Annotated in this window: 52 protein-coding genes, 3 pseudogenes and 1 other annotated feature (1 of these 56 cut by a window edge); of the genes and pseudogenes, 36 read left to right on the forward strand and 19 right to left on the reverse strand. The window is 45.3% G+C overall.

The window, feature by feature from the left end:
• Both QGT46_RS09105 and QGT46_RS09110 read left to right on the forward strand, forming a co-directional pair.
• Positions 1 to 332 carry the end of a PTS fructose transporter subunit IIC gene (locus QGT46_RS09105; protein ID WP_148459340.1) on the forward strand. Its footprint begins 1054 nt before the window's first position, so the window shows 332 of its 1386 coding nt (coding positions 1055–1386); its start codon lies off the left edge, out of view; the stop codon is at positions 330 to 332.
• Positions 333 to 520: 188 nt separating this feature from the next.
• Positions 521 to 970 (forward strand): PTS sugar transporter subunit IIA, encoded by a 450-nt coding sequence (locus tag QGT46_RS09110; protein ID WP_148459342.1) that lies wholly within the window; start codon positions 521 to 523, stop codon positions 968 to 970.
• A gap of 65 nt (positions 971 to 1035) precedes the next feature.
• Here QGT46_RS09110 and QGT46_RS09115 read toward each other — a convergent pair whose 3' ends face one another.
• The 5 genes from QGT46_RS09115 to QGT46_RS09135 form a co-directional block, all read right to left on the reverse strand.
• Complete coding sequence (locus QGT46_RS09115; protein ID WP_148459344.1) at positions 1036 to 1938, reverse strand: N-acetylmuramoyl-L-alanine amidase family protein; 903 nt, start codon at positions 1936 to 1938, stop codon at positions 1036 to 1038.
• Between the two features lie 9 nt (positions 1939 to 1947).
• The gene (locus tag QGT46_RS09120; RefSeq protein WP_301590478.1) at positions 1948 to 2745 is read right to left on the reverse strand and encodes a hypothetical protein; all 798 of its coding nucleotides are present in this window, start codon (positions 2743 to 2745) and stop codon (positions 1948 to 1950) included.
• 54 nt (positions 2746 to 2799) lie between these two features.
• Positions 2800 to 3960 carry a zinc ribbon domain-containing protein gene (locus QGT46_RS09125; RefSeq protein WP_301590480.1) on the reverse strand — a complete coding sequence of 387 codons (1161 nt, stop codon included), beginning with the start codon at positions 3958 to 3960 and terminating at the stop codon, positions 2800 to 2802.
• The gene (locus tag QGT46_RS09130) at positions 3932 to 4639 is read right to left on the reverse strand and encodes a hypothetical protein (RefSeq protein ID WP_301590482.1); all 708 of its coding nucleotides are present in this window, start codon (positions 4637 to 4639) and stop codon (positions 3932 to 3934) included. Before QGT46_RS09130 ends, QGT46_RS09125 begins: the two co-directional genes overlap by 29 nt.
• A gap of 280 nt (positions 4640 to 4919) precedes the next feature.
• Complete coding sequence (locus tag QGT46_RS09135; protein ID WP_148459349.1) at positions 4920 to 5681, reverse strand: DeoR/GlpR family DNA-binding transcription regulator; 762 nt, start codon at positions 5679 to 5681, stop codon at positions 4920 to 4922.
• A 211-nt stretch (positions 5682 to 5892) separates the two neighbouring features.
• Between QGT46_RS09135 and QGT46_RS09140 the strand changes: the two genes are divergently transcribed.
• From QGT46_RS09140 to QGT46_RS09150, 3 genes are all read left to right on the forward strand, one after another.
• Entirely contained in the window at positions 5893 to 6774 is an 882-nt protein-coding gene (locus QGT46_RS09140) for a nucleoside/nucleotide kinase family protein (RefSeq protein WP_301590485.1), read from the forward strand.
• Positions 6698 to 7909: a zinc-binding dehydrogenase gene (locus QGT46_RS09145; RefSeq protein ID WP_301590553.1), complete on the forward strand. Its 1212-nt coding sequence runs from the start codon at positions 6698 to 6700 to the stop codon at positions 7907 to 7909. The genes QGT46_RS09140 and QGT46_RS09145 overlap by 77 nt, the downstream gene beginning before the upstream one ends.
• Positions 7910 to 8110: 201 nt before the next feature.
• Positions 8111 to 9214: a metallophosphoesterase gene (locus QGT46_RS09150; protein ID WP_301590487.1), complete on the forward strand. Its 1104-nt coding sequence runs from the start codon at positions 8111 to 8113 to the stop codon at positions 9212 to 9214.
• Here QGT46_RS09150 and QGT46_RS09155 read toward each other — a convergent pair.
• Positions 9203 to 9340, reverse strand: a pseudogene (locus QGT46_RS09155) (winged helix-turn-helix transcriptional regulator); the annotation flags it as partial. The gene QGT46_RS09150 and the pseudogene QGT46_RS09155 overlap by 12 nt on opposite strands.
• Positions 9341 to 9365: 25 nt before the next feature.
• Here QGT46_RS09155 and QGT46_RS09160 point away from each other — a divergent pair.
• The 7 genes and pseudogenes from QGT46_RS09160 (at position 9366) to QGT46_RS09190 (ending at position 13085) form a co-directional block, all read left to right on the forward strand.
• Positions 9366 to 9536 (forward strand): hypothetical protein, encoded by a 171-nt coding sequence (locus tag QGT46_RS09160; protein WP_301590489.1) that lies wholly within the window; start codon positions 9366 to 9368, stop codon positions 9534 to 9536.
• Positions 9537 to 9681: 145 nt separating this feature from the next.
• A complete protein-coding gene (locus QGT46_RS09165) occupies positions 9682 to 9960 on the forward strand; it encodes a hypothetical protein (RefSeq protein WP_301590491.1) in 279 nt (92 codons plus the stop codon).
• 83 nt (positions 9961 to 10043) lie between these two features.
• On the forward strand, positions 10044 to 10478 hold the full coding sequence (locus QGT46_RS09170; protein WP_301590555.1) for a C45 family peptidase: 435 nt from the start codon (positions 10044 to 10046) through the stop codon (positions 10476 to 10478).
• A gap of 2 nt (positions 10479 to 10480) precedes the next feature.
• The gene (locus QGT46_RS09175; protein ID WP_301590493.1) at positions 10481 to 10768 is read left to right on the forward strand and encodes a hypothetical protein; all 288 of its coding nucleotides are present in this window, start codon (positions 10481 to 10483) and stop codon (positions 10766 to 10768) included.
• 6 nt (positions 10769 to 10774) lie between these two features.
• Positions 10775 to 11731, forward strand: coding sequence for an AraC family transcriptional regulator (locus tag QGT46_RS09180; protein WP_330655790.1), 957 nt, complete (start codon positions 10775 to 10777; stop codon positions 11729 to 11731).
• A 335-nt stretch (positions 11732 to 12066) separates the two neighbouring features.
• Positions 12067 to 12720: pseudogene (locus QGT46_RS09185) on the forward strand (recombinase zinc beta ribbon domain-containing protein); the annotation flags it as partial.
• Positions 12687 to 13085, forward strand: coding sequence for a macro domain-containing protein (locus QGT46_RS09190; protein ID WP_301590559.1), 399 nt, complete (start codon positions 12687 to 12689; stop codon positions 13083 to 13085). The pseudogene QGT46_RS09185 and the gene QGT46_RS09190, both read left to right, overlap by 34 nt.
• Here QGT46_RS09190 and QGT46_RS09195 read toward each other — a convergent pair.
• A complete protein-coding gene (locus QGT46_RS09195) occupies positions 13061 to 13642 on the reverse strand; it encodes a zinc dependent phospholipase C family protein (protein WP_301590496.1) in 582 nt (193 codons plus the stop codon). The genes QGT46_RS09190 and QGT46_RS09195 overlap by 25 nt on opposite strands.
• A 443-nt stretch (positions 13643 to 14085) precedes the next feature.
• A complete protein-coding gene (locus QGT46_RS09200) occupies positions 14086 to 14430 on the reverse strand; it encodes a hypothetical protein (protein ID WP_301590498.1) in 345 nt (114 codons plus the stop codon).
• Positions 14431 to 14556: 126 nt separating this feature from the next.
• On the opposite strand from QGT46_RS09200, the gene QGT46_RS09205 reads away from it, so the two are divergent.
• The 9 genes from QGT46_RS09205 (at position 14557) to QGT46_RS09245 (ending at position 23079) form a co-directional block, all read left to right on the forward strand.
• Positions 14557 to 15447, forward strand: coding sequence for a DMT family transporter (locus QGT46_RS09205; protein ID WP_301590500.1), 891 nt, complete (start codon positions 14557 to 14559; stop codon positions 15445 to 15447).
• A gap of 149 nt (positions 15448 to 15596) precedes the next feature.
• The gene (gene glpK / locus QGT46_RS09210) at positions 15597 to 17093 is read left to right on the forward strand and encodes a glycerol kinase GlpK (protein WP_301590502.1); all 1497 of its coding nucleotides are present in this window, start codon (positions 15597 to 15599) and stop codon (positions 17091 to 17093) included.
• 190 nt (positions 17094 to 17283) lie between these two features.
• Entirely contained in the window at positions 17284 to 18024 is a 741-nt protein-coding gene (gene larB, locus QGT46_RS09215) for a nickel pincer cofactor biosynthesis protein LarB (protein WP_301590504.1), read from the forward strand.
• Between the two features lie 2 nt (positions 18025 to 18026).
• Positions 18027 to 19295: a nickel pincer cofactor biosynthesis protein LarC gene (gene larC / locus QGT46_RS09220; protein ID WP_301590506.1), complete on the forward strand. Its 1269-nt coding sequence runs from the start codon at positions 18027 to 18029 to the stop codon at positions 19293 to 19295.
• A complete protein-coding gene (gene larE, locus QGT46_RS09225) occupies positions 19282 to 20115 on the forward strand; it encodes an ATP-dependent sacrificial sulfur transferase LarE (protein ID WP_024728556.1) in 834 nt (277 codons plus the stop codon). The genes larC and larE overlap by 14 nt, the downstream gene beginning before the upstream one ends.
• Before the next feature lie 3 nt (positions 20116 to 20118).
• Positions 20119 to 21141 carry an energy-coupling factor ABC transporter permease gene (locus tag QGT46_RS09230; RefSeq protein ID WP_301590510.1) on the forward strand — a complete coding sequence of 341 codons (1023 nt, stop codon included), beginning with the start codon at positions 20119 to 20121 and terminating at the stop codon, positions 21139 to 21141.
• A complete protein-coding gene (gene cbiQ / locus QGT46_RS09235) occupies positions 21125 to 21925 on the forward strand; it encodes a cobalt ECF transporter T component CbiQ (RefSeq protein ID WP_287519523.1) in 801 nt (266 codons plus the stop codon). Before QGT46_RS09230 ends, cbiQ begins: the two co-directional genes overlap by 17 nt.
• A 14-nt stretch (positions 21926 to 21939) precedes the next feature.
• A complete protein-coding gene (locus tag QGT46_RS09240; RefSeq protein ID WP_301590512.1) occupies positions 21940 to 22689 on the forward strand; it encodes an energy-coupling factor ABC transporter ATP-binding protein in 750 nt (249 codons plus the stop codon).
• The gene (locus QGT46_RS09245) at positions 22690 to 23079 is read left to right on the forward strand and encodes a MerR family transcriptional regulator (protein WP_034550129.1); all 390 of its coding nucleotides are present in this window, start codon (positions 22690 to 22692) and stop codon (positions 23077 to 23079) included.
• Between the two features lie 222 nt (positions 23080 to 23301).
• Here the strand turns inward: QGT46_RS09245 and QGT46_RS09250 are convergent, their stop codons facing one another.
• Together QGT46_RS09250 and QGT46_RS09255 are read right to left on the reverse strand one after the other, a co-directional pair.
• Complete coding sequence (locus QGT46_RS09250) at positions 23302 to 23478, reverse strand: hypothetical protein (RefSeq protein ID WP_301590515.1); 177 nt, start codon at positions 23476 to 23478, stop codon at positions 23302 to 23304.
• Between the two features lie 172 nt (positions 23479 to 23650).
• On the reverse strand, positions 23651 to 23860 hold the full coding sequence (locus QGT46_RS09255) for a hypothetical protein (protein ID WP_301590517.1): 210 nt from the start codon (positions 23858 to 23860) through the stop codon (positions 23651 to 23653).
• A gap of 128 nt (positions 23861 to 23988) precedes the next feature.
• Positions 23989 to 24218 (forward strand) — a binding site (T-box leader).
• A gap of 71 nt (positions 24219 to 24289) precedes the next feature.
• Between QGT46_RS09255 and aspS the strand changes: the two genes are divergently transcribed.
• Positions 24290 to 26035: an aspartate--tRNA ligase gene (gene aspS, locus QGT46_RS09260; protein ID WP_301590518.1), complete on the forward strand. Its 1746-nt coding sequence runs from the start codon at positions 24290 to 24292 to the stop codon at positions 26033 to 26035.
• A gap of 89 nt (positions 26036 to 26124) precedes the next feature.
• Complete coding sequence (locus QGT46_RS09265) at positions 26125 to 27513, forward strand: YjbE family putative metal transport protein (RefSeq protein ID WP_301590520.1); 1389 nt, start codon at positions 26125 to 26127, stop codon at positions 27511 to 27513.
• Positions 27514 to 27903: 390 nt separating this feature from the next.
• Here the strand turns inward: QGT46_RS09265 and QGT46_RS17275 are convergent.
• Together QGT46_RS17275 and QGT46_RS09275 are read right to left on the reverse strand one after the other, a co-directional pair.
• Positions 27904 to 28042 (reverse strand): annotated as a pseudogene (locus tag QGT46_RS17275) (IS110 family transposase); the annotation flags it as partial.
• Between the two features lie 135 nt (positions 28043 to 28177).
• The gene (locus QGT46_RS09275; RefSeq protein ID WP_301590522.1) at positions 28178 to 29737 is read right to left on the reverse strand and encodes a ClC family H(+)/Cl(-) exchange transporter; all 1560 of its coding nucleotides are present in this window, start codon (positions 29735 to 29737) and stop codon (positions 28178 to 28180) included.
• 156 nt (positions 29738 to 29893) lie between these two features.
• Here QGT46_RS09275 and QGT46_RS09280 point away from each other — a divergent pair, with 156 nt between their 5' ends.
• The 4 genes from QGT46_RS09280 to QGT46_RS09295 are packed head-to-tail and all read left to right on the forward strand — an operon-like array spanning position 29894 to position 33644.
• Entirely contained in the window at positions 29894 to 30568 is a 675-nt protein-coding gene (locus QGT46_RS09280; protein WP_024728546.1) for a uracil-DNA glycosylase, read from the forward strand.
• A gap of 9 nt (positions 30569 to 30577) precedes the next feature.
• Positions 30578 to 31363 (forward strand): Cof-type HAD-IIB family hydrolase, encoded by a 786-nt coding sequence (locus tag QGT46_RS09285; protein WP_024728545.1) that lies wholly within the window; start codon positions 30578 to 30580, stop codon positions 31361 to 31363.
• A gap of 9 nt (positions 31364 to 31372) precedes the next feature.
• A complete protein-coding gene (locus QGT46_RS09290) occupies positions 31373 to 32500 on the forward strand; it encodes a transglutaminase domain-containing protein (RefSeq protein ID WP_301590525.1) in 1128 nt (375 codons plus the stop codon).
• 19 nt (positions 32501 to 32519) lie between these two features.
• Positions 32520 to 33644 (forward strand): D-alanyl-D-alanine carboxypeptidase family protein, encoded by a 1125-nt coding sequence (locus tag QGT46_RS09295; protein ID WP_024728543.1) that lies wholly within the window; start codon positions 32520 to 32522, stop codon positions 33642 to 33644.
• Positions 33645 to 33695: 51 nt separating this feature from the next.
• On the opposite strand, the gene QGT46_RS09300 is transcribed toward QGT46_RS09295, so the two are convergent.
• The 3 genes from QGT46_RS09300 to QGT46_RS09310 all read right to left on the reverse strand — a co-directional run bounded on the left by QGT46_RS09300 (position 33696) and on the right by QGT46_RS09310 (position 35278).
• Entirely contained in the window at positions 33696 to 34010 is a 315-nt protein-coding gene (locus QGT46_RS09300; protein WP_301590526.1) for a hypothetical protein, read from the reverse strand.
• A 13-nt stretch (positions 34011 to 34023) separates the two neighbouring features.
• Positions 34024 to 34233: a hypothetical protein gene (locus QGT46_RS09305; protein WP_024728541.1), complete on the reverse strand. Its 210-nt coding sequence runs from the start codon at positions 34231 to 34233 to the stop codon at positions 34024 to 34026.
• Positions 34234 to 34360: 127 nt separating this feature from the next.
• Entirely contained in the window at positions 34361 to 35278 is a 918-nt protein-coding gene (locus QGT46_RS09310) for a diacylglycerol/lipid kinase family protein (protein ID WP_301590528.1), read from the reverse strand.
• A 182-nt stretch (positions 35279 to 35460) separates the two neighbouring features.
• On the opposite strand from QGT46_RS09310, the gene QGT46_RS09315 reads away from it, so the two are divergent.
• The 9 genes from QGT46_RS09315 (at position 35461) to QGT46_RS09355 (ending at position 43787) form a co-directional block, all read left to right on the forward strand.
• Positions 35461 to 35730, forward strand: coding sequence for a hypothetical protein (locus tag QGT46_RS09315; protein ID WP_301590530.1), 270 nt, complete (start codon positions 35461 to 35463; stop codon positions 35728 to 35730).
• Positions 35731 to 36084: 354 nt separating this feature from the next.
• Positions 36085 to 36537 carry a PTS sugar transporter subunit IIA gene (locus tag QGT46_RS09320; protein ID WP_024728539.1) on the forward strand — a complete coding sequence of 151 codons (453 nt, stop codon included), beginning with the start codon at positions 36085 to 36087 and terminating at the stop codon, positions 36535 to 36537.
• 31 nt (positions 36538 to 36568) lie between these two features.
• Positions 36569 to 37066: a PTS sugar transporter subunit IIB gene (locus tag QGT46_RS09325; protein ID WP_301590533.1), complete on the forward strand. Its 498-nt coding sequence runs from the start codon at positions 36569 to 36571 to the stop codon at positions 37064 to 37066.
• A 26-nt stretch (positions 37067 to 37092) separates the two neighbouring features.
• Positions 37093 to 38715 carry a PTS system mannose/fructose/sorbose family transporter subunit IID gene (locus tag QGT46_RS09330; protein WP_024728537.1) on the forward strand — a complete coding sequence of 541 codons (1623 nt, stop codon included), beginning with the start codon at positions 37093 to 37095 and terminating at the stop codon, positions 38713 to 38715.
• A gap of 75 nt (positions 38716 to 38790) precedes the next feature.
• Complete coding sequence (locus QGT46_RS09335) at positions 38791 to 39771, forward strand: sugar-binding transcriptional regulator (protein WP_186992512.1); 981 nt, start codon at positions 38791 to 38793, stop codon at positions 39769 to 39771.
• 63 nt (positions 39772 to 39834) lie between these two features.
• Entirely contained in the window at positions 39835 to 40857 is a 1023-nt protein-coding gene (locus tag QGT46_RS09340) for an alpha/beta hydrolase (RefSeq protein ID WP_301590537.1), read from the forward strand.
• A gap of 223 nt (positions 40858 to 41080) precedes the next feature.
• Positions 41081 to 41674 (forward strand): anthranilate synthase component II, encoded by a 594-nt coding sequence (locus QGT46_RS09345; protein WP_301590539.1) that lies wholly within the window; start codon positions 41081 to 41083, stop codon positions 41672 to 41674.
• Entirely contained in the window at positions 41671 to 43044 is a 1374-nt protein-coding gene (pabB, locus tag QGT46_RS09350) for an aminodeoxychorismate synthase component I (protein WP_301590541.1), read from the forward strand. Before QGT46_RS09345 ends, pabB begins: the two co-directional genes overlap by 4 nt.
• A complete protein-coding gene (locus tag QGT46_RS09355) occupies positions 43041 to 43787 on the forward strand; it encodes an aminotransferase class IV (protein ID WP_301590543.1) in 747 nt (248 codons plus the stop codon). The genes pabB and QGT46_RS09355 overlap by 4 nt, the downstream gene beginning before the upstream one ends.
• On the opposite strand, the gene rpoN is transcribed toward QGT46_RS09355, so the two are convergent.
• The 4 genes from rpoN to QGT46_RS09375 all read right to left on the reverse strand — a co-directional run bounded on the left by rpoN (position 43784) and on the right by QGT46_RS09375 (position 48789).
• Positions 43784 to 45040 (reverse strand): RNA polymerase factor sigma-54, encoded by a 1257-nt coding sequence (gene rpoN / locus QGT46_RS09360; protein ID WP_301590546.1) that lies wholly within the window; start codon positions 45038 to 45040, stop codon positions 43784 to 43786. The genes QGT46_RS09355 and rpoN overlap by 4 nt on opposite strands.
• A 48-nt stretch (positions 45041 to 45088) precedes the next feature.
• Complete coding sequence (locus QGT46_RS09365; protein ID WP_301590547.1) at positions 45089 to 47149, reverse strand: HelD family protein; 2061 nt, start codon at positions 47147 to 47149, stop codon at positions 45089 to 45091.
• Positions 47139 to 47996 carry a GNAT family N-acetyltransferase gene (locus tag QGT46_RS09370; RefSeq protein ID WP_024728529.1) on the reverse strand — a complete coding sequence of 286 codons (858 nt, stop codon included), beginning with the start codon at positions 47994 to 47996 and terminating at the stop codon, positions 47139 to 47141. Before QGT46_RS09370 ends, QGT46_RS09365 begins: the two co-directional genes overlap by 11 nt.
• 199 nt (positions 47997 to 48195) lie before the next feature.
• A complete protein-coding gene (locus QGT46_RS09375; RefSeq protein ID WP_301590550.1) occupies positions 48196 to 48789 on the reverse strand; it encodes a nitroreductase family protein in 594 nt (197 codons plus the stop codon).
• Positions 48790 to 48891: the final 102 nt, after the last annotated feature.

Consider the following 48891-nt stretch of genomic DNA (forward strand, 5'->3'; position numbering starts at 1 on the left):
TTGCTGCTACTGTTGCACCAAAGAAATTTACAAAGGCTGACCGTGCAGCTGGATTGGTAAATTATGTATTAGGATGTACTCATATTACAGAAGGAGCAATTCCTTTTGCTGCGAAAGATCCGGTAAGAGTACTTCCAATTCTGATGATTGGATCTTCTATTTCTGCAATTTTAAGCTATATTACTAAGATTACGGTTCCTGCTCCACATGGAGGGTTCTTAATTTTAAGATTAGTAAATCATCCGTTATTATGGGTTGGATGTATTTTAGTAGGATCTGTTATTGGTGCATTTCTTTATATAATTACTGCAAAGAATGTAGACGCGAATTAATCAGATAAAAAAGACACAATATACTCAGAGTATATTGTGTCTTTGTAAGACAAATATATATCATTATTAATTATTTATAAATAGTATATATATTTGTCAGAAAAATAGTATATAGTAACAATGTTACAAAATAATGTATAGTTATTTAAAATTATATTAATTATGAATATAGTTGAAAGGGTGATGACATGAATATTATGGAATTATTTGATGAGTCAACAATGAATCTAAACTTACAGGGAGAGACAAAAGACCAGATCATTGAAGAAATGGTAACACTTTTAGATGAAGGCGGAGTGCTCGCTGATAAGGACGACTATAAAAAAGCGATCTATGCAAGAGAAGAACAGTCCTCCACAGGACTTGGATTTGACATTGCGATCCCGCATGCCAAGACCGCAGCAGTAAAAACTGCACGGGTGGCCTTCGGAAAGTCTGACAAAGGATTTGATTTCGGAGCCGAAGACGGGACAAAAGCACACCTGATTTTCATGATAGCGGCAACCGATACAGACAGCAACCTGCATCTTAAGGCGCTGGCAACACTCTCAAGAAATCTGATTAAAGCAGACTTCAGAGCGAAGCTTCTGGCAGCCAATACTGCAGGAGAAGTTATGGATGTGTTGAAGACTTTATAATAGCAGATATCAAAAAAAGCGGCGGAATTTATTTCTGCTGCTTTTAAAATGTTTTACAGAAGATTTTATTCATTTACACTTAATTGATAAGACCTGGTTTGGTACGTATTGTTTTTTCCCTTAGGATCCCTCACTGTTGTTATTTTCACATTTTTTTTGATTGTTGTTCTAGCAGCCTTTTGCGAGTCTTTTATCAGATGAAAATAATCAGCAATCCCTTGGGCATCCTTCTCAGCTATTTTTTGAATTTTCTCATCAGAAGAAAAATATGATTGAAACTCATCTATATTATCCATATATCCGTGTTCAATAATAATAGCTAGAATATCCTCATTAATTCCGCCTTTTACGATCGCATAATAGTCACATAATCTGCCATTGCTATAGGTATTTCTGGTCTCAGATAATCTACGCAGCAGCCCTCTGTTTTTCAGCCCAAGTTCGCTGATGCGGTTTAATATATTTGCACCTAATTGCTCTTCCTTTTGTGCCAGATTTTCTTTTTCATTTCCGCTGGCAACCAAAACGTAAGCGCCGTCTTTGGCATCAACAATGCTGCCTTTGGCATTATGATGAATACTTATCAATGCGTCCGCCTGATCTTTTTTTGCTTTTTTCACTCGTTTCTTTAAAGATATATTTTTGTCTGTCTTGCGAGTCATAGAAACAGTAACTCCATGATATTTTTCTAACTCTGTTTTCAAGTACAAAGATAATTTTAAATTTAAGGTTTTTTCATAGGTTACTGTCCCATCTGCTGTAATCTGGGCACCTGTATCAACACCGCCATGTCCGGGATCGATTTCTATTCTCACTTTCTCAACCTTATCCTTATTTGAAACTGTCACTTCGGTTGCCTTCGCAACTGTCCTTTTATCCGTTTTATTCGGCACATTTATTTTCTTTGCATAGATTAAAAAGATAAGCACACCACAAACAACAAAAACAAAGAATGTTAGTTTTTTCATGGGCAGCCTCTATGATTCGTCCGACAGAAATTCATTGTATGTTCGGATTTCCTTCGTTGAACCGCTGAAAGATGCTCCGCGGTAAAAACAGTCAGCCATATAATCTGCCTGGCCCTTTGGATTATCACTCTTATCATCTGCTTTATATTTAAATTTAAGAATGTAATCATAGGTTCCATTAGAAGCAATGATCATATATTGACCTATGGTTTTATCACTATTTAAGTGACCGCCATAAATTTTTCTGCAAAAGGCTCCCGACTTTTTAACCCCCTCTGTGGGAAACTTAAAATAAAAATGGGAGAATTCATCTTTATAATCTTCCGCCAGATTTTTTACTTCCTGCTGCGCGGATCCAGCGGTTGCCTTTTGAGAAAATACAGTATATTCAGTCACCCCGTCGTCTGCCGAAAAAACATATTTCCCATCTTTATTAATATCTACACGGTTGAAGAAGTTCTTAGGATACACAAAGCTATATCCCCCGCTGGTATTGCAAGTTACCTTTTTATATAATTGGGTATTTAGGCATTTGCTGTAGTCATTGGTACTGTTGGCATCCACTGCAATTTTACTATTGGTGTTATCGTTGTTTTTTCTTTCTGTAGCTGACTCGGATGTAGTCTTTTTTGCTGCCGTAGTTTTTTCTTCCTCTGCAGCTGTGTTTTCAGTTGTGACGTTATCAACTGTGGGAGCGCTTGGCGTCTGTTCTTTATTTGCAGACACATAGCAAACAATATTTAAAATAATGGATAAAGCGACTACAATGCTTAAACCAAGAATGATTTTCTTTTCTTTTTGTCTCATATTTATCTCCATTTCTTTCTCAAATGTATCACTGTTTTATCAAAAGCATTATGATTACATGGCTATTTTCCAGGCTCCATCCACATACATCATATAAAAATCTTCATCAATGGAGAGCGTATCTTTTGTAGCTTGTCCCCAGAGTTCGTTTGTATAAGTATATTCACAACTTGCATTAAATGAAATATACGGCTCCTTAAAGTTCTTTGCCGGACTTTCCATAATTTCACCTGTTTTAGGCTGAGTCTGGATGTCTGCTTTGGAGTTCTTGGTACCTCCATAAACAGTATAGGAAGAGATAAAGCTTTCCGCATCTTCTTTTGAATAGAAATAATCTTGGATCTCATCAGCAGAAACATCTTTTTTTCCCAGATAGTTGGTCCACTCTTTTAAAAAATTTATCATTGTGTTTTTTGCTGCCTGAACTTGCTTATTGCTATACTTAAGTGAAAGTTCTTTTAAAGAACCCGTGTTTAACTCATAAGTATCTTGTGATAAAAAATCATCCTTATCCTCAAAAGTTACAGTGTGATTGCCTTCTAATACTTCAATATCATAATATTTTTCATCTTCCTCTTCTTTCAGATAAATATCTTTGATCCTAGTTCCGTCTATAGAAACTGGACACTGTTGAATATATGGAATTTCCACTTGGACAGTATCAACCTTTAAGTCAGCTAATTCCCACTGGTCAAAGAAAAAATATCTTTTTTTATTTAACTTTTGAACATTGCAGTAGTAATCAGACCCAAAATAAACCTGTTTTTCTGCTGAGTCTTTATCATTACTGCTATTGATCTCACCTAACTCACCTGTTACATTTGCCATGACTTTTTCATAAGAGGCTTTCGTAATAAATTCTGTTTCGGTGATATTTGTCATGTCATAGATTTTATCCCACTGTTGATTGTTGTAATACTTACGATATTGCTCCGCTGTTTTTTCGGCGGTATTAAATTTACTTCCTTCTATGTAAAAAAATCCAACACTGATACATAAAACGAAAATAAGAATTCCAATAATGGTTTTACCTTTCTTTGAGAATTCTTCCCCTTTCTTTTTTGTCTTTGCCTGTTTTCTTTTTGTTTCTTTTTTTATATGCAAAGAGGAACCACACTCTTCACAAAAATTTCCGTCGGGTACATCTTTCCCACAATTTGGACAAATCATAATTTTATCTTCTCCTCTATAATCCCATAAACATATTTCTTCCATAGCTGCTTACTATATTGGTAAGAGATGTTTTAAGAACAATATATAAAACAAGACTCACAACAATAAATACCGCCGCAAGAATATACATAGTTTTTTCTTTATCTGCGCCTTTCACCTCATCAACCGCTTTTCCCATCAAAAAAGTAGAAGCAAGCTTCCCGCTGATGAAAACAAGGATACCGAATCCTGGATTTAATAACAGGCAGATGATACCTAGTACTAAAAATAGAATATTAATTGCTGCTGTTGTTGCCGGTACGGTCATAAAATCAACATAGGCTGCGTCACTCTTGCTTATCATTTTTTCCAATGCCCAAAGCACAAGTGTCGTCAGTGCGTTCATTCCAATGACAAACAAAAGTGCATAGAAAAATATTTTTGGATAAGAGACCATCTGACGTCCAAAATATGATGATCCTAAAGTGGATGATACAAGTATCATCAAACAAATGCCTGTAATAATGCCCTCACCCAGCCAAGTTACTGCACTCTCTTTCAGCGAAAACGATGCAGTAATTTGTTTCGCACCGGAGGCAGGTTTCACTAGTACTTTTTTTATTCCGCTTGAAATTTTATTTTTATCAATATCTTGAAAGAAACTTGTTTCATCTTCTTTGATCTGACAAGTACAAACCTCCCCGTCTTCTAACCTTTTTCCGCAAAATTTACAGTATTTCATACATAATTCCTCCCTTTTCTCTTGTAACTGTATTATTATACCAATAATTGACTAAAATTTCAATTACCTCATCATCTTGTAAAACGATTTCATGAATAAAAAAAGGTCTCATGCAAAATTGTCTTTGCATGAAACCTCGTTCTTTCAAAATAAATAACTGCTGTCTGTGGCAGCATGACACCTTTTGTTTTGACATGCTTATCTAGCAGATACTGCGTCCGTGTTCTACATGATTGGAGTGAGGCATTCTAAGAGCCGAACGGAAATCATGTGGAACATGTTATACCAAGATAACTTCCGTGAGCTCACTCAGTGTCTTATAGGTAGCGGACGGAAGTTCTTTATCCGTGATAAAGTAGTCGATATCCTTCCAGTTAGCGTACTGTACTAAAGAGCAGATATGGGCCTTGGAGCTGTCAGAGATGACAACAATGATCTTAGACTGGGGGATGATGGCCTGCTTGATCTGTGCATCTGTGAATTCTGAGACTGCCGGCCCGTTGTGCTGTTCAAATCCGCTGGTCCCCAGAAATGAGATATCTACCTTGATAGTGTTGATAAAGTTGGTGGTCTGGAACCCTTCTGTGGACATATTGTTCGGGTTCAGCTGGCCGCCGGTTAAGATGGTCACGTTGTTGCCGTTATTTAAATGGTAAGTGGTGTTGATGGCATTGGTCACAATGGTATAACCGGATTTCTGGCTTAAAAGCTGTGCCATGCACTGCATTGTGCTTCCGGCGTCAAGATAAATGACACCCTGTTCCGGGATCAATTCCAATCCCTTCTCACAGAGGGCATACTTTACGGAGCTGTTTTCGCTGACCCGTGTTTCGATGGGGATCGGGCGGAAGCTTGAGACCAGGGTGGCGCCCCCGTGGCTGCGCTCTATAGCCCCGATCTCCTGAAGATGAGTCAGGTCTCTTCTGATGGTTTCTTTTGTCACTTCAAATTTATCTGCAAGATCGCCGATCTTAGCACTTCCTGTACTGTTGATATATTCGACGATTTCCTTCTGCCGTTCTTTTGCGAGAAGTTTTCCCATGTCCGTTCCTCCTTTTTTACTGTTACACTCATCATAACAGAAATTCAAATTCATTTCAAATTTAAATCCACAAAAACAAAAATAAAACAACAAAAACAAACGTAATTTATGTCAGAGTATTGACATAACAAGGAAAAAATCATATAATTTACCCATAAAACAAAAATAAACGGACATAAAACAACGTAAACAAAATTTAATGAGGTAGATCATGAAAAATTGGAAAGAGTATGTGTTTGATGTCAATGGATTTCAGATCAATACGGTTTACAGCGAGGAAGCCATAGAAACCATTTTCCTGCCCATGCTGAGAAAATTCACCGGTATGCAGAAAAAACTGGGCCGGAGACTGATCGTATTTCTGGCGGCGCCGCCGGCAGTGGGAAAGACAACACTGTCCAAGTTTCTGGAATATCTGGCTGTGCAGCAGGAAGATCTGACAGAGATACAGGCGATAGGACTGGATGGTTTTCACTACCACTCAGATTACATTAATACCCACAATGCGGTCGTGATGGGAAAAGAAGTTCCTATGAAGAAAGTAAAGGGATGTCCAGAGACTTATAATACCGGGAAGCTTGAGGAGAAGCTTGGAAGGATCAAAGAAGAAGATATTCTCTGGCCCATATATGACAGAAACATCCACGATGTGGTGGAAGATTTGGAAAAAATTACGAAGGACATTGTGCTGATCGAAGGCAACTGGCTGCTCCTTGATGAGGAGCCGTGGAAGACATTAAAGGATACCGCAGATTATACGATATTAATCCGCTCTGAAGAAGAGACGTTAAAGGAACGGCTGATCGGAAGGAAGATGAAGGGCGGCCTTACGAGAGAAGAGGCAGAAGACTGGTATATAAACAGCGACAGCGTGAATGTGAGAAGGGTTTTGGAGACTTCTCTGGACGGGGATTTGATGTTAAAGGTAGAAGCAGACGGAGATTATATTAGGAGGATAAAGGATGAAATCAACAGCGGCAGTTCTTGCAGGGAAAAATCAGGTTTATGTAAAGGAAGTGGACCTTCCGGAAATCGGAGAAGAGGAACTCTTGGTAAAGGTTGTGTCAAACAGCATTTGCCTGTCAACTTATAAGGCGGCACTGAGGGGCGGGGAGCACAAGAGGGTGCCGGATGATCTGAGTCCGGAGCACCCGACGATTACCGGCCATGAGTTCGGCGGATACATCGTAGAAGTGGGAGAAAAGCTGAAAGACCGCTTCAAGCCGGGAGAAAAATTCGTACTCCAGCCGGCTATGGGACTTCCGAGCGGATATTCTGCCGGATACAGCTACGAATACTATGGAGGAAACGCAACCTACTGTATTATTCCGAAGGTTTCCATCGACATTGGATGTGTACTTCCGTATGACGGTGATTATTTTGCAAATGCATCTCTGGCAGAGCCGATGTCATGTATCATCGGAGCATTTCACGCTACCTACCACACAACACCGTATGTGTATGAACACAGAATGGGATTAAAGGACGGGGGAAGTGTGGCTCTTCTGGGATGTGCGGGTCCGATGGGGATCGGAGCCATTGATTATGCACTGAACGGGCCGTATCATTCAAAGCGCATCGTTGTGACGGACATCAATGAAGAAAGGCTTGAGAGAGCAAAATCCCTGATTACTCCGGAGGATGCGGCTTCTAAAGGTGTGGAACTCATTTATGTGAACACCGCAGGAAAAGAAAATGCGGCAGAAGAACTGAAAGAATTAAACGGCGGGAAGGGATATGATGAAGTATTCGTATTCGCACCGGTGGAATCCCTCATCGAGATGGGAGACGATCTTTTAGGAAACGACGGCTGCCTGAATTTCTTTGCAGGGCCTACGGACAACAACTTCAAGGCAAAATATAATTTCTACAATGTCCACTACGAAGGAACCCACATCTGCGGAACTTCGGGAGGAGCGCCTGTGGATATGATCGAGTCTCTGGAACTGTCTGCGGCAGGAAAGATCAATCCGTCTTACATGGTTACACATATCGGAGGCATTGACGCGGCACCGGATACGATCCTGAATCTGCCGAAGCTTCCGGGAGGCAAAAAACTGATCTACCCACATATCAAGATGGAACTGACTGCCATTGAAGATTTTGAGGAATTGGGAAAAGAGAACGAGATGTTTGCACATCTGGCAGAGATATGCAAGGCAAACAATAATGTTTGGTGCAGAGAGGCGGAAGAATATTTACTCGACACTTTAGCACCGGAAGAGTAAGAGAGAATGACGAAGAAGAGCCCTGTTTAATTTCAGGGCTTGCCCACTTTGTTCTCCTGGGAGAGCTGTACCTAAAAATATCAATATATGTTTTTATTTTATGTGAAACTGTTGACTTTGAGCGGGGTCTAAATGCTATCATGGAAAAACATCAATAATGATGTTTGAATATTTATGTAATAAACAGAAGGAGGCCCCACATTGTATCTGTTATTTTTCATACTGCCGATCTTGATCCTCATACCGACAGGAATATATTTATATGTTTTCTTCCGCAGGATTCTGAGCCTTTTCTTAAAAAGGGACGTACGCCTGGCGAAAGGACTGAGTGCGGCTTTGGCATTGGCCTGTGTTTTTTCTGCCTGGCCGGCCTATGGATGGGGAGGAGTAGCCGTCCTGCATCTTGCAGGAGTCTCCCTGGTCATTGAGCTGGTCAATTTTCTCATCAAAAGAGCACCGTTTGTTTTCAAAGTATGGGATCTGATTTACAGAAGCGGAGTACTGTCTTTTCTCATCATTTCGGTTGTTTTTTCTTACGGATATATGAATATGCAGAAGATTGAGAAGACCGGTTACAGGATCGGGACTTCTAAGATTCATCAAGAGGAAACACTCAGGATAGTCCTGATGTCGGACATCCACCTGGGCGTTACGATGAGTGCCGAAGACCTGGAGAACTGGTGCAGTAAAATACAGAATCAGGAGCCGGATCTGGTTCTTTTGGCCGGAGATATCTTCGATGAGGATACCGGGAGAGAAGAGATGGAACGGGCGGCCAAAGCTTTGGGACGGATGCAGAGTACTTACGGAATTTTTTATGTATATGGGAATCATGATTCCAATCAATACAGGGAAAAGCCGGAGTACACTTCCGGACATCTCAGGAATACTTTAGAAAAAGCCGGAGTCCATGTGCTGGAGGATGAGGTGTTTAAGACAGGGAATCATATCTGCATCATCGGGAGAAAGGATGCCGGTGACCAGGACAGGAAGAGTCTGAAAGAGATCATGAAAGATGCACCGGAAAACAGTTTCAGAATCCTAATGGATCACCAGCCCGGAGATCTGAAGGAAAATAACAGGCAGGGCATCGATCTGCAGGTGTCGGGCCATACCCATGCGGGACAGATCTGGCCTACCGGGCAGCTGATGCAGCTTCTTGGAATCAATGAGATCAACTATGGCTTCCGGAAGACCGGAAATCTTCAGACAGTGGTGACATCGGGCATGGCGGGATGGGGATATCCGATCCGCACGGGAGGACACTGTGAATATGTGATCATAGATGTGGTGTCAAAGGAATGAGGTTTCACCACGGCGTGTTTTGTCTCTGTATTCGGTTCCCCACTGCGCCATGGAGTCCAGGATCGGTTTTAAGCTCAGTCCGGTCTCTGTGAGAGAATACTCTACTTTCGGAGGGACCTGAGGATATCCTTATTTTTAAGGAGGTAACAAGATGGAATGGTTGAAAAAACTTGGAGCAGCCATTGATTACATAGAAGATAATCTGGATAAGGAAATATCGTATGATGAAGCAGCCCGCATTGCGTGTTGTTCTCCCTATTATTTTCAACATATTTTTTCGTATGTTTCGGGTATGTTACTGTCTGAATACATATGTTGCTGAAAAATGACACAGGCGGCATTTGAATTGCAGCGGACGGACTGTAAGGTAATAGATATTGCTCTGAAATATGGATATTCTTCTTCGACTTCTTTTTAATCGGGCATTCCAAAATATTCACGGTATTACGCCGACAGCAGCAAAATCTATGGGCAGTATTTTGCAGGCATATCCGTCAATTCAGTTTTCAATCAAAATATCAGGAGGAAGTTCGATGGCGTATCACATTGCAGAAAAACAGCCTTTGCGTATCGTGGGTATCCGTATTCCAATGGTTGAGGATATGGAAGAAAATCTAAGGGCAGTTCCTGATTTTTGGAAATCCACGTTGCAGGGAAATCAATTATGGAAAATATACAGATTATCCAATCAAGAGCCGGGCGGAATATTGGAATTAGTGTATTACCTTAAAAGGCGACCATTATGAAATGGGAGTGAAACGTGGAAAGATTTTTAAAAGAGGTCAAATATCCTTTCCGCTTCAGTTAGACGATTTTCAGCTTGAACAGGGTGATATATGGGAGAAATAATGATTTGCCTCCCTTTCTGCAGGATGGAAGCAAAAGTGAAATCTATGTTCCGAAGAATGGTAATCGGTTTAATATTACAACGTCATCTTTTATTAACGGAGAAGAGGGATTGAATGAATATGGTCTTGCAGTTGCGATGACATTTGTGATGACTGCTCCTCAAAAGATACAGGCGGGATTTAATTCTTGCTTCATTGTGAGGTATTTGCTTGAAAAAGCGAAAGATACGAAGCAGGCAATTTCATTGCTTTGTAATTTACCCATAGCTTGTAATTGTAATATTTTACTTGCAGATAAAAGCGGCAGAATGGTAGTGGTTGAGTGCACGCCGTCTGTCAAAAAATCCGAAAAGCAGAAACTTTTGATAGTGGAAGAATTGTTTGTACGGTCAACAGTTTTACGTCTGATGATATGAAAATGCATGATGACGCACATGGGAATGACTATGATTCCCACAAACGGTACGAGGTTGTCATAGACAGTTTTTCTTCAGGGAAGATAAAAGATGATTACATTGAAACCACCAAACATCTCTTAAAAGGTGATTATGGTTTTATGTGCCAATATGATAATGAGCCAGACTTTGAAACCGTTTGGAGTTCCATTTTTGATTTAGGGAGTTTAATCATTTACCGTGCAGAGGGTGACCCAAGAAAAAAGAAATTTGTGATAGATAACAGACTGCATGATATTGGTGTCAAATGAGGATAATTGAAACTTAACAAAGCAAAGCATAGAATATCAGGAAAAGACATTGTTTGTTTACTATACTATGATTACGGAAGGAGGAAAAACATGGAATGGGTGAAAGGATTGCAAAAGGCAATAGACTATATTGAAAACCACATTACCGAAGATATAGATTATGCTGAAGTTGCAAAACAGGCGTATTCTTCGAGCTTTCATTTCCAAAGGGTTTTTCATATTATCTGCGGCTATTCTATCGGTGAGTATATCCGCAACAGGAGGTTGTCACTTGCAGGAGCGGATTTATTTTCGGAAAATGAAAAAGTCATAGATATAGCCCTAAAATATGGATATAACAGTCCAGAAAGCTTCAGTAGGGCATTTACAAAATTTCATGGAATTACGCCAGTCCAAGCGAAAAATGAAAAACTTACACTCAGATCTTTTTCCAGAGTTTCCGTAAAAATCATATTAGAAGGAGGAACAACAATGGATTACAGAATTGAGAAACGAGAAGGGTTTGAGGTCATTGCCAAACGAGCCAGATATGGAGGAGGACAGGAAATCAGCCAGAAGAATATCCATGCAACATGGGCGGCTTGCGGAGCAGATGGAACGATTGATACTTTGTGCAAATATATCAATCCAGAAAACATCTTCGGAGGAGCAATCGTTGGGATATGCTTTGACAATCCGATTGAGGGGGACTTTGATTATGCAATCGGAGCGGCTTATACAGGCGGCGATGTGGTAGCAGGATTGACGATTGAGAAAGTACCTGCAAATACTTGGGCAGTTTTCCCTTGTACTGGGAGAATGCCAGAAGCGTTTCAAGAGTTGTATCGGAAAATTTATACAGAATTCTTTCCAACCAGTAAATATCAGCCTGCGGGCGGGATGTGCATTGAGGTTTATCCGAGTGCTGAAATTTACGATAATAATTTCCATTGTGAAATATGGCTTTCCGTAGAGGAAAAGTAAGGCCATTACCGGGCTGATACATTTAAATAAATGCTAAATGTCGGCTCTATGCAATATGTAGTAAGACAGGGCAAGTCCACTGAATTAAAAAAACGATGTTTCGGTGGATTACTCTGTAATGCTTTCATTACCCTCCGACTTCGCTTTTTGAAGTTTGGAGGGCTTTCTTTTGCCCGCAATCAGTATTTTTTATCTATACATAGTTCATCAGAGAAAGGCAGACAGCCAGTTAAAAAAATCCCTGCCTATGCAACGCTACCTCTCACCATGAAGGTAGAAGTACAATCTCTACTTAACAGAATAATTATCTCCTATAACCAAACCGCTATATCTGAAGCGAGAACAGCGTGAGGGGCATTTTAAGAAGCCCTGTCTATGCGGGAAACCTTGCAGGCTACAAGCGGATTGCCGCCAACATGAAAAGCAAGAAAATACCTTCTAAGCTGACCGAAGAATGGGAAGTGATACTCAATACACACGAGGGGATAGTCACGCAGGAGGATTTGAAAATATCTTTGCAGGTGTTATCAAATGTGCGGACTGCGGCTATGCGATGCGGGCGGCGAGTGCGAACAGAAGGAAACGCCCCGACATCATCGACTGCGTATATGGCAGGTATGGCAACGTCATGTGTACCGCACACGCTATTGAAGCTTTACTATAAATTCATCGGCTTTGTCGGTGAATTACATATCACGCCAACAAAACGGTGGACAGCATTAAAGCCTAAGAATTGTACGGTATGCGGCGTTGAATATGTCCCCCGTTCTTCAATATCGAAGTATTGCCCAGAGTGCAGGGAAAGAAAAGGAATTGTATATGCAAAGGAACTGCCCACAGTGAAAGAAGAATTCAATTCAGAGCTCCGCCATGGAGATCGGATTTCTCTATGGAAGGGTGATATCACCAGAATTTCGGCGGATGCATCGATAACGCCATTCACTCGGCGGCCGGGATCGGACTTCGGGAAGAGTGCTTCCGGATTATGAGAAAACAGGGATACGAAGAACCTGCCGGGCGGGCAAAGATCACTCCTGGTTTTAATCTTCCGTGCAGATTTGTGCTTCACACGGTGGGTCCGATTGTAAGGGAAATCCTCACCGAAAAAGACTGTCATACATTGGAAAGCTGCTATCTGTCATGCCTTAAACTGACGGAGGAAAAGAAACTGGACAGTATTGTATTCTGCTGCATATCCACGGGAGAATATCATTTTTCCAACCGGAAGGCCGCAGAAATCGCGCTGAATACGGTACTTGCTTATCTGGACAAAGGAAGCGGCTTAAAGCGTATAGTTTTCAATGTATTTAAAGACATCGACTGGGAAATTTATAAAAGCGGTTTTACAGCATGATATCTCCCGGACAAAAAACCATTTCTCTGTGCCAGTCCTTTGCATACGATAAGGGCTGAGTGAAGAATATACCGGCAGTCACTTTCCGGTGTTGAGGAGGAGAGAATATACTGCCGGTGCAGGTTTTCCAGCCATGGTTCAAATCTGCAGATGCCTGAGCACGATTTTATATACCGGCTGATCTGATTCGTTCTCAGACAGTTTGAGAAGACCAGGTGGAGACGGCGTTCATATTTTATGTGCTCTTTCAGAGAATAGCGAAATTCTTTGTTATGGGGACGGGTAAAAGAATCAGCGAGATAATGCATCATCTCACCGGCCCGGAACCAGCCGGCAAAAGTATCCCGAAAGCCTGACGAATAAGCCTGTCCCATCAGATGTCTGCGGGAGTCATAACTGTGTCCTTTCAGTTCTGCGGCATTGGAGCCGCCCAGATAGGAGAAAGGATTGAAATCGGGCAGAACATTTCCCAGGATAAATGCAAATGTTTTGGAATTGTTCAGGAACATTCGGCGGGCCAGCAGTTTTGAAAGTGCAAAATGATCTTTTGTTTCCATAGGATACCTCTATATAAAAACAGTGTTTTCGGGTCTGTCTTCATAGTATCTGCGAATTGTGTATAAATAGTGATGGAAGTTTAAAAAAATTCGCAAGGGGATATCCTTTTAGAGATCATTCAGCAATGCTTCTTTCCACGTATCCAGAAGGCTTTTGGAAATTTTTAATCCAGCATACCGGCAGGTCCTGGAGTGTCTCCGCATCTGTGGCAGAGAAAATCTCATAAGGACTGTTAAAAAATCGTTTCGTTCGGAGCTGCTGAGGCCGGAAAGCCAGCTTTTTAATGTGCGGTCGATGAAATTTGGAGGAGGGGTTGACTGACTTTACCCGGATAAATTCAGGCCCCATGACCTCCCAGGAATATGGATTGTGCTGTAAAAGCCCGGTCCGTCATGATTATAGACTGTCTGTCCCGCTAAATGCAAAAAAAGCTCTGTGATCCTCAAACAGCACGGTAACGGCGGCAAATTGTTTTCCTGTTCCGGCTTAAGCGGTCAGCATAACGTGAAAGTCTCAGGGGACCAAAGCGTCTGCTCTTTCCGAGCATTCTCAGCAGTCTTTCGTCTTCTTTCGTTCTGGTACGGCGGTTTTCTTTGTCCTGAGAGAAAAATGCTTCGGATGCCTCCTTTATTGTCACCGAGCCGGATTCCGAGATATCGGGGACAATGCCCGGAAACCGGATGTAGGAACGACAGGACAGAATCAGGCTGTCAACCTCATTCATCCCACATTCCTGAAAGCTTACATCTCCCCTCCAGGTGAGATAATCAAAGATATTTGTGGACATAGGCAGGCTCCTTTGCGTGCAGAGACAATATCCTTCTTTCATCATTATACTGTAAAAACAAATTCCTCAAAACACTGTTTTATATTATAATAAACTGAAATACACGAGAAAGGATTTTGGAAACCTATGAATCAAAATACAAAAGGCGTGATCTTTACAATGTTGGGAGGAATCTTCTGGGGGATTTCCGGGATTATCGGGAAATATCTGTTTGACGAAAAGCAGCTCACGGCCGTCTGGCTTGTGACGCTGAGGCTTTTGTCGGCAGGACTGCTCATGCTCTTGTTGGCGGTAGTCCAAAAGAAGGGGGATATATTCCGTGTCTGGAAAAAGAAACGAACGGCAGTGAGTCAGCTTGTGTTCTGTCTGTTCGGGATGACAGCCTGCCAGATGTCTTATTTTCTTGCAATCCAGTATTCTAATCCGGGGACAGCTACTGTGCTCCAATACATTGCCCCGGCGCTTATCATGCTGTTCTGTCTGGCAGTAGAAAATAGAAAGCCGAAGCGCCTGGAAGTGATCGTTCTGGTCTGCGTCATCACCGGGGTTTTTCTGTTGGCGACTCACGGAGATCCCGGCAGTCTGGCCGTTACAGGCAGGGCTTTGTTCTGGGGACTTGCTGCCGCAGTTGCTCTGGCTGTCTATAATATTCAGCCGGAAAAACTACTGAATGAATTTGGCTCACTGGAGACAGTGGGATGGGGAATGTTCATAGGGGGACTGCTTATGATACCTGTGACGGGCTTTTTTCATGTCCCCGGTATATGGGACATGAAAACGGTCCTCATGACACTGGCCGTTATCATCTTCGGAACGGTTATTCCGTTTGGATGTTATCTGGAAGGCGTTCGCATGCTGGGTCCTGTGAGAGCCAGCATGTTTGCGTGTGTGGAGCCGCTGGTGGCGGCAGTCATGTCTGCACTGCTGCTGGGAGAGATTTTTGTTGGCATGGATATCCTGGGATTCACTCTGATTATCGGAGGGGTCACATCCCTGGCAGTGTTTGACCGGACATAAAATAAGGCGGGCCTGTCTGCTCCCTTCTGTGTGGCTGAAAAATTTATAAATAATCGCTGTTCTGTTGGATATATTTGTGCAATATGCTATAATAAATCTGACATAACGTGTGGGAGCACAGAGAAATAACGGAGATCTAGGAGGGCAATATGGAGAGATACATTATGGCACTGGATGCGGGCACAACGAGCAACCGATGTATCCTGTTCAACAGAGAAGGCAAGATCTGCAGTGTGGCTCAGAAGGAATTCACTCAGATATTTCCGAATCCGGGATGGGTGGAGCATGATGCGGGAGAGATCTGGTCTACGCAGCTCGGAGTGGCGGTGGAGGCCATGCAGAAGATCGGTGTCACGGCGGAACAGATCGCGGGCATCGGCATCACCAACCAGAGGGAGACTACGATCCTTTGGGACAAGGAGACGGGGGAGCCGATTTATAACGCCATTGTGTGGCAGTGCCGCAGGACCTCACAGCTCTGTGATTCCCTGAAAGAGCAGGGACTGGAAGAAAAGATACAGGATAAGACCGGTTTGATTATTGATGCCTATTTTTCCGGGACGAAGGTCAAGTGGATTCTGGACCATGTGGAAGGAGCCAGGGAGAGGGCCAAGAAGGGAGAGATTCTCTTTGGAACCGTGGAGACCTGGCTGATCTGGAAGCTCACAAAAGGAAAGGTCCATGTGACGGATTATTCCAATGCATCCAGAACCATGCTTTTTAATATCAAAGATCTCACATGGGATAAGGAGATACTTGAGATACTTGATATCCCGGAAGCGATGCTTCCAAAACCTGTCCAGTCAAGTGAGATATACGGTGAGGCAGACCCGTCTTATTTCGGCGGTGCGATTCCTATTGCGGGCGCGGCGGGAGACCAGCAGGCGGCTCTGTTCGGACAGACCTGTTTCAAGGCGGGCGAAGCCAAGAATACATACGGCACGGGAGGATTCCTTCTCATGAATACGGGTCGGATGCCGGTGAATTCCCAGCACGGGCTTTTGACAACCATCGCATGGGGCCTGGACGGCAAAGTGGACTATGCGCTGGAAGGATCTATTTTTGTTGCGGGAGCTGCCATCCAGTGGCTGAGGGATGAGTTAAAGCTCATTGACTCCTCCCAGGATTCCGAGTATATGGCCCAAAAGGTAAAGGACAGCAACGGCTGTTATGTGGTGCCGGCGTTTACGGGACTGGGTGCTCCCCACTGGGACCAGTACGCCAGAGGAACGATCCTCGGCATCACCCGCGGAGTCAGCAAGTGCCACATTATCCGGGCGACACTCGAGTCCATTGCATTTCAGGTCAACGATGTGCTGAAGGCCATGGAGGCCGACGGAGGCATTCATTTAAGTTCTCTCAAGGTGGACGGAGGCGCCAGCCAGAACAATCTTTTAATGCAGATGCAGGCAGACATCAGCGGTGCTCCGGTACACCGTCCGGCCTGTGTGGAGACGACTGCCATGGGAGCGGCATACCTTGCAGGCCTTGCAGTTGGCTACTGGGACAGCAAAGAGGAGCTGTCCGAGAACATGGATATTGACTGTGTCTTTGAACCTCAGATCAGTGAGGAAGAAAGAGAGAAAAAGGTATCCGGATGGAAACGGGCGGTCCGTTATTCTTACGGATGGGCAAAAGAAGAATAGGAAAGTTGATTTTTTCACCAGTCTTCACACTGGTGAAAAAATATGACAAGATTGGTTGGACCAATTAAGCGGGATTGTAAAAAATATTGACTTAGAGTGAGCTCCAGGTGATATAGTAAGTCCGGGAGCACATAATGGCCGGCAGGAAGATGCAGCGGCCTTCAAATAAAAAAGTAAGGAGTGCACAGAGATGGAAGCACATGAAGTATTAGAAAAAGTCAGCCGGGGAGAAATGTCCGTAGGGGAGGCAGAAGCATTTTTCCGCCGGGAGCCCTTTGAGGATATGGGATATGCCAAACTGGATACCCACAGAAAATTGAGGAACGGCGCCGCCGAGGTGGTTTTCTGCAGCGGCAAGTCCGATGACCATCTGGCCGGTATTTTTCAAAGGCTTTGGGAACAGAATGGAGAAGTACTCGGCACGAGAGCCTCCGTAAGACAGTTTGAACTTGTCCGGAAAAAACTTCCGGAACTTACATATGATCCGATCTCCCGTATTATGAAAATTGAAAAGCCGGACAAAGAAAGGATTGGGAGGATCGTGGTCTGTACGGGAGGCACGGCGGATATTCCTGTGGCCGAGGAAGCGGCCCGGACAGCGGAATTTTTCGGCAATCACGTGGAGCGCATCTACGACGTGGGAGTCAGCGGACTCCACCGGCTTTTGTCCCGCCTGGATGTGATCCAGAGTGCCAACTGTGTGGTTGCGGCGGCGGGGATGGAGGGTGCTCTGGCAAGCGTCATCGGAGGACTTGTTGACAAGCCGGTGATTGCAGTGCCCACTTCTGTGGGCTACGGGGCCAATCTGCACGGCATTGCGGCTTTGCTCACGATGCTTAACTCATGTGCCAACGGCATTGCGGTTGTAAATATTGACAATGGATACGGTGCCGGATACATGGCATCACAGATCAACAGACTGGGGGAATGATCATGAATCAGACACTTTATTTAGAATGTTATTCCGGGATCAGCGGCGACATGATGGCAGCGGCCCTGCTGGATCTCGGGGCCGATGAGAAGGTCCTTTTGGAGGCTCTTGAAAGCCTTCCCGTAAAGGGATTTCAGACAGAGGTGAGAAGAGTATCAAAGGCAGGACTGGACGCATGTGACTTTCATGTGATTCTGGATCACGAACATGAGAACCATGACCACGATATGGAATATCTTCACGGACACATCCACGGTCATGACCATTTTCATGGAGATCACGGACATCATTCTCATGATCACGAACACAGGGGTCTTACAGAGATCCTTGAGATACTTTGCAGGGCACAGATCACGGACGGCGCCAGAGAGAAGGCGGTGAGAATTTTTGAGATCCTCGCAGAGGCGGAGGCCAGGGCACACGGCACCAGTATAGAAAAGGTCCATTTCCATGAGGTGGGAGCCGTGGACTCTATTGTGGATATTACGGCAGCGGCTGTCTGCCTCGATAACCTGCAGATTGACAAGGTCATTATTCCGGTGCTTTATGAGGGGAGCGGATCTGTCCGGTGCCAGCACGGTGTGATCCCGATCCCGGTGCCGGCGGTCACTGCCATCACATCCAGATATTCACTTCCCGTACACATGACAGATGTGCAGGGAGAACTGGTCACTCCGACCGGCGCCGCCATCGCAGCTGCCATCCGGACTTCTTCCCGGCTGCCGGAACGGTTTGTGATTGAGAAAACCGGGATCGGGGCCGGAAAGAGAGAGTATGAACGGCCGAGCCTGCTGCGGGCCATGCTGATCCGGGAGACAGAAAACAGCAGCGCCGGCGACTTTATATACAAGCTGGAGAGCAATATTGACGACTGTACCGGGGAGGCTCTGGGATACGTGATGGAGCAGCTGATGAAGGCAGGGGCAAGAGACGTCCATTATACCCCTGTCTTTATGAAAAAGAACAGACCGGCCTATCAGCTCAATGTCATTTGCAAGGAGGAAGACATAGAGAAGCTTGAGGAGATCATTTTCCGGGAAACGACGACCATCGGTATCCGCAGACAGAAGATGGAGCGAAGTGTGCTGAAACGGCAGGTGAAAACAGTCAGAACTTCTCTGGGAGAAGCCCGGGTAAAGGTATGCTTTATGGAAAACGGCATGAGAGTCTATCCGGAGTATGAGAGTGTCAGAGAACTGTGCAGAAAGAATGGGCTGTCTTTCCAGGAAACTTACCAAAAGATCGCAGAGGAATGCCATGGACAGATATGAGGAACACTGTGCAAATTTAAAAGAAGCAGTCAGAGGTTTTGTAAAGGAAGATGTGGCGCTTGCTTTTTCCGGGGGAGTGGACAGCAGCCTGCTCTTAAAGCTTCTATGCCTGGCAGCGGAGAAAACCGGGAAAAAGGTGGCGGCATTTACGATGGTGACAAAACTTCACCCGTCCGGGGATATAAAAATTGCAGAGAGAGTTGCCAGGGAAGCGGGAGCCGTTCATCAGGTCGTTCATGTAGATGAACTTTCCCATGCGGGGATCATAGATAATCCGGAGAACAGATGCTATCTGTGCAAGAAATATCTGTATACAGAACTGCTTAAATCGGCGGAATCGTTAGGGATACAGACTGTACTGGAAGGAACCAATGCGGATGACCTGCACGCCTACCGTCCCGGAATCCGGGCAGTAAAAGAGCTTGCAATTCTGAGTCCTCTTGTGCAGGCCGGGATGACCAAGGATGATATCCGCAGGATGGCATCGGAATATGGGATCTCCGTGGCAGAGCGCCCGGCAAGTCCTTGTCTTGCCACGAGATTTCCATATGGGGCCAGACTGTCCGGGGAGAAAATGAAAATGGCAGAGGAAGGGGAGAAGTATCTGAGGGCAATGGGCTTTTATAACGTCCGTGTCCGTATATACGGAGACATGGCGAGAATCGAAGTAGATGAGAAGGAGCTTCCCCGGCTGATCAAAAACAGAGAAGCTGCGGTAAAGCGGCTCAAGGAAATAGGTTTTACATATGTTACAGCGGATCTGGAGGGATTCCGGTCCGGCAGCATGGACACTCATTTGAAACAGAGAAAGGAGAAATAAGATATGCATATGGCAGATGCGCTTGTGGCCCCTGCGGTGGCAGGCACCATGTATGCCTGTTCTGCGGCGGCAGCAGGATGGGCAGTAAAAAAAGTACAGGAGGAGGACGACCCGAAAAAAGTTCCGCTGATGGGGGTTATGGGAGCCTTTGTGTTCGCAGGGCAGATGATCAATTTTACGATTCCGGGCACCGGTTCTTCCGGCCACCTGTGCGGAGGCATGCTCGTGTCGGCAGTACTGGGACCATTTGCAGGTTTCCTGACCATGATCGGGGTACTGCTGATCCAGTGCCTTCTTTTTGCGGACGGGGGACTTCTCGCACTTGGATGCAACATTTGGAACATGGCGTTTTATGGCTGTTTTATAGGAGCCGGGCTTCTCTGGAGGCGGATCATGAAAAACGGACCGGATAAAAAGAAGATTACATATGCATCCGTCATCGGATGTATCCTTACCTTACAGCTGGGAGCACTTTCCGTGACAGCAGAGACTCTTGCTTCGGGCATTACCGAGCTGCCGTTTGCAGTATTTGCGGCTGCCATGCAGCCGATCCATCTGGTCATCGGACTGGTGGAAGGGCTTATCACCGCTGCAGTGCTCTGTTTCTTGTACGAGGCCAGGCCGGAGCTTATCTGGACCGGGGACTCCGGGAAATCTGCGGCAGGCGCAAAGAAGCCGAAGCTCTCTTTCCGAAAAGTGCTGCTTGCGCTCACAGGAGCATTTATACTGATCGGAGGAGCATTATCTCTGGCGGCATCTGCAAACCCGGACGGGCTGGAATGGTCCATACAAAAAATAACAGGGTCCGCGGAGCTTGCGGCGTCCGGTCCGGTTCACGCTGCGGCGGGGAAGATCCAGAGTCTGACCTCCCTTCTGCCGGATTATTCTATCCCGGACCGGGAGACGATGCTTGGAACTTCTCTGTCCGGCATCTTCGGCGGACTGGCAGTCATCGTATTATGTATAGCCGTTTGTTATCTGTTCGGCCTGTTTAGAAAGAAAGGACGTCATGAGCAGAATCAATGAGGCAATTCATGAAATACACCATCTGGATGCCATGGCTTCAAGAGAGGGGCGGATCAACAGGATTCATCCTCTGAGCAAGCTTCTCGTCACCGTCTGGTATATCACTTTTACCATGTCATTTCCTGTCTATGAACCGGGCGGAATCTTCGGCATGATCCTGTATCCCGCAGTAACTATGCGGGCAGGAGGCATCTCTGCGGTCAGAAGCATAAGAAAATTAAAGCCGGTTCTTCTGCTCGTCTGTGCAGTGGGGATTGCCAATCCGTTTTTTGACCGGGCCGTACTCTTCCGGGCCGGGCCTTTACCGGTAACCGGCGGCATGATCTCCATGGCCACACTGATGCTCAAAGGAGCATTTGCGGTGCTGGCATCTTACCTGCTGATCCTGACAACGTCTATGGAGAGCATTTGTTATGCTCTGCGTCTCCTGCATGTGCCGAAGATTATGGTGACCATGGTGCTTCTGATCTATCGGTATGTGATCGTGCTGCTGAAAGAAGCCGAACGGATCTCCCAGGCGTACTCCATGAGAGCGCCGGATCAGAAGGGAATCCATTACCGGGCATGGGGAACCTTACTGGGACAGCTGATGCTAAGAAGTATCGACCGGGCCCAGACGGTCTATGAGAGCATGCTGCTCCGGGGATTTGACGGAAGTTTCCGTCTGTCAAAGAAGCAGAAAATGGACAGAAGAAGTGCAGTGTACCTGGCAGGCTGGCTGGGTATCGTTGTTTTGCTGCGGTATGTTTCTGTTTTTAAACTTGCCGGAAGTCTGTTAGAATAGAATACGGAGGAAGTATGAACAAAATTGAAGTAAACGGCCTCACCTTTTCCTATGAAAAAAGAGCCTCATCAAACAGAAAAAATGTGCTTTCCGGTTTAAATTTTACTGCTGAAGATGGAGAGAGCATCGGACTGATCGGGGCCAACGGAGCGGGGAAGTCTACACTGCTCAAACTCATGGTAGGGCTTCTGACAGACTATGAAGGAGAGCTCAGAATCGGAGGAATCCGGGCAGAGAAAGCGTCCCTGGCAGATATTCGGAAGAAGACGGGATATGTGTTTCAGGATTCAGACAGCCAGCTGTTTATGTCTACTGTGTATGAAGACGTGGCATTTGCTCCACGCAATTACGGACTCTCTGAGGAGGAAACAAGAGAGAGGACGCTGAGAGCACTGGAGAGTGTTCATATGGAGCAGATGAAAGACAGGCACATCTACCGGCTGTCCGGAGGAGAGAAAAAAAGGGCATCCATCGCATCGATCCTGTCCATGGAGCCGGAGGTGATCCTTATGGATGAGCCGTCGGCGGCTCTGGACCCCAAAAACAGGCGCAGCCTGATCCATGTCCTGAACGGACTTTCCGGGACTAAGATCATTGCGTCCCATGACCTGGATTTCATCTATGATACGTGTGAGAGGACAATCCTGATCGCAGACGGAAGACTTGCGGCAGACGGACCCACGGAAGAAATATTAAGGGATCAAACACTTCTGGAAGACAATGGGCTGGAGCTCCCGCTGTCATTTTCCAGGACTTTGGAATGAATGGAGGAAAGTATTTTGACCATCGCAGAAGTAAGTAAAAAGTATGACATAACTGCAGATACGCTGAGATATTATGAGAGGATCGGACTGATACCGGCTGTCCCGAGGAAGCCGAACGGCATTCGGGATTATGACCAGGCATCCTGCCAGTGGGTGGAATTGATGAAGTGCATGCGGAAAGCCGGGGTGCAGATCGAGGCACTGATTGAATATGTGGAGCTGTTTCGCCGGGGAGATGAGACCATTGACGCACGGAAAACGATTCTCATGGAACAGAGAAAACGTCTGGTCCGGAAAATGCAGGATATGCAGGAGACTCTGGAACGTCTGGATTATAAGATTGAGATGTATGAACGGGGAAAGATGTCAGCAGAATATCAGATGGACTGATATCCAGAGATATAGAGATTATTTCTTCCTGAGGAAGACGTATTTTGACAGAAGCCTTAAATTCTGAATTTTTTTCCATGGCTTTTAAAAGGTCCTGTCTTATCTGTCTTAGATTTTCGGGATGCACTGAATCGTTGTAAAAACGGGTTCTGATGTACTGGTCCAATGATTCTGCCGCATAGCCATATTCCTCAAAGGAGTCTTCAGAAATCAGTCTGAATTCTATTCTCCCTTCTCTTGTCCGAAGCAGGAAAATGCTTTCCGGAACTGGCCTAAAAGAAATGGAGACGGAGAGGCATTGCTGGGCCGTTCCATAATCGTATCCAGATTCGAGAAGTCAGGATAATCCGCGGCATCATCGGGATGGACTAACTGACGGGCAACAACTTGGGTCATCAAAGTGGATAAAGATCCCTCTTCTGAGGGAACAATATATTTGTCAGAAAGATGGAATAAAACTTTGAAGGAATCTTTTGTGAGATTCAGTTCAAATAATTCATCATAGGCAGAGAGATTCGTGAGATTATAAAACAGGTTTTTATTGCCCTCATAGATGGCTTTGGACAGATCTTCATATTATAAAAGAGCGTGCTTTCGTTCTCTTATGCATGAAGAGGACAGCCGCTGCACGGCGCTTTTTCCCCGCAAAAACTTCATAGCATATATCACCGCAGCAGATCTTTGGAAAGACCTGCTGAAGCTCCCTGTTGAAATGCACGATCCTGTAATGATCATCTATGATATAAATGCTCGTTTCCGAAGTAAAATTATTAGTATTCATATGTATATTCCTGTCAGGCCAATTTACTATATAGTATTTTTTGTGTAAATCAGTCAATCTCAAGAGAGGAAATAAAGAAAAAGAGAAAAATAAATTGACAAGACAGACAAAACTGAACTATAATGATCCAAAAAGCGTAGATTGAGAAAAGTAGCATAGATTATCGCTTACAGTGAGCAGGAGACAGTGGGAACCCTGCAGAGTGAATCCATGTGAAGAACACTCAGGAGCTGCAATCTGAACGTCCATAGGATCAGTAGGTGCGTCGCAGGCTGTGCGTTATTCAGCATACCAGAGAGGCTGTAAAAGCAGCAAATCAGGTGGTACCGCGGAACTTGTACAGTTGTCCGTCCTGAATGATTTTTTAGGATAGACGACTTTTTTTATTACAAAAAAGTCTAACATGATGAAAGCAAAAAGGAGAAAAAAATGTCAAATATGTACCGCAGCAAGACTATGGATAAGATTTCTGAGAGCGATATCGGGTCCCAGTTAAAGATCGCCGGGTGGGTGGAAAATATCCGTGACCACGGCGGAGTGTCATTTATTGATTTAAGAGATATGTATGGCGTTATGCAGGTCGTGTTAAGAGACGGAAGTCTTTTAAATGAAGTGAGAAAAGAAGAATGCCTTTCCATCGAAGGGATCATTGAGCACAGGGACGAGGAGACTTATAATCCGAAGATTCCCACGGGAACGATCGAACTGGAAGCCCATAAGATTACAGTGCTCGGAAAGGTATATACCGACCTTCCGTTTGAAGTGTCAGGGTCCAAAGAGATCCGTGAGGATGTCCGTTTAAAATACCGGTATTTAGATTTGAGAAACCGCAAAGTAAAGGACAATATCAAATTCCGCTCCGAAGTCATCGGTTTCCTGAGAAGAAAGATGAATGATCTTGGATTTATGGAGATCCAGACACCGATCCTCTGCGCATCTTCACCGGAAGGGGCAAGGGACTATATTGTTCCGTCCAGAAAATATAAAGGGAAGTTTTATGCACTCCCTCAGGCTCCGCAGCAGTACAAACAGCTGCTGATGGTATCCGGCATCGACAAATACTATCAGGTTGCGCCTTGTTTCAGAGATGAAGATGCCCGCGCCGACCGTTCTCCGGGAGAATTTTACCAGCTGGACTTTGAGATGAGTTTTGCCACACAGGAAGATGTCTTTAAAATCGGTGAGGAAGTGCTGGCAGAGACCTTTAAGAAATTTGCACCGGAAGGGTCCGTTGTGACAGACACGCCATTCCCGGTTATCAGTTATAAGCAGGCGATGCTGGAATTTGGAACGGACAAACCGGATTTAAGGAATCCTCTCAGGATCGTGGACGTGACAGACTTTTTCCAGAGATGTACTTTCAAGCCGTTCCACGACAAGACAGTGAGGGCCGTGAAAGTCCACGCAAATCTCTCAAAAGGATTCCATGAAAAGCTCCTTAAATTTGCACAGTCCATCGGCATGGCAGGACTCGGATACCTGGAAGTAAAAGAAGATATGTCCTACAAGGGACCGATCGACAAATTTATTCCGGAAGATATGAAGAGCGAGCTTGCAAAGAAGGCACATCTTGAGGCAGGGGACGTAATCTTCTTTATCGCAGCAAGTGAAAAACTTGCCTGTCAGTTTGCGGGACAGATCAGGGACGAACTTGCCGCCCGCCTGGATCTCTGTGAGAAAAATGCGTACCGTTTTTGTTACATCAACGATTTTCCGATGTATGAGACAGACGAGGAGACAGGGCAGGTGACCTTTACACATAATCCATTCTCTATGCCTCAGGGAGGACTTGAAGCGCTGAATGAAAAAGATCCTCTGGATATTCTCGCATACCAGTACGATATCGTCTGCAATGGAGTGGAACTTTCTTCCGGTGCGGTGAGAAACCATGATCTGGATGTCATGGTTAAGGCATTTGAGATCGCAGGATATGATGAAGAGGCATTAAAAGAAAAATTCGGAGCGTTATATAATGCATTCCAGTTCGGTGCGCCTCCTCATGCTGGAATGGCCCCGGGAGTCGACCGAATGATCATGCTCCTCAGAAATGAAGAAAACATCCGCGAAGTGATCGCCTTCCCTATGAGCGGAACTGCACAGGATTTGATGTGCGGTGCGCCGGGAGAAGTATCGGAGCTTCAGCTCAGGGAAACACACATCAAGGTAAGGGATTAACTGTTAAAAAAGCCGTACATTCAGAAATGAATGTGCGGCTTTCTGCATATATATGGTAAATAATAAAGTTTGTACAGGGGGAAGGCCTTTTGGGTACGCTTCTTCAGATTATTTTTATCAACCTTGTCGTGTCTCTGGACAATATTGGCGTCATCGCCATGGCAACCAGGGGGCTTTCAAAGCGCCGTGCCAAAGCGGCCAGAGATCTGGGCGTCTGGCTGTCTATCCTTCTTAAGATGATCTTTGTGGGGATCATCGGATTTTTGTTCAGGATTCCATGGCTTCACATCAGGATACTGGGAGGTGTGATGCTTTTGTATGTCACTTTCACGATGATGAAGGAAAGCGGAACGGGAAGTGAAAAGCGTGAACAGACAGAACAGAAGGATAACTTTTGGTTTGCCATCATTTCCATTGTGGCAGTAGATGTGAGCATGAGTTTCGACAACGTGCTGGCTATACTCGGGGTCGTGTCTGCGGACGGCGGCGGTCTGCATATGAGAGAATTTCTGCTGATCTTCGGCGGTCTGGCATTTTGTGTGCCGCTGCTTTTGTGGTTCAGCGGAACCATCGCAGAGTGGATGGAAGAGTTTCCAGTCTTAAATGATATCTGCGCCGGATACCTTGTCTACACTGCAGTCAAAATGATGATGGAAGATGAGTTCGTATCTCTTTTCCTTCAGGAGATTAATTTTTCCATCGCAGCTCCGTGTGCGGCATTGGCCGGTATTCTTGTGGCCTGTTTTAAAGTCTATTCAGAGGGGAGGGATTTTAAATATCACAGCGGAAAGATCATCGTGGCCTGTGTCACGGCTCTTTCCTGCTATGCAGTCATGGACATGGCAGTGCTCTCTTACCTGAGCACCGGGCCGTCTCCGAAGGGATACCAGCTGAGTCTGGAAGCCCTCTACGGTTTTCTGCCAAAAGGGATCAACGCGGTCCATCTCACCTCCATGTCCTCGGGTGTACTGGAACTGTGCGTGGCCGTCTATACGGCAGATGTGATGAGGCGGAGGGAGCTGTCCTCTTTCTTCTGGAGATACATAAAAGTAGAAAATACGATGGCAAGACTTCTGCTGTTTCAGACGGCCCTCTATGTCATAGGGCTGACGCTTAACTTTGGGCTGGGAAAACCGGATGTGTGGATGTTCATCTCCGAACTGCTCTTTGAATTCCTGTTGATGAGTGTCTATGCAGCGGTCTTTGGGCTCCTGTGTTTTTCCTTTAAAAGCGGGGGATTGGGACTGGGGATGAGCCTTTTGTTCCTCCTGCTGGAAGCGGTCATATCCTCTGTGCTGATGCTCGACGAGACCAGCGTGCTGGCGGGAATGTTCCCGAATTATTATCTGGAAAACATGGAAAGCCATATGCACGATATGATCTTTATCATGCGAGGGATCTTTATGTCGGCGATCTATATATTGCCTGTGCTGATGATTGGGGAGAGAAAGAATAACAGACATTTCAGGTGTTTTTAAAAGAGTGAGGAATTGCAGTAATAAAGTTGTTATCACGGTTTTGACTTTTGTGGAGAAAACTTCGGACTTCAAAATTTTTACGTATATACGATAATATGAGTATTTTCTTTCTTTAAAAGAATGAAATGGTTCAAAGGATTCTGCATATGGCAGACGTTCTAATATTGCATTTTCTACATCATTTAACAATTGCTTGGCGGCCTGTGGATTTTTTAATTAATCGCAAATATAAACTAATGTATCTTCCAAAACCTTGTAAAAAAGCGGAAGGTATTGCAGATTATATCTCGTATTAGTCATTGATTCTCCTTTTCAATCCATAAACGCAGAGTTCCAAATGACTATGCCGCCTTTTCAGAGGCAGAAAGGTGTGCTGCCGCGTAGCGTTCACAATGTTCTTGAAAGGTTTCCCGATAAAAGCTCCGTTCGGAAGAGCGATCGACATCCAGGTAAAGTCAGAACCGACATCAGGACCGACAGAAAGGTAAGGGATGCTGTCAAGCATCTGAAAAACTTGTTTGTATTTCATAAGTTTATCCTTTCTGGCAGGCATCCATTTCCAAAAGGTGGATACACAACCTGGCGGCTTAATCCCCCTCTATTATAAATATAAAAAATGCCTACCCTGTTGACCAAACGGGGTAAGCGTATCTAGCTGCGGGGGTTATCCCGCCGTAATCTCCCCGCAGATAAGCTGGAAGCTTTCAGTCACCATTCCCAGGTAGTCTTCATCAACTAGGACAACTAACGTATCGCCGGAGTGTACCACAGTGCTTCCTTTGGCGATAATCTCTTCTTTGCCCCGGCTGATGGTGACGATCAGGCAGTGTTCCGGCCAGGCCACATCTTTGATTTTTTTTCCCACAGCAAGACAGGTTGTTCCGGCAACAAAGCTTGAGAGCACTTTTCCCTCTGCGGCATCCGTTGTTTTTAATCCCTTTTTTGCAAGGATGCGGCCCAGAAGACTTTCGTAGATTGGCTCACTTTTCAGAAGATGGGCAATCACATAGGCAGTCAGTGATACAACGGCCAGGGAAAGAAAATGTTCAAAAGTACCTGTCATTTCCGCAATCAGAATGACGCCGGTGATCGGGGCTCTGACGATGGCAGTGAAAAATCCGGCCATAGCAAGGATAATAAAGTTAATGATGTAATCCTGACTGATGCCTGTAAGTCCTGTGACAGAGGTTCCATAAATAGAACCGATGTATGCGCCAAGTATCAGGAGAGGGAAGAAGATGCCTCCCGGTGCTCCGGAGCCAAAGCTGACAGCCGAAAACAGAAACTTGACAAGGAGCAGAAGCACCATAGTTCCGATCAAAAGATGTCCGGTCTCCAGGCGTTCGATCATGGCATGGCCTCCTGCGAGTACAGAAGGAAGGCAGTAGCACAGCACACCCGATACGAGGAACGGGATTACGGTCCTGTACTCCGGTTTCAGGAAGGAGAGTTTTTTGTAAACATCCTGTCCTTTCAGCATGACACGGTTATATATGGCCCCGGCAGCACCAAGGATGATCCCCAGCAGGATCAGCAGGCCGTAATATTTAAGCGGAAGGGCAGACTTCAGCCTGAATTCAAACACCGGAGATAATCCGAATACATTTTTAGAAATAAAATCCGAGGTCAGGGCACCGGCAGTGACACAGACCAGCATGGAACTGTTAAAGTTCTTCTGAATTTCTTCCAGAGCAAACATAATGCCTGCCAGAGGTGCGTTAAAAGCAGCGGCCAGACCCGCGCCGGAACCGCACACTTCCATGATCCTTTCCTTTGTCTTGCTCTTTCGTGTGATCTTTGCAAGCCCTTTGGCGGCCATGGCGCCCAGTTGGACAGAGGGGCCTTCACGTCCAAGAGACAGACCGCCAAGGATCGAGAGTGTGCCGCCTGTGATCTTTGTGATCAGTACGCTGATCCAGTTCTGGCTTATGTATCCTTTCATCTCCCCCTGCACCTGGGGGATACCGCTTCCGGAGCACATTTCATCCCAGCTGACCAGTCTGCCTACGATCAGGCCGAGGACTACCAGGACGGCAAACCAGCCTGCGATATAGAAGGCATTTCCTTTTGTAAAGTCTATAATGCGGAACAACAGAGATTCCGCGTGATTTAATAAAATACGGTAGATGACGGCAATACAGCCGGCAACTATCCCCGCCAGGAGTCCGTCGAATACGATAGAGACGGACAGAGAGTGGGGATTTTCAATTTTTGAAGTTTTCATATGCGACAATCCTCCTTTGTCAAGATTATTTTATCACAAGATGTGCCAAAGAAAAAGGAATCTGCGCATTTCTCAAGTTTGCAAAACAGGGCCTTATAGTTTATAATACACACGTATATTATATAGAAATTTAAGCAACAGATTGGAGAACAGAGTATGCCACCGATTACAAATGACTGGGCTGAGCATCTGAAAGAAGAATACAAAAAGCCGTATTATAAAAAGCTGTATCAGACAGTGACGGCTGAGTACGCACAAAAGAACATCTTTCCGCCGGCGGATGATATTTTTAACGCGTTCCACCTGACGCCTTTGAGCAAGGTAAAGGTGGTGATCTTAGGCCAGGACCCATACCACAATGTAGGACAGGCCCACGGGCTGTCTTTTTCTGTGAAGCCGGGAGTACAGACACCGCCGTCCCTGGTCAACATTTACCAGGAACTGCACGATGATTTGGGCTGCTACATACCGAACAACGGATATCTGACCAAATGGGCTGAGCAGGGTGTCCTGCTTTTAAATACTGTTCTGACCGTCCAGGCGCACAAGGCGAATTCCCACAAAGATATCGGATGGGAAGAGTTTACGGACGCTGCGATCCGCATACTAAACGAGCAGGACCGCCCGATCGTCTATCTTCTATGGGGAAGAAATGCCCAGAATAAAAAATGGATGCTTACCAACCCGAAACAGCTGGTGCTTGAAGCGCCTCACCCGAGTCCTTTTTCTGCGTCCAGAGGGTTTTTCGGATGCCGTCATTTCAGCAGGACCAACGAGTTTCTGAAAGAACACGGCATTGAGCCGGTGGACTGGCAGATTGAGAATATATAGGAGCGAAGCATGAATAAAATTGTATTTTTAGACATTGACGGCACTTTGTACTGTGACGGGATCGGTATTCCGGAGTCTGCTCAGAGGGCCGTGGCTGAGCTGATAGACAAAGGGTGTAAAGTGATGCTCTGTACCGGAAGAGCTTACGGCATGGTACCGGAATCCTATATGGAACTGGGTTTTCACGGCATGATCGCGGCGGCAGGAGCCCATGTGATCTGTGAAGGCAGAGAGCTGTGCAATGATCAGGTTTCCGGTGAGAACCTGCGAAAGGTCATTGATTACGGACAAAAACATGGGATCGGGATCGTTTTAGAAGGCGTGAAAGGGAGCTATTATGACCCGGAAAATCAGGACGGTTTTTATCTGAAAGTGGTGGAAAGGCTGAGAGAGACCACGACCCCTTATATATATCCGCTGTCCCAGGCAGAGGCAGTGAACAAATGGACATACCATCACATGGACTTTGCGCAGAAGGAATATGTGGAGGAGATGACCGGGGGAACTATGAGCGGTATCATACATAAAGAAGTAAATTCCGTAGAGTTTATCCCTTCAGGGGTCAATAAAGCCACCGGCATCAGGATGGTGCTGGATCATTTTGGGATCGGCCGGAAAGACAGCTATGCATTTGGAGACAGCGCCAATGACATTGAGATGTTAAATTATGTACAATACGGGGTTGCCATGGGAAATGCAGTCCCTGAACTGCTGGAACAGGCCGAATACAAAACGGAGCCTGCGGACCGGGACGGCCTGGCACTGGGACTGAAACGCCTGGGACTGATCGGGTAGGAGCTGCCTATGAAAAAAGTTCTGAAAGCATTTGCATCAATCCTTCTGCTGGTACTGGTCTTTATGCTGCCGAATATGGTGTCATCGATCCAGAGCCGCATCCACCAGAAGGAACAAAAGAAGATTGTCACAGAGGTAAAAAAGACCCACAAAGACCTTTTTGAGACCAAGTACGGTTACCAGAGCCTTTCAAAAGAGGGCAAAAGGGTTTACAGCCTCATGTACTATGGGATTTTCAACAGAAAAAAGGAGATCGAGATTGAGCAGGTTACTACAAAGCGGATGGAGGATATTTTAAAGCAGATGGAATCCGACTGCCCTGAACTGTTCTGGTTCGATTTTACCGGAAATATCAAATGGAAGACATCGGGAACGAAGAAAAACGTCGTGTTCCTGCCCCATTATATTTTTACGGAAAAGCAGACCAGACAGTACGATAAGAAATTGAAGAAAAATCTTGCCGTGTATCTTTCCTATGCAGACAAAAAAGAGACGGAATATGAGAAGGTCTATACTGTTTATGAGCATCTGACCAAGAGGATCTCCTACCGGGAGGGCAGCAGATATAATCAAAACCTGATCAGCGGCATGGTCAATGAAGAGACTGTCTGTACAGGATATGCCAAGAGTCTTCAGTATATTTACCAGAAGATGGGCATCCCGTGCCGGATGGTGTACGGAAGGGCCAACGGACAGAATCATGCGTGGAATCTGGTACAGATCGAAGGAACCGACTGTTATGTGGACCCCACCTGGGGAAGCAATAATCAGAAGATGTCCAAGGGGTTTTTCGGGATGACTGAGGAGGAACTTCTGAGGGGACACACTCTGGATCAGGGACTCAAGGTGCCCAAATGCAGTTCAAAGAAGAACAATTATTATGTGAGGCAGAATCATTACTACAGGCAGTTTGAATTGGGGAAGATCTATAACCAGCTCTGTGAACAGAAAAATCAGGGGCAGATCAGTTTTCAGATGGGCAGCCGGAAAGAATATGAGAAGGCCTGCCGGCAGCTGATCACCGACAGAAAGATTTTTGATCTGCTGAGAAGAGTGCCCGGATTCGGGGCAAAAAAGATGGAAGTGACTTATTATACGGACCGCCAGCTATACATTATGACAATTAATTTCAAATAAGAATTATGAGGAAAAACATATGAAGAAATATGTAAAACGATTACTGGTAATGCTTACAGCAACTGTACTGGTGACAGCAGGGACCGTGCCGGCAAAGGCGGCAGAGAGAGGACTTGCCACAAAGGAAGACACAAATGCAGAGAAGCCGTCGATCAACGGAGTCTGCGGAATATTGATGGATGCCAAGACCGGGAAGATCCTCTATGCAAAAAACATTGACAAGAAAAGCTATCCGGCCAGCATCACCAAGATCCTGACGACTTTGGTGGCGATAGAGAACAATGATGATCTGTACTCCACAGTCAAATTCTCCAGACATGCTGTAAACAGCATTGAGCCTGGAAGCACTCACATCGGCATTAAGACCGGCGAGGAGATTCCGCTCATCGACGTCCTGTACGGGATCATGCTGGAATCCGCAAATGAAGCCTGCAATGGTGTCGCGGAGCATACAAGCGGCAGCATCGAAAAATTTGCGGGCCTGATGAATAAAAAAGCGAAAGAAATCGGCTGCAAAGGGTCTCATTTTATGAATCCCAACGGCCTTCACAATGATAAGCATTATGTGACGGCGAGGGATATGGCGTTGATCACGAAAGCGGCTCTTCAAAATCCGATGTTCCGCAAGATCGCATGTTCTTCTCATTATTTTATGTCCGGAACCAACAAGGAGAAAAAGGGCAGAGAGTTATGGAATCACCACAAGATGGTAAAACAGACGATGTTTTTATACAAAGGCGTGGAGGGCGGAAAGACCGGTTATACGACAAGAGCCGGCGGTACTCTCGTAACTTTTGCAAAGCGCGGGGATACGGAACTGATCTCCGTGATCCTGCGGGGAAACGGATATGAATTGTACAGGGATACGATCAAACTGTTTGATTATGGTTTTAAGAATTATAAATCCGTGGCACCTTTTGCGGGATTAAACTGCGACCTTTCAGAGAGCCGGGAAAATCCGGTCACTCAGATGGCATGTAAACTTTCTCCGTACCAGCTTCCGCTGGGCGGCAGCTTAAGTGACTTTTCTGTGCTGCTGACCAAGGACCAGGATTCTGCTGAGCTGAAAGTATATACCGAGAACAATAAAATTTATGCCTCTTATGGAGATGAAGATCTGGGATCAACCAAGATCAGTTATTAAAAAATTTTCAATGCCGGAAAAGCCTTTTATAAAGATTTTTCCGGCATTATTTTAAATCCGTTCAACACTTTTGTAAACGATAGGGCTGTCATATCCAAAAGTTCTCTTTCCGTTTACTTTCATAATTTCAGAAACTTCTAAATATTCTTCTGAAAAGCGTTCAAATAAAGTGAATTTCAGCACAGGGGAAAACATGCTTTCTGAGGGTTTCAGAACCCTGAAATCAATACCGGTTAAATTTTCGTAGGTAAATGTGTCTTTTTTTAATACACCGGGAGTTTCGTATGAAGTCAGATTCCTGATTTTATCATTGCAGACCGTATTTTCGTGTTCAGCAAAAGGGAATTCAATTCCGTTCTTTTTCATCTTTTTATATTGTTCAGAGTTTTGAAAGTGTTCTGGTCAGATGGCCCGCATCCAGCTTCAAGGCAAGGGATATTTCTTTGGGCGAACATGTTTCTTTCTTGCCGACAAAAATAAGAATGAACAGCTGTCCGTAAGTTACATTGATCTCTGCAAGTTTTTCCGTACAATACTGCGTAAATTGTTTACGGAGAACTGACACATAAAAGGCAAAAGATTCGGTCATTAATGATTACCTCCATATATTTGACTAAGTCAAATAATATATAATAAAAAAACTGCCCCCAACCGTTAGATTTTTGATCTGACTTTCGGGGGCCGGCTCATCAAGCAATATGTTTTTATATATGGGATTACTGGGGATCTTGTCTCTGCACAAGAATGTTTAATGCCTCCGGAACGATAGAAATCCTTACCGGGAGTCCCTCGCTCAGGATCTCACCGTCATAGTCAATGGCGATCTCACTGTCTGTGGATGCCTGTTCGATAAAGATCTCTTTCGTCTGAAAATACTCGATGGACGGGTGATTTTGGTGGCTGCCCTGGAGCCATTTTACTATCAGATCAGGAGTCGTTAAAAATTCGATCTTTTTGAGGATCAAGACGTCCAGATAGCCGTCTGATACAGAAGCCAGCGGTGCGGCGGTCGGGAAACCTCCCACACTTTTTGAGTTGGCTACTAAAAAGACCATGGTCTCCGTGGTTTCTGAAAATTCGCTGCTGGTGTACTTTAATACCATATTTTTGGAAAACTGCTTTGGCAGTTCTTTGATGCCTTCCAGGTAATATGCCATCTTCCCGAGGACTGCTTTTTTGTCTTTCGGAACTTTATAAGCAATATCGGTGAGCAGGCCGCCGGCCAGGACATTGATAAAATATTCATCGTTGACCTTACCGATATCCACTTTTTTTGTCTGGAAATTCTTTATCATACCACAGAACTCTTTGGCTGTCTGAGGCAGGTTCATATAAGTGGCAAAGTCATTGACAGTTCCTGCGGAGATGATAGCCAGGGGGATATTACTCTGGCTGACCACTAGTCCGTTGGACACTTCGTTTAAGGTACCGTCACCACCCACAGAGACAACATAGTCGTATTCTCCGGGCTTTAAGGCTGCCGCCCGGTGCTTTGCATCATCTTTTTTCTTTGTATAAAAAACATCAATGTGTGGAGTGATTTGTTTTAAGATCAAAGTCGACATGATTTCCTGCAGTGTAGCTTCAACATTTTGTTTCCCCGAAGAGGGATTGATGATAAATAAGGCTTTCATGAGATCCTCCTTGTTGTATTCCATTCCCCGCAATTATGTACGGAAGATTATTTTACTTAGAGTTTACCATAGAAAGGCCGGGGTCGCAATGTTCAAAAAAGTTGACATTACAATGAGTACCTCTTGTATTTCTAAAAAACTATTTATTGTGAGAATGAACCAAGGCGAAAGGATAAGGGGAGATGAGGGACGAAAACTTCTGTAAAAATCTTTGTTCATATGTGGAGAAGGCAAAGCAGGGAGATGAGACAGCGTATGAACATCTGAACCGGCAGCCCGGGCATCGGTTCTTCCTGCCGGTCACAGGATTATGGCGGATATACGAAAAATATCAGGATCAGCGGAGGCAACGTAACGGCAAAGGGAAACCAGACGCCGGACGGTACTCAGGTGAAAGTCACGGTGTTTTTGAGAGAAGAGGAAAATTTCGATCAGAAACGGCACAGAAGTGACTGTGAAAGTGATCCTGACCTGAAATCATAAGGTGACATTTGATACTGACGGAGGGAAAGAGATTCCTGAGGAACAGACGGTGAAAGACTTCATCCGTGACTTTGAGAGATGCTGCGGTGAGAGGAAGACCATGTTGGATTTTTAGAAAAAAAGAGATGTCAGCCGTTAGCATGAAGGGCTCTGGAATTGTACCAGAGTCCTTTTTGTGATTTTAACCACTTTAATAAGAATATGTGCATTTTGTCTTGACAAAGAGGGTTTAGGTGGATATAATAAACCTACAGAGAACATAATCACACTTATATGAAAGTATGAACACAAAGGTGTATAAAACAAAACAGGAGGATATTATTTTGAAGGTTTACAGACAGGAAAAACTCAACAAAGATCTGCCGGGGATCATTTTGCTGAGCCACGGACCGTTTGCAGTCTCACTGGTAGAAACTGCACAGATGATTTTCGGAGACAGTGAAAACATCGCAGCCTTTTCTCTGGAAGCGGGAGATGATATTGACAAGTACAGAGAAGATTTTGCGGAAATGATTGAAGCATTTCCGGAGGGAAGCCTGATTATGGTTGACTTGTTCGGCGGAACACCGTGCAACCAGGTCATGAGATACATTCAGGAGACAGGAAAGGCACTGGAAGTTGCGGCAGGGATGAATTTACCTATGCTGATCAATGCAGTAATGTCCAGGGAAGAACTCAAAGGAAAAGAATTCAGCATGGACACTGTGGAAAATGGAAAAAAAGGAATCTTCAGAATCGATGTGGAAGGATTTCTTAATGATGACGATGATGAGTAAACAACCATAAATATAAAAAAGGAGAGAGCGTATGGCAAAGAAATTAGCAGTAAGAGTGGACGATCGGTTAATTCACGGGCAGGTGGTAACGCAGTGGGTCAATGTCTTTAAAGCGCAGCACATCGTGGTCATAGACAACAATGTGGCGAAAGACAAGATGCAGAAAAGCGTATTAAAGTTCGCAGCGCCGCCGGATATCAAAGTCAGTATTTTCTCTGTGGACAAAGCAGTGGAAGCATGGGGGAAAAACCAGTTCGGGACGAAAAATGTGTTCGTACTTTTCAGGGATGTAAATCAGATCGCCGAACTCCAGGAAAAAGGGGTATCCTTTGAAGAGATAACCATCGGACAGATGGCGATCATCAATGACAGAAAGCAGATTTATAAACAGGTAGGTTTGTCAGAGAGTGAGGCACAGACTTTAATGGATATTGAAAAGACCGGAGTGAAGTTATACTTCCAGATGCAGCCTACAGACAAAAAAGAGTCGTTGGAGATCATGAAGAAAACATTTCCTGATCTGCACTAATTTATTTACATAGGAGGAGAGAAACTATGACGATTACAATTTTACAGGCTGTTCTGCTTGGTTTATTCTGCGGGATAGCAAAATGCTGTGTTCCTTATACGGCCGGCGCTTTCATGTTCAATACCGTCATTTTTAACGCGGTGGTTGTCGGAGCTGTGCTCGGAGACATGCCGCAGGCGATGATTATAGGAGCATCACTGCAGCTGATTTACCTGGGAGTCATCTCAGCGGGCGGAAATCAGCCGTCAGATCCTTGTCTGGCCGCTTATATAGCAATTCCGGTTGCTATGGCTTCCGGGCTGAACACTACAGCAGCAGTTGCCTTGGCAGTGCCGGTTGGACTTCTGGGAGCACAGATTACAAATCTGATCTATTTAATGGCCGGATTTTTTGCCCAGAAAGGCGATACATTCGTAGAAAAGGGCAATGCGGCAGGGATGACCAGATGGTCGGTTATATACTGTGCCATCGCAAGAATTATCTGCTTTGGTGTCCCGGTTGCTATCGCGTTATATTTCGGAAGCGGTGCTCTTCAGGGTGTGCTGGATAACATACCTGCAGCAGTGACAAATGGCTTATCTGCAATGGGAGCCTGTCTTCCGGCCGTTGGTTTTGCCATCATTGCGAACCTGATTTCAAAACCAAAATATATTCCGTTTTTCTTTGCAGGCTTTTTCCTGATCCAGTATACGAAGATCGGAACCATTCCCCTGCTGATGGTGGGAGGATTCCTGACATTCCTTTACATCACATTTAAATCCAACGAGTTCCAGGGGGAGACAGACGAGGATGATGACGACGAAGATGAGGAAGAAGAACCGGCAGAGAAGCTGCTGAGCAAAAAAGATATTCTGAAATCCTGGGTGATCTGGTGGTTCAGCGCAGAGACCTGCCACAGCTTCGAGAGAATGCAGGCACCAAGCTTTTGTACCTCTTTAGTGCCGGCACTGAAAAAGTTCTATCCCGGAGAGGAAAACAAACCGCGCTATATTGAGGCATTAAAAAGAAATATGACATTCTTTAACACAGAAGCACACTGGGGTGGAGGACCGATCCTCGGACTTACCTTAGCGCTGGAAGAAAAGAAGTCACGCAATTACGAAGCGATTCCGGGAGAAGTTATTATGAATCTGAAAACCGGTTTAATGGGACCGCTGGCAGGTATCGGTGATACGATTTCATGGTCAACCCTGATGTACCTTCTGATCGGTTTATTCCTTCCGCTTGCCAAGAAAGGAAATCCATTGGGCGGCATCGGGCCAATTGTACTGCTGACCGTGATCTGCTTTGGAATCGGATATTTTTTGACACAGAAATGCTATACTTTCGGATACTCTTTTGCAGAAAATATGCTGAAGTCAGGCTTAGTCAACAAGATCATTGCAGGAGCAAGTATTTTAGGACTGTTTATGATGGGAGGGCTTGCCTCTACCTATGTGACAGTATCCACACCGATTAAATTTGCCACAAGCGCATACACTACGACACTCCAGTCCATTTTTGACTCTATCGTACCGGGACTGCTTCCGCTGATCGTTGTGCTCTGTGTATGGGGATATCTTTCAAAAGTAAAAAGAAATTATTTTGCGGCCACTTTGGGAGTTACAATAGTCTCTTTAGTATTGGGATGCTTGGGAGTTATTATTTAATTGAGCTGATTCTTTCGATTGACGTGTCCTCCCGGAGTTATGTATACTAGAAATATAGATTGAAAACAGAAAGGCGTGGGCAAATTGAGAGAAGAAAGATTCATCATCAAAGTGGTAGAAATGCACTATAAACAGGGAATGTCACAGCTGGAGATAGGGAAAAAGCTGAATGTCTCGAGGACGACCATCTCGAGGACCCTGGCTCAGGCCAGAAAAGAAGGATACGTGCAGATTAAAATCAATTATCCGGACGGGGCCATGACAAGTACAGAGACAATCCTGGAAGAAAAGTTTCATTTAAAAGAGGCAGTGATCGCCTGTGTAAAAGATGGTGAAGAACTCAGCGAAGAAATTGCCTTTTATGCGTCAGACTATATACTGAGAACGCTGAAGAACCATATGACTCTGGCCCTCACAAGAGGGGTAACCCTGCAGAAGACGGTGGAGTGTCTGGCCAAGGACGTGAGACTGAGGTTCCTCAAAGTGGATGACGTCAACGTAGTGCCGCTGATGGCGACGACCAATATTCCGCCCACGGCAGAAAAAGCATACCGCCTGGCCTATTCTAATTACCTGATCGATGAAGTGGCAAGGATCATCAACGGCAACGGTTATCAGCTGCTGGCGCCGCAGTATGTGACCTCCTCAGAAGTAAAAGAACATTTTCTGAATGAAGACAGTGTAAAAGAAGTCATGGATCTGGCCAGATCTGCAGATGTGGCAGTGATGGGAATTGGAACCATCAGCCAGAATTCGGCTATCATCAATGCAGAGATCATTCCGGTGGAAGAGTTTGATCGAATGCAGGAAAAGGGCGGAACAGGAGAGATTCTCTCACATGTTGTCAATGAGAACGGAGAACTCATCGAAGATGATTTTGAAGGAAGGCTGATCAGTTTAAGCCTGGATGACCTGAAGAAAATACCGATCCGTGTCGGCGTCGCTTACGGCATGGAGAAAAAGGATGCGATCTTAAGCGTCCTGAAAGGCCGGCTGATCAATGTGCTCATCACAGATGACGAAGTGGCAGAGTATCTGGCAAAAGTAGAATTATAATCATAAAATCCCAAAGAAGCATGTTCTTTGGGATTTTTTCTTTTGATATAGAAAGGCAGAAAAATGGAGATTTGTATTAAAGAAAAGTTAGAAGAGAAAACACCTCATGCATTTGAGAAGAAAGTCCTGGACAGGGAGATGGCAAAAGGGGAGCCGAGGGTCGGCATGTTCTATCAGAAAAACCAGGTTCCGTCGGAGGATCTGGATCTGGCCCTTCTGCGGACAGAGATGAAACGGGAAGGAGAGGATATTACCACAAGTGAAATCCAGGAGCTCTCTAAGATTATTAAAATAAAAGATCATATGATCAATATCCATATATACAGGGGAAAGGACACCGGAAAGAAAAAGAATGCGGTGCTGTTCATCCATGGGGGCGCATTTTTTGGCGGGGATGTAAAGACAAAAGGCAACCAGTGCCGGTATCTGGCAGAACAGGCAGACGCAGTGGTGATCTCACCGGAATACCGTCTGGCCCCGGAGACTCCATTTCCGGGAGCGGTAGATGATGTGATGGGGACTTTAGACTGGATTACAGAACATGCGGAGAAACTGAAGATCGATGAGGATAAGATTGCAGTCATGGGAGAGAGTGCAGGCGGCACCCTGGCTGCCAACTGCTGTCTTATGGATCAAAAAGAGAGAATCAAGCTGGCGGTTTATATTTATGGAGCCCTTGATCTGACTCCGGCAGAGAGGACACCGTATCACTGGGACTATTCTTTATATGACATGTATGAGGGGCAGAAGGATTATATTATGAACCGTCTGTTCCGTTTTAAAGAATTGACAGATTACATGGAAGACCTGTATGTGCAGAATGGATACTCCACAATGGACGGGGAGGTGTCTCCGCTCTACGCAGAAGATTTATCGAAAATGCCTAAGACTCTGATGGTTGAGGCAGAATTTGACTACTTTAAAATATGCAATGACGAATTTGTAAAGCGGCTCACTGAGGCGGGGATAAATACGGAGGTGATCCTGTATGAGGGCCTGGATCACGGATTTTTTGACCGGATCGGTTCACTTTCCCAGGCGGAAGACTGTATCCGGGAGATCGCCGAAAGAGTAAAAAGATTGTAGAAAAAGGAAATCTACAATCCGCATCCGGGCACTGTGAATCTGGGATGATTGCAGTTTTAAAATAATTGTGGTAAGATTTGAAGAGAAAAATAAAATAAACTGGTGTGCCCGGATGAAATCCTGTTTGCAGGAGAAAACAGAACGGAAGACTGCCGGAAGCGGACATATGCCTGAGGGCTGTGTCTGCTTTTGGCAGTCGTTTTTTATTTAAGGAGGTTTTAAAATGTATGTAATGGTTGATCATTATGATTCCTATGTATATAATCTGGTGAGGGAATTTCAGATTCTGGGAGCAGAAGTAAAACCGGTAAGGAGTGACTGCGCAGATTTTGAATCTCTGGAGCGGCTGCACGGGCAGAAGAAACTTCAGGGGCTGATCCTTTCTCCCGGTCCCGGAAGTCCCGGGGACTGTGTAAAATCCGTGGAGCTGGTGAGGAGGTTTACAGGCAGGGTTCCGATCCTCGGAGTATGTTTAGGGCATCAGATCATCTGTCATGCTTTCGGCGGCCGCGTCATCAAAGGGTCAAGACCTATGCATGGGAAACTGACGCCTGTAAGGCACAGACAGGAGGAACTGTTCACAGGGCTTCCTCAGGATTTTCTTGTGACCAGATATCACTCTCTGACCGCGGACAAAGCAAGCCTTCCAGAGGCACTCAGGGTAGACGCTGTCTCCCCGGACCGGGAGGTGATGGCGGTCAGCCACAGGTCGGAGCCGGTCTGGGGCGTCCAGTTTCACCCGGAAGCAGTACTTACGGAATACGGGCCGGAACTGCTTGCAAATTATATGAGGCTGTGTGAGAGGTGGAAAGCATGAAGACAAAGATAAAAAAGCTGGATTTTTACAGGGAGCCGGAAGAGGCTTTTTATCCGTACAGGGACGAAAAGTATGCCGTGTTTCTTGACTCTTCCATGAAGAATGAACAGGGCAGATATTCTGTCATCGCCCTGGAACCTTATCTTATTCTGGAGGAGAAAAATGGAGTGTGCAAAATAAACGAAGACATTTCCGGCGATCCTGTCGAGAAAGTTCTGGATCATTATCTGAACTTATATAAAGAAGAAAATATCACCGGACTGCCTGTGGTTTCCGGGGCATTTGGGTATTTGTCTTACGATTTCGGAAGAAAATTTGAGAAGATCCCGTCCAGACATGCAGACACGTTAAAGATTCCGGATGCCGTATTCGCTTTTTATGACCGTCTCATCATAGCGGACCAGGAAGAGAGACAGCTTTATCTGGCGTCAAGAGAGGAACTTACCGGCGCCGGTGAAGCATTTCGGGAGATGGAAGAGACACTGCGGAAGGTTACGATTCCTGATTTTTCGCAGAAACAGGAGGGGAGAGCGGAGTTTTTTCCGAATTTCAGGAAGGAAGAGTATGAGAAAGCCGTGGAACAGATGATTGCTCATATTGAAGAAGGAGATATTTATATTGCCAACATGACACAGCAGCTTTCGATTCCGGGAAACGGAAGGTGTTATGAGGTATTCCGGTATTTGCGCACTTACAATCCGTCTCCGTTTGGAGCCTATATGAACTATGGGGAATTTCAGGTGATATGTGCCTCTCCGGAACGTTTTCTCAACGTAAAAGACGGCATCGCCGTGACAAGACCGATTAAGGGAACCAGAAGAAGGGGTGAAAACGCGAAGGAAGATGCACTGCTGAAAAGGGAGCTTTCAGAGTCGGAAAAAGACCGAAGCGAACTGCTGATGATCGTGGATCTGGAACGGAATGACTTAAACCGCGTGTGCATGCCAGGAAGTGTCCGGGTGCCGGAACATTGTGTGCCGGAGGAGTATGCGACCGTATTTCATTTGGTCAGCACCGTGACAGGGAAACTGGAAGACCATATGTCTGTGGACAGGCTGATAAAAGCCATGTTTCCGGGGGGATCGGTAACCGGGGCTCCGAAGATCCGGGCAATGGAGATCATTGACCGGCTGGAGCGGAGCAGAAGGGATCTCTATACCGGTTCCATCGGGTATTTTTCACTGAACGGGGACTGTGACTTCAATATTGTAATCCGCACAGCAGTTTATAAGAACGGAAGATATCATCTGGGTGTGGGCGGCGGCATCACGTGGGAATCAGACCCGGAGTTTGAATATGAGGAAACGATGCAGAAAGCCAAAGCAGTGCTGGAAGCTATCGCGGCAGGAGAGAGGAGACAGGAATCATGATATTACAGGCGGATGAAGGGTATTATTTTGGAATCGGGGCATTTGAGACAATGGCTCTGGAAGACGGACGACCGGTGTTTTTTGACTGGCATATGGAAAGGCTTGAGGGGGCGGTGAAACATTTCGGTATCCCTTTTGAAAGGAAATCGGCAGAAAAAATGGTGTGGGAATATCTGGACCAGAACAAAGAAAAGCTTTCCGGGCATGATGCTCTGAAGACTGCGGTATCAGAGAAAAATTTTGTGACCTCTGTGCGCCCAAATCCATATGCGGGAAAAGATTCAGATACAAAAGTCCGTACAGCGTACAGCGAGATTCGAAGAAACGAGACATCACCGCTCACATACTATAAGACACTAAACTACGCAGAAAATCTGATGGAAAAGAGGAAGGCGGCACAGCAGGGATTCGGCGAAGCTATTTTTCTGAACGGAAGAGGAGAGATCACAGAGGGAACCGTATCCAATGTGTTTTTTGTAAAGGGCGAGAAGCTTTATACTCCGCCCGTTTCCTGCGGGATGCTTCCCGGTATCATGAGAGCATATATATGCCGGTCTTTTCAGGCAGAAGAGACGGTCATCCGGCCGGAGGACATAGAAATGTACGATGAAATGTTTCTGACCAATTCCCTTATGGGTGTTATGCCTGCAGAGAGTCTGGGAGAGCATCAGTTTCACTCTGTAAAAACGGCACAGAGACTGAGACGCCGGTGCAGCCCGGGGCATTTTCAGCCTGCCCTCTAGGTCTCTTTTCTGTCGTAGGTGCCTTTGATCCCCATCTGTTCCCGGTATTTTGCGACAGTCCTTCTGGAGATGGAGATTTCCTTTTCTTTTAAAAGGGTGCAGAGTTTCTGGTCACTGTACGGCTTTCTCGGGTCTTCTGAGGCTACCAGTTCTTTTAAGATCGTCTTGATATCTCCCGTGCTGACAGACGCGCCGGAAAACAGGGATCTCATGGAAACGATGCCGTACGGAAACTGAAGATATTTGCCCTTGATGCCGCGGCTCACCGTGGAGGCGTGCATGTCGATATCCCCGGCGACGTTGTTCATGGTCATAGGCTTCAGACAGCCATGGTTTAAAAAGAAATCAGGCTGTCGTGCAAGAACGGCTTCTGTGATCTTTAACATGGTCTGTCTGCGCTGTTCAATGCTTGCGATGATAAAACGGCACCGCTCATATTTTTTTTGAAAATAGTCTTTCAGTTCCGGGTCTTTTGCGTCTCTTAGCATTTTTACATAATAGTCGTTCAGAGAATAATTTCCTACCCAGTCGTCGTTCAGCCGGATATCCCACTGGCCTTCCTGGTATGTGACGATGATATCCGGCGTGATATATTCGGTCCTCGCCGTTGAAAATCCCTGGAGCGGCTTGGAATTCAGGTTACGGATGACGGCAATGTTTTTTCGGACTTCTGCCGTACTGATCTTTAATTTCCTGGAAATGGTGCTGATATGGCCCAGGGCAATGTCATCCAGATGATCCAGAATGATCGTCTCCAGGATATCGGTTTTTTTGCCTTTCACCTCCAGCTGTTTGAGCAGATACTGGGACAGATTTTCAGAAAAGATTCCTGCAGGTTCCAGATCGGAGAGCACGTCATAGCACATCCTGATCTCATGTTCCGGGATGGTTAAGAGAACGGAAAGTTCATGAACAGAAATCTTAAAGAAACCGCCGGAGTCCAGGCAGTCGATCATGAACTTCATGGTCTGCCATTCCATCGGTGTGAAATCATTCTGGTTCAGCTGATCCAACAAAAAGGTTTTGACTTCCTCCGTGTTTTCGGCCGGGATGTCAAAACTCCGGTTTTCAGAAACGGTATAGGAAGAGGAGGACGGTGAATAATCCAGGATTGGATTTTCAATATATTCATTTTGCAGGAACTCAGACAGCTCCCCATTATCCAGTGCCAGTATATTCAAAGACTGGATCTGTGACTGGGACAGCTGCTGCTTTTGGTTCAGTTCCAGGCTTGTGCGGTAAGACGTATCCACGAAATCCTCCTCCTTTTCACGTGCTCATTTTAATATAGACATATTATATCATATATCGTTCTCCAGGGCACACTCCGCGAAGCAGGAGATTTCTTGGGTGTACAGGAGGGTCAGCCGGTGCATGGCTCTTGTGCAGGCAATATAAAGCAGATTTCTGTCATGTTCGGTTTTGTAAGTTTTGCTGTCTGCATCGGGGATGATCACTTCATCAAATTCCAGGCCTTTGGACATCCTGACGGAAGTGACCGTGATGCCGTGCTGAAAGCTGGTACTCTCGGGAGTGAGAAGATGGACTTCAAATTCTCTGGAGAGCAGATCATATACTGCAGCGGCCCTGGCATTTGTTTTTGTGATGATTCCAAGAGAAGAACTGCGTCCCTCTTTAAATTGTATGACAGCAGTTTTAAGTTTTTCAAGATGGTCCGCTTCATCGGTGCAGGCATAGGAGGCAGGCGGTTCACCGCGGCGTTCCACCGGCTCTAAGCAGTCAGAATCAAGAATACGTTTGGCAAAAGTCATGATTTCATAAGTAGAGCGGTAGCTTTTCTTCAGTTCCGTAAATTTCCCAGTCTTATAGATTGTTCTGATATCTTCTAAACTGTGAAGGTGATATGGATGTATGGACTGCCCAAAATCACCGAGTATTGTTTTTGAGCAAGGAAACAAAAGATTGATCACAGCATACTGTATCGGAGTGTAATCCTGCATTTCATCGATCACCAGGTGTTTTGTGATCCTGCTTACGTTTAAACCTTCAAAGGCCGCTGTCAGGTATAGAAAAGGATATACATCAGGCCATTCCAGAGTGTTTTTTGCAGGCAGCACCAGCATTTCCGGTACTCCCGCTTTTCTGTAAAAATCTTTGTATAGTGCAAGAGTACTTTTCACAGAAAGTATGGAAGTCAGCTTTTTCAATATTTGACTGGCCCTGGGAAGGTCTTCCTGCATAGTATTTTCTGCATGAAAACGGTCACAGATATCGTCTGCCGTCATTCTCAGACGTTGTTTTACCGGGTGTTTTCTGTAAGCGTCAAACCGTTTCATGATCCATTCTTTTTCAGCCTTAAAATGACCGAGAGACACATCATCAGGAACAAAGATCTGATGGGGCATTTCTTCTATATAATTATCCATGAGACGAACAAAATCCAGTGATGATTTAAAACGGACTCTTTGTATATAAGACGCATCGCTTAATTCCAGGGGATCTTTTTCTGATTCAAAATCAACGGAATGTTCCAGCTGGATTCCGGCAAGTTCAAAAAAACTCAATTCATAGATGGGTTCCTCACCGAGTTCGGGGATGACATTTGAAATATAATCTCCAAACACTTTATTTGGGGAAAGGATTGTCACATTTTTGGAACTCAGCCGGTCTTTCAAACGGTAGAGGAGAAATGCGATGCGGTGCAGTGCAATGGAAGTTTTTCCTGAACCGGCGGCCCCCTGGATGATCAATATTTCAGTTTCTTCATCCCGTATGATCCGGTTTTGTTCCTTTTGAATCGTAGAAATGATCGTTTTCATCTTTTCACTGGAAGTATGGCTCAGCTCTTTTTGAAGGACATCGTCCTGTATATTTGCAGAAGTCTCAAGGGCATATTCAAGGACCCCGTTTTTGATGCCAAACTGCCGTTTCTTTGCAAGGTACCCCTCGATCCTGCCCGACGGCGCATCAAATCCGGCCGGCCCGATCTCGTAATCGTAGAACATACCGGATATGGGTGCCCGCCAGTCAAGGATCAAAAGTTCATATCCATGCCGGAAAGAAAAACGCCCGATATAATATGTTTCCGGCCTTAGGCTGCCTTTTTCGCAAAAATCGATTCGTCCAAAATAAGGAGAATCCTTCAATTTGCAGAGCCTTTCATACATTTCTGCTGCAAATGCGCCTGTGTGGTCTGTCTGTTTTAATAGCAGCTCATTTTGAAACATTTCATGGGGATCGATCTCTCCCCGGGCCTCGGACATATAATGTCTGGCATCTGTGTACTGCCGGTCCAGCCGGCTTACAGCTTCCTCCGCCTCGCGGAGTGCCTCGTCAAGCCTGGTCCGGATCAATGTAAGGTGCTCCCATTCATCCGGGAACTGTAATTCTTTATTTTCCATGATCCTGCTCCTCCCTGCTCAGAATAAACCTTTGTGTGGGATAGCCGAACTCAATGAGAAGTTCTGCCTCTGCAAATCCCAGGTCCTGGATTTCTCTGCGGTGCCCTGTGTCTGCCCTGTCTCCTTCTCTGAATGTGGTAATACTGATTTCTTTTCCGTTCAGCAATTCTGTCATGACTTTCTCAAGAAAGGCTTTTGGTATGCCCTTTTTTCTATACAGAGGATGTACACCCATGAAATCAATGGCACCGGTTTGGTACGAAAAGAGCATGATACCCACAGCGCAGTTTCCGTCTTTTAAGATCAATGCCTGCTTTGTTCTGATCTTTTGGCGTAGAATTGCTTCATATTCATCCTCATGCAGGTGGGGAAACCCGTCAATGACAAGGCGTACCAGTTCCATCCAGCAAGGGATGTCATCTTCTGCCGCGAATGTCACATTCCAGTTCGAAGCTTCTTTGCTGTTTAACATAGGATAGTTACCTCCAAAATCAAATTTAAGCTGAAGGGGATAGAATTTTTCATTTTCTCTGTATTTTCCTGGAGATGTCTTATACATTGCCGTAAAAATATTTGAAAAGGCCTGCTGGCTTTCATACCCTGACTTCAGAGCGATATCAAGAATCGGCTGTTCTGAAAAAACAAGCAGTTTAGCGGCTTCAGTCAGACGCCGGCGCTGAATATAATCGTGCAGAGTCAGGCCCACAGCAGCAGTGAACATCCGGTGCAGGTGGTATTTTGAATAGTGCATTGCTCCGGAGATGATTTCCAAGTCCAGTTTTTCGGACAGATGAGATTCAATATAGTCAATGACCGATACGATCTTTTCTATTTTTGTGTAATGCATTTTTTGATTCTCCTTTCACTGGAATTGATTATAACTGCACAGGACAGAAGGGTTTTCATCATTCTTGCGGTTTTCCTGAATAATAAAGAAAACAGGCTTATCGTTGGCTTATTCATTCATGATGGGTATACAAAGTGATCAAGCCCCTTTACTTTTTCTTTTGGGAGAGTAAAGGGGCTTATTTATGGAAAGAGACAAACTATTCCGTTATCCATTTGGTAATACAGCTGATGTCATTTCTCGGCCGGGGATCAGGGGATTCATCTGCATATCCGACTGCCAGCGCGGCAAAGAGCTGTCCTTCCGCGTGAAGCCATGTTGTCAGTTCTTCAAGGGCAAAGAAAATATCACAGATCCAGAGGCTTCCCAATCCCAGTTGACAGGCGGTAAGAGTCATATTCTGGATCGCAGCCCCGATCGACTGGGCGTTGCAGAGCTCAGAGATACGGTCTTCTTCTGTCAGAGAGCGCGACAGGTCAAGGCCTAAAGCATTGGTGATGAATATAGTAACCGGAGCCTGCCTCATGATTTCAAGCGTACAGCGCGCGCCGTTCAGATGAGCGCTGCTGTCCGGCAGAAGGGGATTCACTTCTTCTCTTATGATACCCTGTTCCATAGCCGAGAGCATCCCGGCTTTTGCAGTGCCTGAGACGACGGTAAACCGCCATGGCTGCCTGTTTTTTGAGGACGGGGCCAGAATTCCGGCCTGAATGATCTCCTCTATAATCATGGGAGATACATCAGTTTTTTTAAATTTCCGGATACTGCGCCGCTTTAAAATGGCGTCTATCATAATAATCTCCATTCCGCCGCCAAGTCGGCGGCACAAATAGTAATGAAAGTCTTTCACTTTTCCACATTGCTGATAAAATAGTTTTTAAAGAAGCTATACTAC

The sequence above is a fragment of the Anaerostipes faecis genome, assembly GCF_910574135.1.
In the GTDB taxonomy this organism is placed as follows: Bacteria; Bacillota; Clostridia; order Lachnospirales; family Lachnospiraceae; genus Anaerostipes; species Anaerostipes hominis.

Coding starts and splice junctions, on each gene's coding strand:
- larC (WP_301590506.1), top strand. CDS start 18,027: ATGAATCAGACACTTTATTTAGAATGTTATTCCGGGATCAGCGGCGAC.
- QGT46_RS09230 (WP_301590510.1), top strand. CDS start 20,119: ATGCATATGGCAGATGCGCTTGTGGCCCCTGCGGTGGCAGGCACCATG.
- QGT46_RS09110 (WP_148459342.1), top strand. CDS start 521: ATGAATATTATGGAATTATTTGATGAGTCAACAATGAATCTAAACTTA.
- QGT46_RS09275 (WP_301590522.1), bottom strand. CDS start 29,737: ATGAAAACTTCAAAAATTGAAAATCCCCACTCTCTGTCCGTCTCTATC.
- QGT46_RS09295 (WP_024728543.1), top strand. CDS start 32,520: ATGAAGAAATATGTAAAACGATTACTGGTAATGCTTACAGCAACTGTA.
- QGT46_RS09255 (WP_301590517.1), bottom strand. CDS start 23,860: ATGAATACTAATAATTTTACTTCGGAAACGAGCATTTATATCATAGAT.
- QGT46_RS09315 (WP_301590530.1), top strand. CDS start 35,461: ATGAGGGACGAAAACTTCTGTAAAAATCTTTGTTCATATGTGGAGAAG.
- glpK (WP_301590502.1), top strand. CDS start 15,597: ATGGAGAGATACATTATGGCACTGGATGCGGGCACAACGAGCAACCGA.
- aspS (WP_301590518.1), top strand. CDS start 24,290: ATGTCAAATATGTACCGCAGCAAGACTATGGATAAGATTTCTGAGAGC.
- QGT46_RS09175 (WP_301590493.1), top strand. CDS start 10,481: ATGCATGATGACGCACATGGGAATGACTATGATTCCCACAAACGGTAC.
- QGT46_RS09355 (WP_301590543.1), top strand. CDS start 43,041: ATGATATTACAGGCGGATGAAGGGTATTATTTTGGAATCGGGGCATTT.
- QGT46_RS09240 (WP_301590512.1), top strand. CDS start 21,940: ATGAACAAAATTGAAGTAAACGGCCTCACCTTTTCCTATGAAAAAAGA.
- QGT46_RS09370 (WP_024728529.1), bottom strand. CDS start 47,996: ATGCATTACACAAAAATAGAAAAGATCGTATCGGTCATTGACTATATT.
- QGT46_RS09365 (WP_301590547.1), bottom strand. CDS start 47,149: ATGGAAAATAAAGAATTACAGTTCCCGGATGAATGGGAGCACCTTACA.
- QGT46_RS09165 (WP_301590491.1), top strand. CDS start 9,682: ATGGGCAGTATTTTGCAGGCATATCCGTCAATTCAGTTTTCAATCAAA.
- QGT46_RS09300 (WP_301590526.1), bottom strand. CDS start 34,010: ATGAAAAAGAACGGAATTGAATTCCCTTTTGCTGAACACGAAAATACG.
- QGT46_RS09140 (WP_301590485.1), top strand. CDS start 5,893: ATGAAAAATTGGAAAGAGTATGTGTTTGATGTCAATGGATTTCAGATC.
- QGT46_RS09345 (WP_301590539.1), top strand. CDS start 41,081: ATGTATGTAATGGTTGATCATTATGATTCCTATGTATATAATCTGGTG.
- larB (WP_301590504.1), top strand. CDS start 17,284: ATGGAAGCACATGAAGTATTAGAAAAAGTCAGCCGGGGAGAAATGTCC.
- QGT46_RS09135 (WP_148459349.1), bottom strand. CDS start 5,681: ATGGGAAAACTTCTCGCAAAAGAACGGCAGAAGGAAATCGTCGAATAT.
- QGT46_RS09125 (WP_301590480.1), bottom strand. CDS start 3,960: ATGGAAGAAATATGTTTATGGGATTATAGAGGAGAAGATAAAATTATG.
- QGT46_RS09245 (WP_034550129.1), top strand. CDS start 22,690: ATGGAGGAAAGTATTTTGACCATCGCAGAAGTAAGTAAAAAGTATGAC.
- QGT46_RS09330 (WP_024728537.1), top strand. CDS start 37,093: ATGACGATTACAATTTTACAGGCTGTTCTGCTTGGTTTATTCTGCGGG.
- QGT46_RS09195 (WP_301590496.1), bottom strand. CDS start 13,642: ATGGAAACAAAAGATCATTTTGCACTTTCAAAACTGCTGGCCCGCCGA.
- QGT46_RS09290 (WP_301590525.1), top strand. CDS start 31,373: ATGAAAAAAGTTCTGAAAGCATTTGCATCAATCCTTCTGCTGGTACTG.
- QGT46_RS09280 (WP_024728546.1), top strand. CDS start 29,894: ATGCCACCGATTACAAATGACTGGGCTGAGCATCTGAAAGAAGAATAC.
- larE (WP_024728556.1), top strand. CDS start 19,282: ATGGACAGATATGAGGAACACTGTGCAAATTTAAAAGAAGCAGTCAGA.
- QGT46_RS09115 (WP_148459344.1), bottom strand. CDS start 1,938: ATGAAAAAACTAACATTCTTTGTTTTTGTTGTTTGTGGTGTGCTTATC.
- QGT46_RS09285 (WP_024728545.1), top strand. CDS start 30,578: ATGAATAAAATTGTATTTTTAGACATTGACGGCACTTTGTACTGTGAC.
- QGT46_RS09375 (WP_301590550.1), bottom strand. CDS start 48,789: ATGATAGACGCCATTTTAAAGCGGCGCAGTATCCGGAAATTTAAAAAA.
- QGT46_RS09310 (WP_301590528.1), bottom strand. CDS start 35,278: ATGAAAGCCTTATTTATCATCAATCCCTCTTCGGGGAAACAAAATGTT.
- QGT46_RS09160 (WP_301590489.1), top strand. CDS start 9,366: ATGGAATGGTTGAAAAAACTTGGAGCAGCCATTGATTACATAGAAGAT.
- QGT46_RS09120 (WP_301590478.1), bottom strand. CDS start 2,745: ATGAGACAAAAAGAAAAGAAAATCATTCTTGGTTTAAGCATTGTAGTC.
- QGT46_RS09340 (WP_301590537.1), top strand. CDS start 39,835: ATGGAGATTTGTATTAAAGAAAAGTTAGAAGAGAAAACACCTCATGCA.
- QGT46_RS09305 (WP_024728541.1), bottom strand. CDS start 34,233: ATGACCGAATCTTTTGCCTTTTATGTGTCAGTTCTCCGTAAACAATTT.
- pabB (WP_301590541.1), top strand. CDS start 41,671: ATGAAGACAAAGATAAAAAAGCTGGATTTTTACAGGGAGCCGGAAGAG.
- QGT46_RS09130 (WP_301590482.1), bottom strand. CDS start 4,639: ATGAAATACTGTAAATTTTGCGGAAAAAGGTTAGAAGACGGGGAGGTT.
- QGT46_RS09325 (WP_301590533.1), top strand. CDS start 36,569: ATGGCAAAGAAATTAGCAGTAAGAGTGGACGATCGGTTAATTCACGGG.
- QGT46_RS09200 (WP_301590498.1), bottom strand. CDS start 14,430: ATGTCCACAAATATCTTTGATTATCTCACCTGGAGGGGAGATGTAAGC.
- cbiQ (WP_287519523.1), top strand. CDS start 21,125: ATGAGCAGAATCAATGAGGCAATTCATGAAATACACCATCTGGATGCC.
- QGT46_RS09205 (WP_301590500.1), top strand. CDS start 14,557: ATGAATCAAAATACAAAAGGCGTGATCTTTACAATGTTGGGAGGAATC.